This window comes from Sporosarcina obsidiansis, assembly GCF_009651005.1.
Taxonomy (GTDB): domain Bacteria; phylum Bacillota; class Bacilli; order Bacillales_A; family Planococcaceae; genus Sporosarcina; species Sporosarcina obsidiansis.
The window spans coordinates 115,343-173,013 of the sequence record NZ_WHVW01000006.1; the positions used below are offsets into that span (position 1 = coordinate 115,343).

At 40.4% G+C, this 57,671-nt stretch carries 51 protein-coding genes (2 of these 51 running past the window's edge); 28 read left to right on the top strand and 23 right to left on the bottom strand.

Translation table 11 applies throughout. The annotated features are described in order from the left end of the window. Together GD002_RS07290 and GD002_RS07295 are read left to right on the top strand one after the other, a co-directional pair. Window positions 1–3,519, top strand: partial view of an AAA domain-containing protein gene (locus GD002_RS07290; RefSeq protein ID WP_194841504.1) — the 3' portion only. Its footprint begins 318 nt before the window's first position; the window shows 3,519 of its 3,837 coding nt (coding positions 319–3,837); the start codon falls outside the window, past its left edge; the stop codon is at window positions 3,517–3,519. An 18-nt stretch (window positions 3,520–3,537) separates the two neighbouring features. Then, complete coding sequence (locus tag GD002_RS07295; RefSeq protein ID WP_153731688.1) at window positions 3,538–4,278, top strand: hypothetical protein; 741 nt, start codon at window positions 3,538–3,540, stop codon at window positions 4,276–4,278. An 86-nt stretch (window positions 4,279–4,364) separates the two neighbouring features. Here the strand turns inward: GD002_RS07295 and GD002_RS07300 are convergent, their stop codons facing one another. After that, window positions 4,365–4,544: a hypothetical protein gene (locus tag GD002_RS07300; protein ID WP_153731689.1), complete on the bottom strand. Its 180-nt coding sequence runs from the start codon at window positions 4,542–4,544 to the stop codon at window positions 4,365–4,367. A gap of 415 nt (window positions 4,545–4,959) precedes the next feature. On the opposite strand from GD002_RS07300, the gene GD002_RS07305 reads away from it, so the two are divergent. After that, the gene (locus GD002_RS07305; protein WP_153731690.1) at window positions 4,960–5,247 is read left to right on the top strand and encodes a KGG domain-containing protein; all 288 of its coding nucleotides are present in this window, start codon (window positions 4,960–4,962) and stop codon (window positions 5,245–5,247) included. A 257-nt stretch (window positions 5,248–5,504) separates the two neighbouring features. Further along, window positions 5,505–6,062, top strand: coding sequence for an integrase (locus tag GD002_RS07310; RefSeq protein WP_153731691.1), 558 nt, complete (start codon window positions 5,505–5,507; stop codon window positions 6,060–6,062). A 33-nt stretch (window positions 6,063–6,095) separates the two neighbouring features. On the opposite strand, the gene GD002_RS07315 is transcribed toward GD002_RS07310, so the two are convergent. Together GD002_RS07315 and GD002_RS07320 are read right to left on the bottom strand one after the other, a co-directional pair. After that, complete coding sequence (locus GD002_RS07315) at window positions 6,096–6,827, bottom strand: HAD-IIB family hydrolase (protein WP_153731692.1); 732 nt, start codon at window positions 6,825–6,827, stop codon at window positions 6,096–6,098. After that, the gene (locus GD002_RS07320) at window positions 6,796–8,013 is read right to left on the bottom strand and encodes a glycosyltransferase (protein ID WP_153731693.1); all 1,218 of its coding nucleotides are present in this window, start codon (window positions 8,011–8,013) and stop codon (window positions 6,796–6,798) included. The genes GD002_RS07315 and GD002_RS07320 overlap by 32 nt, the downstream gene beginning before the upstream one ends. Before the next feature lie 128 nt (window positions 8,014–8,141). Here GD002_RS07320 and GD002_RS07325 point away from each other — a divergent pair, with 128 nt between their 5' ends. The 13 genes from GD002_RS07325 to cax all read left to right on the top strand — a co-directional run bounded on the left by GD002_RS07325 (window position 8,142) and on the right by cax (window position 24,439). Further along, window positions 8,142–9,422, top strand: a complete 1,281-nt coding sequence (locus tag GD002_RS07325) for a CDP-glycerol glycerophosphotransferase family protein (protein ID WP_153731694.1) — start codon at window positions 8,142–8,144, stop codon at window positions 9,420–9,422. A 24-nt stretch (window positions 9,423–9,446) separates the two neighbouring features. Then, entirely contained in the window at window positions 9,447–10,793 is a 1,347-nt protein-coding gene (locus tag GD002_RS07330; RefSeq protein WP_153731695.1) for a sodium-dependent transporter, read from the top strand. A gap of 136 nt (window positions 10,794–10,929) precedes the next feature. After that, entirely contained in the window at window positions 10,930–11,733 is an 804-nt protein-coding gene (locus tag GD002_RS07335) for an alpha/beta hydrolase (protein WP_153731696.1), read from the top strand. Window positions 11,734–11,846: 113 nt separating this feature from the next. Next, complete coding sequence (locus GD002_RS07340) at window positions 11,847–12,488, top strand: 3D domain-containing protein (protein WP_228548323.1); 642 nt, start codon at window positions 11,847–11,849, stop codon at window positions 12,486–12,488. 244 nt (window positions 12,489–12,732) lie between these two features. Then, complete coding sequence (locus GD002_RS07345; protein WP_153731697.1) at window positions 12,733–14,655, top strand: alkaline phosphatase family protein; 1,923 nt, start codon at window positions 12,733–12,735, stop codon at window positions 14,653–14,655. Between the two features lie 218 nt (window positions 14,656–14,873). After that, the gene (locus GD002_RS07350; RefSeq protein ID WP_153731698.1) at window positions 14,874–15,899 is read left to right on the top strand and encodes an ABC transporter ATP-binding protein; all 1,026 of its coding nucleotides are present in this window, start codon (window positions 14,874–14,876) and stop codon (window positions 15,897–15,899) included. Continuing rightward, window positions 15,874–16,893 carry an ABC transporter ATP-binding protein gene (locus GD002_RS07355; RefSeq protein ID WP_153731699.1) on the top strand — a complete coding sequence of 340 codons (1,020 nt, stop codon included), beginning with the start codon at window positions 15,874–15,876 and terminating at the stop codon, window positions 16,891–16,893. The genes GD002_RS07350 and GD002_RS07355 overlap by 26 nt, the downstream gene beginning before the upstream one ends. Continuing rightward, entirely contained in the window at window positions 16,890–18,518 is a 1,629-nt protein-coding gene (locus GD002_RS07360) for an ABC transporter substrate-binding protein (RefSeq protein ID WP_153731700.1), read from the top strand. Before GD002_RS07355 ends, GD002_RS07360 begins: the two co-directional genes overlap by 4 nt. A 96-nt stretch (window positions 18,519–18,614) precedes the next feature. Next, on the top strand, window positions 18,615–19,619 hold the full coding sequence (locus tag GD002_RS07365; protein ID WP_153731701.1) for an ABC transporter permease: 1,005 nt from the start codon (window positions 18,615–18,617) through the stop codon (window positions 19,617–19,619). A 17-nt stretch (window positions 19,620–19,636) separates the two neighbouring features. Further along, window positions 19,637–20,533, top strand: a complete 897-nt coding sequence (nikC, locus tag GD002_RS07370) for a nickel transporter permease (RefSeq protein ID WP_153731702.1) — start codon at window positions 19,637–19,639, stop codon at window positions 20,531–20,533. A 272-nt stretch (window positions 20,534–20,805) separates the two neighbouring features. Next, complete coding sequence (locus GD002_RS07375) at window positions 20,806–21,198, top strand: nitronate monooxygenase family protein (protein WP_153731703.1); 393 nt, start codon at window positions 20,806–20,808, stop codon at window positions 21,196–21,198. Between the two features lie 299 nt (window positions 21,199–21,497). Further along, window positions 21,498–23,252 carry a protoglobin domain-containing protein gene (locus GD002_RS07380; RefSeq protein WP_153731704.1) on the top strand — a complete coding sequence of 585 codons (1,755 nt, stop codon included), beginning with the start codon at window positions 21,498–21,500 and terminating at the stop codon, window positions 23,250–23,252. Between the two features lie 140 nt (window positions 23,253–23,392). Next, the gene (gene cax / locus GD002_RS07385) at window positions 23,393–24,439 is read left to right on the top strand and encodes a calcium/proton exchanger (RefSeq protein WP_153731705.1); all 1,047 of its coding nucleotides are present in this window, start codon (window positions 23,393–23,395) and stop codon (window positions 24,437–24,439) included. 47 nt (window positions 24,440–24,486) lie between these two features. Here the strand turns inward: cax and nspC are convergent, their stop codons facing one another. From nspC to speD, 6 genes are read right to left on the bottom strand one after another with little or no spacing between them, the layout of a single operon-like run. Further along, a complete protein-coding gene (gene nspC / locus GD002_RS07390) occupies window positions 24,487–25,623 on the bottom strand; it encodes a carboxynorspermidine decarboxylase (protein WP_153731706.1) in 1,137 nt (378 codons plus the stop codon). A 10-nt stretch (window positions 25,624–25,633) separates the two neighbouring features. Then, window positions 25,634–26,833, bottom strand: coding sequence for a saccharopine dehydrogenase family protein (locus GD002_RS07395; protein WP_153731707.1), 1,200 nt, complete (start codon window positions 26,831–26,833; stop codon window positions 25,634–25,636). A gap of 16 nt (window positions 26,834–26,849) precedes the next feature. Beyond that, window positions 26,850–27,710, bottom strand: a complete 861-nt coding sequence (speB, locus tag GD002_RS07400; protein WP_153731708.1) for an agmatinase — start codon at window positions 27,708–27,710, stop codon at window positions 26,850–26,852. Continuing rightward, window positions 27,700–28,551: a polyamine aminopropyltransferase gene (gene speE, locus GD002_RS07405; RefSeq protein ID WP_153731709.1), complete on the bottom strand. Its 852-nt coding sequence runs from the start codon at window positions 28,549–28,551 to the stop codon at window positions 27,700–27,702. The genes speB and speE overlap by 11 nt, the downstream gene beginning before the upstream one ends. Next, entirely contained in the window at window positions 28,551–30,023 is a 1,473-nt protein-coding gene (locus tag GD002_RS07410; protein ID WP_408020083.1) for an aminotransferase class I/II-fold pyridoxal phosphate-dependent enzyme, read from the bottom strand. Before GD002_RS07410 ends, speE begins: the two co-directional genes overlap by 1 nt. Then, complete coding sequence (gene speD / locus GD002_RS07415; RefSeq protein ID WP_153731711.1) at window positions 30,016–30,840, bottom strand: adenosylmethionine decarboxylase; 825 nt, start codon at window positions 30,838–30,840, stop codon at window positions 30,016–30,018. The genes GD002_RS07410 and speD overlap by 8 nt, the downstream gene beginning before the upstream one ends. Window positions 30,841–31,224: 384 nt before the next feature. On the opposite strand from speD, the gene GD002_RS07420 reads away from it, so the two are divergent. Beyond that, the gene (locus GD002_RS07420) at window positions 31,225–31,632 is read left to right on the top strand and encodes a PaaI family thioesterase (protein WP_153731712.1); all 408 of its coding nucleotides are present in this window, start codon (window positions 31,225–31,227) and stop codon (window positions 31,630–31,632) included. Window positions 31,633–31,693: 61 nt separating this feature from the next. Further along, window positions 31,694–32,584 carry a DMT family transporter gene (locus GD002_RS07425; RefSeq protein ID WP_153731713.1) on the top strand — a complete coding sequence of 297 codons (891 nt, stop codon included), beginning with the start codon at window positions 31,694–31,696 and terminating at the stop codon, window positions 32,582–32,584. 39 nt (window positions 32,585–32,623) lie between these two features. Here GD002_RS07425 and GD002_RS07430 read toward each other — a convergent pair whose 3' ends face one another. Then, a complete protein-coding gene (locus GD002_RS07430; protein WP_408020082.1) occupies window positions 32,624–32,788 on the bottom strand; it encodes a DUF1540 domain-containing protein in 165 nt (54 codons plus the stop codon). 417 nt (window positions 32,789–33,205) lie between these two features. Between GD002_RS07430 and solA the strand changes: the two genes are divergently transcribed. Then, complete coding sequence (solA, locus tag GD002_RS07435) at window positions 33,206–34,195, top strand: N-methyl-L-tryptophan oxidase (RefSeq protein WP_153731715.1); 990 nt, start codon at window positions 33,206–33,208, stop codon at window positions 34,193–34,195. An 814-nt stretch (window positions 34,196–35,009) separates the two neighbouring features. Here the strand turns inward: solA and GD002_RS07440 are convergent. The 3 genes from GD002_RS07440 to GD002_RS07450 form a co-directional block, all read right to left on the bottom strand. Continuing rightward, the gene (locus GD002_RS07440; protein ID WP_153731716.1) at window positions 35,010–36,743 is read right to left on the bottom strand and encodes an AAA family ATPase; all 1,734 of its coding nucleotides are present in this window, start codon (window positions 36,741–36,743) and stop codon (window positions 35,010–35,012) included. Between the two features lie 185 nt (window positions 36,744–36,928). Beyond that, the gene (locus GD002_RS07445) at window positions 36,929–37,468 is read right to left on the bottom strand and encodes a GDYXXLXY domain-containing protein (RefSeq protein WP_153731717.1); all 540 of its coding nucleotides are present in this window, start codon (window positions 37,466–37,468) and stop codon (window positions 36,929–36,931) included. Continuing rightward, window positions 37,458–38,531: a DUF2157 domain-containing protein gene (locus tag GD002_RS07450; RefSeq protein ID WP_194841505.1), complete on the bottom strand. Its 1,074-nt coding sequence runs from the start codon at window positions 38,529–38,531 to the stop codon at window positions 37,458–37,460. The genes GD002_RS07445 and GD002_RS07450 overlap by 11 nt, the downstream gene beginning before the upstream one ends. Before the next feature lie 407 nt (window positions 38,532–38,938). Here GD002_RS07450 and GD002_RS07455 point away from each other — a divergent pair, with 407 nt between their 5' ends. Together GD002_RS07455 and cysI are read left to right on the top strand one after the other, a co-directional pair. Beyond that, on the top strand, window positions 38,939–40,759 hold the full coding sequence (locus GD002_RS07455) for an assimilatory sulfite reductase (NADPH) flavoprotein subunit (protein WP_194841506.1): 1,821 nt from the start codon (window positions 38,939–38,941) through the stop codon (window positions 40,757–40,759). Window positions 40,760–40,790: 31 nt separating this feature from the next. After that, window positions 40,791–42,518, top strand: a complete 1,728-nt coding sequence (gene cysI, locus GD002_RS07460) for an assimilatory sulfite reductase (NADPH) hemoprotein subunit (protein ID WP_153731720.1) — start codon at window positions 40,791–40,793, stop codon at window positions 42,516–42,518. 305 nt (window positions 42,519–42,823) lie between these two features. Here the strand turns inward: cysI and GD002_RS07465 are convergent, their stop codons facing one another. The 6 genes from GD002_RS07465 to GD002_RS07490 all read right to left on the bottom strand — a co-directional run bounded on the left by GD002_RS07465 (window position 42,824) and on the right by GD002_RS07490 (window position 47,531). Further along, window positions 42,824–43,477, bottom strand: a complete 654-nt coding sequence (locus tag GD002_RS07465) for a precorrin-2 dehydrogenase/sirohydrochlorin ferrochelatase family protein (protein WP_153731721.1) — start codon at window positions 43,475–43,477, stop codon at window positions 42,824–42,826. Further along, entirely contained in the window at window positions 43,458–44,219 is a 762-nt protein-coding gene (locus GD002_RS07470; protein WP_153731722.1) for a sirohydrochlorin chelatase, read from the bottom strand. Before GD002_RS07470 ends, GD002_RS07465 begins: the two co-directional genes overlap by 20 nt. Beyond that, window positions 44,216–44,992 (bottom strand): uroporphyrinogen-III C-methyltransferase, encoded by a 777-nt coding sequence (gene cobA, locus GD002_RS07475; protein WP_153731723.1) that lies wholly within the window; start codon window positions 44,990–44,992, stop codon window positions 44,216–44,218. Before cobA ends, GD002_RS07470 begins: the two co-directional genes overlap by 4 nt. Window positions 44,993–45,004: 12 nt before the next feature. Beyond that, window positions 45,005–45,601, bottom strand: a complete 597-nt coding sequence (gene cysC, locus GD002_RS07480) for an adenylyl-sulfate kinase (RefSeq protein ID WP_153731724.1) — start codon at window positions 45,599–45,601, stop codon at window positions 45,005–45,007. Between the two features lie 12 nt (window positions 45,602–45,613). Next, window positions 45,614–46,756, bottom strand: a complete 1,143-nt coding sequence (gene sat / locus GD002_RS07485) for a sulfate adenylyltransferase (protein WP_153731725.1) — start codon at window positions 46,754–46,756, stop codon at window positions 45,614–45,616. Window positions 46,757–46,820: 64 nt separating this feature from the next. Beyond that, the gene (locus GD002_RS07490; protein ID WP_153731726.1) at window positions 46,821–47,531 is read right to left on the bottom strand and encodes a phosphoadenylyl-sulfate reductase; all 711 of its coding nucleotides are present in this window, start codon (window positions 47,529–47,531) and stop codon (window positions 46,821–46,823) included. A 626-nt stretch (window positions 47,532–48,157) separates the two neighbouring features. On the opposite strand from GD002_RS07490, the gene GD002_RS07495 reads away from it, so the two are divergent. Beyond that, window positions 48,158–48,874, top strand: coding sequence for a YebC/PmpR family DNA-binding transcriptional regulator (locus GD002_RS07495; protein WP_153731727.1), 717 nt, complete (start codon window positions 48,158–48,160; stop codon window positions 48,872–48,874). A 55-nt stretch (window positions 48,875–48,929) separates the two neighbouring features. On the opposite strand, the gene GD002_RS07500 is transcribed toward GD002_RS07495, so the two are convergent. Further along, window positions 48,930–49,304, bottom strand: coding sequence for an SLAP domain-containing protein (locus GD002_RS07500; protein WP_153731728.1), 375 nt, complete (start codon window positions 49,302–49,304; stop codon window positions 48,930–48,932). A 250-nt stretch (window positions 49,305–49,554) separates the two neighbouring features. On the opposite strand from GD002_RS07500, the gene GD002_RS07505 reads away from it, so the two are divergent. The 3 genes from GD002_RS07505 to GD002_RS07515 all read left to right on the top strand — a co-directional run bounded on the left by GD002_RS07505 (window position 49,555) and on the right by GD002_RS07515 (window position 52,011). Further along, on the top strand, window positions 49,555–50,022 hold the full coding sequence (locus GD002_RS07505; protein ID WP_153731729.1) for a low molecular weight protein-tyrosine-phosphatase: 468 nt from the start codon (window positions 49,555–49,557) through the stop codon (window positions 50,020–50,022). After that, window positions 50,019–50,720 carry an RluA family pseudouridine synthase gene (locus GD002_RS07510; RefSeq protein WP_153731730.1) on the top strand — a complete coding sequence of 234 codons (702 nt, stop codon included), beginning with the start codon at window positions 50,019–50,021 and terminating at the stop codon, window positions 50,718–50,720. The genes GD002_RS07505 and GD002_RS07510 overlap by 4 nt, the downstream gene beginning before the upstream one ends. Before the next feature lie 76 nt (window positions 50,721–50,796). Continuing rightward, entirely contained in the window at window positions 50,797–52,011 is a 1,215-nt protein-coding gene (locus GD002_RS07515; RefSeq protein ID WP_153731731.1) for a carboxylate--amine ligase, read from the top strand. 140 nt (window positions 52,012–52,151) lie between these two features. Here the strand turns inward: GD002_RS07515 and GD002_RS07520 are convergent, their stop codons facing one another. After that, the gene (locus tag GD002_RS07520; protein ID WP_228548324.1) at window positions 52,152–53,888 is read right to left on the bottom strand and encodes a methyl-accepting chemotaxis protein; all 1,737 of its coding nucleotides are present in this window, start codon (window positions 53,886–53,888) and stop codon (window positions 52,152–52,154) included. A gap of 298 nt (window positions 53,889–54,186) precedes the next feature. Between GD002_RS07520 and GD002_RS07525 the strand changes: the two genes are divergently transcribed. Continuing rightward, window positions 54,187–55,230 (top strand): lipid II:glycine glycyltransferase FemX, encoded by a 1,044-nt coding sequence (locus GD002_RS07525; RefSeq protein ID WP_153731733.1) that lies wholly within the window; start codon window positions 54,187–54,189, stop codon window positions 55,228–55,230. Between the two features lie 40 nt (window positions 55,231–55,270). After that, window positions 55,271–56,449, top strand: coding sequence for a DEAD/DEAH box helicase (locus tag GD002_RS07530; RefSeq protein WP_153731734.1), 1,179 nt, complete (start codon window positions 55,271–55,273; stop codon window positions 56,447–56,449). An 82-nt stretch (window positions 56,450–56,531) separates the two neighbouring features. On the opposite strand, the gene map is transcribed toward GD002_RS07530, so the two are convergent. Together map and GD002_RS07540 are read right to left on the bottom strand one after the other, a co-directional pair. Beyond that, window positions 56,532–57,281 carry a type I methionyl aminopeptidase gene (gene map, locus GD002_RS07535; RefSeq protein WP_153731735.1) on the bottom strand — a complete coding sequence of 250 codons (750 nt, stop codon included), beginning with the start codon at window positions 57,279–57,281 and terminating at the stop codon, window positions 56,532–56,534. A 95-nt stretch (window positions 57,282–57,376) separates the two neighbouring features. Further along, window positions 57,377–57,671, bottom strand: partial view of a DUF4870 domain-containing protein gene (locus tag GD002_RS07540; protein ID WP_153731736.1) — the 3' portion only. The gene runs 47 nt beyond the window's last position; the window shows 295 of its 342 coding nt (coding positions 48–342); the start codon falls outside the window, past its right edge; its stop codon occupies window positions 57,377–57,379.

Sequence of the window (57,671 nt, forward strand, 5' to 3'; positions counted from 1 at the left end):
AATCGTCGGCTTCATATAGCAGTAAAGTTCCGATTGAATCGAGCAGGAGTAGCTTTACCTATTCAATTTTACACAAGAATGCGTGAACTGCCTATAGCAGAAGAGCGTTCAGAATACGTGAAAAAACGAATTGAGAGTTGGGAAGGCTATCTGCAAATTGCCGAGAAGAATGCAGATGTAGAAGATATTTCATGTACCTTCACTCAATCCAGCTTTACTAGTGATTTTACAAAGCTTCGTCTTCATTGCAAAGACTTGCAAACTAAAAACTGGAAGCAGTTGAAAGGCTTCAGCGTAAAGGTCATGGAGCTATCTACAGAAATAGGACAAATCGTCGACGTGCAAAAATCTCAAAACCTTATTGTAGTAGAACTGAATCAACGCTTTAAGATGAGATCACGTCAGGAACAATGGCTACCTAAAAGGAATAAAAAATTAGTCCTCACAAATTTTGCTGAATTAAGCCAGATCAGAAGGCTACGCAAAGGTTTCAAAGATTTGCAAGACGGACTTGCAGCAAATGCTAATTTAGAGAAAATTTTATTTGAAGAACGTCCTGTAGTACAGATTAACAATAAAAACCCTGAATTAGAATTTCATAATAATTTAAATGAATATCAGAGGGAAGCTGTTACAGGAGCGATGAAATCACATGATCTCTATGTTATTCAAGGCCCACCAGGTACAGGGAAAACGACAGTAATTTCTGAGATTTGTTACCAGAATGTTAAGGCGGGCTTACGGACATTGGTTGCATCTCAATCGAATCTCGCTGTAGATAATGCACTGGGGCGTTTATTAATGGACCCAGCGACGCGAATTTTACGATATGGTCGATCCGAGAGCATCGAAGAGGAAGGTAAGCGATTTATTGAAGAAAATGTAGCGTTGAATTGGCGAAATGAAACGCTAGAAACAGTACGAGCTACACGGGCTGTATATAAAGCGAAGGATCTAGAAATGCAGGAACGCATAGAGCAGCTTGAACAAATGATTAAGCAGCATAAAATCACTAAATGCGAGCTAATAGAACAGATAGATGAGCAAAACCTTCTGCAAGAACAACTACTCGAGTTAAAAGGTCAGTTTTCAGCGAAACAATCAACTATAGAACAAGCTACCATGCAACTTTCAGAAAAACGCCAGATGATCCAACAAACAGAACAAGAAATGCAGCAACTTACGCTGGAAATTAACGAGTTGCATTCGATGCTAAGCCAACTGCCAAGTGAAGAAAAAGTAACAGAGCAATTGACAGTCTTGCAAAGCGAGTTGAAGACGTTAAAAGAATTTCGGATTTACATCGAATGGCAAGAGAACTTGCAAAAAGTAGCACGCACACGTCAAAACCTCATAACGGAACGTAATGAATTACCAATGCAAGAAAATGTATTACATGTAGCTTACGAAAAAATAATAACAATTAATAAAATGGAAGCTTTGCAAAAAGTACTTGCTGAACACCGTGTAGAACTGCCAATCCATATCATCTTACAGTCGAATGAATTACAGCGCCTTATAAAAGCAATCGAAACAGGTGAATTTTCATACGAATTTCAAGAATGGAAAGAACTTTATGAACGATTCCAAACAGCTATTGGAAAAACTGAACGGCTTTTGTTGATCCATCGTTATCCCATCACAACTATTGAAAAACGCTCTACCGACAACTTTACAACGGTACAAGAAATGCATGATATGATCGATCGACTCGGCAGATTCTTAGTCGATCCAGCGACCAAAACCGCATTGCAACACTCGGGCACCTCATCAGTGAAAACAGCCGTCTTACAAAAGATTGCGCAAGGGATATCTTTGTTTTATGGAAAAGAAGAAGAGGTGCGCACAAAAGGATTAGTGATTCAGCAACAACAAATACAAACTGTGAAGAAGCTATTTACTGAAGTCAAACAGAATGTTCTTCAAAACTTGAAAACTCAACAACGTGAAATGCAACATAAAATTCAACAGTTTCAGCGACAGGAAGCGGAACTGCAAAAGCAACAAGAAGAGATACAGCAGCAACTGGATAGTTGGCTAAAAATTAATGATCCGCCCGATGAGAAGTGGAATTCGGAGGGAGTAACTCGTGAAATACACACAATCGAGACGTCTATTTTCGAATGCCAGCAACAGATGCAAAAAATTACCCAAGCTACTAAAACATTAGCAAATAAAAAGCAACAGTTACTTCTGATGAAACTGCAACAAGAAGAGCAACTACAAAAAAGCGAGACACTAGAACAGCAGAGAAAGCAACTACAACAAGAGAATAGTCAGTTACAAGAGCGAATGGATGAAATAGTCAAATTAATAATACCTGACTTAGAGCGGCAGTTGTCACAAATAGTAGATGCACTTCGCGAAACGGAAAAGGAATTCCAAGAATTGATCAAGGAACGAGAGCAGTTGCCTGTTTTGCAGGAATTACAAGCGCAATGGGAGCTTCTTTTGCAAGAGGCAAATGATTATGATCTGGATGAAATTAGAAAGCTATATGTAGAACATGCGAATGTCATCGGCACCACTTGTGTCGCTTCCGCTTCCAAAAAGTTTATGGAAGAATATCCAGTATTCGACGTAGTGATTATTGATGAAGTATCAAAAGCTACACCGCCTGAATTGCTATTGCCCATGCTAAAAGGAAAAAAAGTCATTCTTGTTGGCGATCATCATCAACTGCCACCGTTAGTCGGGCAAGAAACGATGGATGAACTAGTAGACCAACAGAAAGATCCCGAAGTTCAGCGGGAGATGAAAAAGCTATTGAATGAATCGTTATTCGAAAGGCTATTTCGAACACTTCCGAAGCAAAATAAAACCATGCTCAGTATACAATATCGTATGCATGAGAGAATTATGGATACGATCGCCCCTTTTTATAAGGAAGGGAATTATGAATTGCAATGTGGACTATCTGATTCCGATAAGATGCGAGACCATTTATTGGAGAGCCCCATAATTTCAAGGAATGATCATTTACTTTGGTTAGATACACCGAATCAATCTCCATTTTTCGAAGACAAAGTCAAAGGGGGAACCAGTCGATTTAATGAATCTGAACTCACAGTTATTCGAGATACCTTGGTGGAAATTGAACAGGCGACTGAACTGGCAAAAGCAGAAGGTCGTATGAAAGCGGAGGATAAGAAAAGCGTGGGAGTTATTAGCTTTTATGGCGAGCAAGTGAAGCGGATTGATCGTTTGATCCAGCAGGAACTTCAGCCTAAGCAGTTACATTGTCGAACGGGTTCAGTTGATAAGTTTCAAGGAATGGAAATGGATATCATCATTTTAAGTTTTGTTAGAAATCATGATCATTCAAACGGTGATATTGGTTTTGCTAAAGACTATCGACGATTGAATGTGGCATTATCCCGTGCTAGGGAATTATTAATTATTGTAGGAAGTTCAGAAATGTTTACCGTTAGAACAAAGAGCGCATCGACACGGGACATGTACCGTCAGCTTCAAAACGTTGTTGAGCAGTGTGGCGGTATGAAGAAAATGGAATGCTAATGAGAGAAAGGTGAGCGCGTGGAATCTCTACGGAAAAAATTGCAGCAAGAGATACACCAACAGCCTGACCAACAAATTCAACAGTCTGTAATTTGGGGATTACCTGTTCAGCTTGTAAAAGTTCGGTATACAACGATCAAAAGAACGACTATGGACATTCTAATGAAAATGATATTGCTGACCATACAAAAATTAGAGGTGTCAGACCCAAAGGTAGTAGCTGATTTTCTTGCTGTAGAACCATTATTTATAGAGGATTTAGTCAATAGAATGCAACTAACGAACATGATTCGACAGAGAAAAGAAGTCTTTGAACTTACCCAAGTTGGAGTGGAGCAACTACAAGCTGGGATTTATGAACATCCAGCTGAGAAAAAAGAGAAGAATTTTTATTATAGTGCATGTCATCATGCTATCTTGTGTGAAGAGCAAGAGAAACCTATTTCTGCAAATATTACCCCCTTTCGTTTAGCCAAGAAGCAAATAAATGAAATAGAGGATGTAGATCAGGAGCAATGGCGTGATGCTCTTCTTTCAGCGGGAGCCGAAACGACGGAAGGGTCTTTACAAATGGTGTTAGACAACATTGAAACGCCTACTAGCATAGATAACTTGCTCATACCATGTGTTGAATTTTCAGTATACAATCGGGTAGAAAAACTTTACGTTACAAGAGTATGGAATACATTACTTCAACAGTGGGATGAACGTTTGGAAAAATTGATTGATGAAGTAGACCCACTGAAAAAGAAACGATAGAAATAAAAGCAGAGAAGGAACGCATCGTCCTTCTCTGCTTTTGTGTTTAGTCATCCCAAAATAAGAAAGTATAGCTCCATGATGGATTAGGGCCAGCGGGTTCCGTTGGTTGGACCACCCTTGTCGCGTTTCGGGTTTTTACGCAATTCGGCCAATTCTCGTGCGATTTCTTCTTTCATATCACCTGGAGCAATCTTTTGTTTCTTAGGTGTCTGCGGTAAAGAACTTGAATTATTGCTGCCTGTCTTATGTTCATCACGTCCCATACATATCTCTCCTTTCTAAATTGGTTTCTATGTAAGTTGGCTAATCCTTAAAAAGTTATGCGATTCGTTCAGAAAATCGTTACGCAAAAGAAATATTAAGAACCAACTAAGTAAGTTATGTAATTTGTTTGCATGAACAGCTGAAACTTTATAACCTAACCGATATAATAAGTTCTATTGTGAATGGTCCAAAACTGAAGTGTTTTTCATCAGAAAGAATATAGAGACTATTCAAAAGAAAATATGGTGTTTTAGGATTATACAAAATAGGATATAGATGGCATTCCATAATTCTTTCTATCGATAAATAGTAGAAAATGATTTTATTTGTTTAGCTCATGGTGAACTGGGAATATAACTACTAAGCTAGTCGACGAGCTGAAAAATAGTAGAAAATGCTAGGAGGAAGTAATACATGGCTAACCGAAACAATCGCGACAACGACAATAAAAAAATGAGTTTGAAAGAAGCGGGACGTAAAGGCGGAGAAGCTACCTCTAAAAATCATGACCGTGAATTCTATGAAGAAATCGGACGTAAAGGCGGAGAAGCCACTGCCAAGAAACATGATAGCAAATTCTATCAAGAGATTGGGCGCAAAGGCGGAGAAGCTACTTCTGAAAATCACGATAAAGATTTTTATGAGGAAATCGGACGTAAAGGTGGAGAAGCGCGTTCGAAACAGCGTAATAATAAAAACTAAGTGGCTTTCAAAGTTGTATGGAGACACTGCTATAGACATGATCATTAGTTAAAAAGATGTTCTTGAATCAAGGATTGAGATTCGAGAACATCTTTTTTGTATGCAGTTTATTTTTATTGTAAATATAACAAATTATGTACGATTTCCTCTAACGTATTGATGTATATTCTTAAAAGTTATATACTACTATTAATAGATAGAATATTATAGTAGAAAAGTAAAAGATATAGAAATTAGAAAAATAGGGATGAATGAGAATGAAAGAACAATTGCAGACTAAAGATTTTTCACAACTTATTGCGGATGTCATGGAGTCTGTGGAGATGAATGTTCCCCTTCGCGAAGTGTTTGATGGGATTAATATGAGTTATAACTTTATTGGTAAGTATATTGGTTTTGATGCACAGAGACTTCAAGTATCACATATGGAAATGGCTCCTTTCTGTTCATTCGAAACATATGTACAGACGATTACTATGCATGAACTTGGACATGTATTGGACCACGAAGCTTTGGATGCGTCATTGGCAAAGACGGTTGATATTTTCACAATGAAAAAAAGCCATACGATGAAAGAGATTTTTTCATCGGTCGAACTAATGAATTTGCTTATTGAAGAAGATGAAATGAATATAGCATTCGAAATCACAGCATGGGAAAATGCTTCGCAACTGAATGATCGCTATCAACTAATTGATAAAGAATGCTTTGAATTAATTCGTAAAAACAGCTTAGCAACATATGAAAAAGTCTACGAAGAAGATTTAAAATATTATCGTATGTTATTGCAAAAATCTATTACTTCTGTAGCGTAAAAAACCAATTGGCTTAATCAGTCCAATTGGTTTTTATTGCGTTTTAGGATAGTAGTAATCCCAAGCCTCCTGTATACCAGCCGCATAATGTTCGGTAGCGCGATATAAAAGAGGATGAAATGGTAATTCATCTAGTTCGATTTGAGCATTTCCTACGATGACAGCCGGATAATCTAAAGACAACATTTCTGCATCATTCCCCGAGTCGCCAGCAAGCAATACATGTACTTCAGGCTTTGCATACTTACGAAGTACATAGTCTACCGCCTTGCCTTTTCCGCTTCGTTCAGGAAGTATATCAAGATCGCGGCCAGAGCTGAAAACAATATGATGTAAAATTTCGTGTTGTTTTAGATTTTGTTTAACGGCCTGAACCAGTTCGGCTTGATCAGGATCAAGCGTAAACGAGATACGTCTTTGATGGGGAAGATCTTGTTTAATTAGTGAAGGGAAGTTTTGCGAAAGCCGAAGAATCTCATCAGGAGTCCATGTTTCGTTAATCCAAGCAGACCATACCTCGTCTTCTTTCCAATCAGGGGCAAGATAAACCGCTGCACCAACATCTGTGATAAGAATATTGGGTATCGGTAAATTTTCCTTCTCAATTAAATTTAAAGCGGAATCCAAGTGTCTGCCAGTAACATAAACGAGGGCGACGTCAAATTGCTGTTTTTGATAATGTGTAAATAAATTAGAGAGCGACGATGGATCACCAACTAATGTATGATCAAGATCAGTCGCGAGCAAGTATGATTTGTCTTTCATTGGCAACTCCTTTATATAAACGAGCCATTTTATAAGCAAGTACACTCCAGTTAAATTCTTGCTGTGCATAGACCACTGCGCGTTGTCCAAGCGCTTTGGCTAGTTTTGGTTTATTCAATAAAGTGGACATGGCATGCGCCAAGACAATAGGATTTTTATGTTCTACGTGTAAACCGGTTACACCATGTTTCACAACGTCTTGAAGACCTCCTACTTTTGAGGCGATAACCGGACTCCCACAAGCTTGTGCTTCTGCGGCAACCATTCCAAAGGATTCATAGTAAGACGGTACAATTGTAGCTACTGCATTACTAAATAAACGAGCTAATTTTTGTTGACTTTGCGGTCCGATAAATTTCACTCGATGCTCCATTCCTTCGACAGCTAGACGTAACTTTTTATTTTTAGGCAAGTTAGTTTCAGGTGAGATGCAAGAATCGCTGCCGCCAGCAATGATTAATTTGGATTGAGAGGCTAAACGTTCTTCTTTAATCAGTGATTTGAATGCTTGAAGCAAAGTATAAATTCCTTTAGAGGTGTGTAATCTCCCAGCAAATGCAAAGTAAGGAGATGCAGAAGACTTGTTTTTTACTGGTTGGAATGCTTGATCAACCCCAATGGAAATGACGTGCACCGGAGAGGGGTTGTCTATAAAGTTCTCAATTAACTTCTTTTCAGTCTGTGAGGTCGCGACTATACAATCAGCCGAGCGTAATATCATTCTTTCAGTTGAAAGCCGATGAGGCTCCGTGTTGCCGGTAGCTCTTTGCTTCGCGATACCGAGAGAATGGTTTGTATGAATCCAAGGGGTGTTCCAATTTTTTTGAATCAATGAACCAATTAAGCCAGAAAGCCAGTAATGAGTATGGATGACATCATATTGTTCTATGTGTAATGTATCTATCAGCTCTTGATAAAAACTTGGTATCAAATGAAAAAGCTCACTTTTGGGGATATATTTCTGCTCTCCTGCAGCAAGTCGGATGACCCGAGAGGCAGTTCCAAAATGTTCTATTTGTGGAGTGTAAAGACTGTTCCAGTGTGTCACGACATCTACCGCGTACCCTTCTTTTTCAAGCGAAAGGGCAAGTTGTCTAACATAATTATTTTGTCCGCCAGCTTGTTCGCTTCCAAGAGATTCTAGGGGATCCCCATGATCAGAGATAAATAGTATTTTTCTTTTCAAGTCTTTTTTCTCCTTTCGTTAAGCTTAAACAGCTCTAAAACTAGTACCCTTAATTTGCCTAATGGAAACATTTCATAGTTTATTTTGTAGAAAAAAGGGGGATAGAAACGAAACCTGGAGGTGATGAAATGCATTTAAAGAAAAATAGTTTCTTGTTGAAAATTTATTATTCCACCAAAATATTACTTGCCTATATTGTCGTAAAATTGTTTTATAGATATGATTCGCAACCCATCATGTTAATTGGCGGTAATCTTGGAGAAAAATATGAAGATAATGCAGCGGTATTTCACCAATATGTACTATCGAATTTTTCTGATCAGATGAAGATCTATTGGATGTATGATCCGCAATTTACTTACATAGAGAATCATCTTATTCCAAATGCAATTCCTCTTGGCAGCTTCCAGAATTATGTATTGTTTTTCAGAGCTAGCTATTCTGTACATGGACATTCCATCATTTATGATCTCGCCCCGTTCATAGATAAGTTCATCTTTCTTAATAAAAAAACAAAAATGCTTCATATTAGTCATGGGATTGAATGCTTCAAGAAAATTTTAATTCAGGAAGAGGATGTTCCCCTTCTAGAAAGATGCGACTATTTCAACTGCGCGTCTAGGTATGAGTATGAAATAAAATATAATGAATGGGAGATACCAGATGAGAAGTTGGTTATTACGGGGATGGCAAGATTTGATCGCTTACCACCTAATCAGCCTCCTAAACAAATAAAGCGTGTGTTGCTGATGTTCACTTGGAGAGAATGGTTATTTGATTTATCTGAGGAGGAATTTCAAGAGAGTGCTTACTTTCAGGCGACTATGGGACTTTTACAAAGTAAAACTCTTCAGTCTATCATGATCGATCATCAAATCGAATTGCGCGTAATCTTGCATCCGTTTATGAAAAAATATGAGAACTATTTCCGGAGGGATGGCTATTTAAAAGAGCAGATGTCTTTTTTTAGTTTTGATGAGATTTTAATTATGGATGAGCTGAACGAAGCAGATATGCTCATAACGGATTATTCAAGTATTTCATGGGATTTTCTCTATATGAACAAGTCGATTATTTTTTATACATTCGATCAGTCAGAATTTCTGGCTAACCGTGGTTCATATTTAGACTTGGATAAAGATCTATTTGGATATAAAGGGAATACAGAGGAAGAAGTGTTAGCTTATTTGTCGGAAGTAGTAAATGAAAAACGCTATGAAAATCCATACTTCGACAAAGCACCCACATATATCGACTTTTTCGATCAACTAAATTGTGAGCGTCTTGCGAATGAGCTTTTCAGTGAAGAACATTTGTTGAAAAAGAAAAAAATGAGAGACAAGCATGTTCAGTTAAACGATTTTCCCCTTGTTTCTGATGAAGTAGTACAGTATAACTGTAATAAGTAGAAATAAAGGGAAGTGGGTAAGGCTATGAATCAACAGAAAGAGCAATGGTCATCAAAACTTGGTTTTATTATGTCATCAGCAGGTGCTGCTATCGGCCTGGGAGCTATTTGGAAGTTCCCGTATGTAACTGGAATGAGCGGTGGAGGGGCATTTTTCTTATTGTTTGTAGTGTTTACCGTTTTAATCGGATTGCCGATGCTCATTTCAGAATTCATTATTGGACGAGGCTCGGGCAGGGAGGCTGTCAGTGCCTACAAAAAGTTAGCTCCTGCGAGTGCTTGGCCTTGGATTGGTCGATTAGGGGTTGTTGGTTGTTTTCTCTTGCTATCTTTTTATAGTGTGGTAGGCGGCTGGGTATTTGTGTATAGCGGTTTGTCTGTTACAGGGAAAATTATTAGCGAGGGTGCATCCTATTCAGAACAATTCGGTTCGATAGTTGGATCGCCTACTACTACCTTGCTAGGTTTGCTTCTTTTTACAGTAGTGAATATACTCGTTGTTTCTTCCGGAGTACAGAATGGTATTGAAAAGGCGAATAAATATATGATGCCGCTATTATTCTTCTTCTTTATTATTTTAGTCGTTCGTTCGCTAACATTGGAAGGAGCGATGGAGGGTGTGTCATTCTTCCTGAAACCTGACTTTTCAAGCATCACAAGAGAGTCTGTGTTATATGCGCTTGGTCAATCGTTCTTTTCGCTAGCTGTTGGATTTTCCTGTATGGTCACGTACAGCTCGTACTTGAAAAAGGATGTCAGCTTGACGTCTTCGGCTACTTCTGTTGTCGGGATGAATCTGTTTGTCTCCCTATTGGCGGGATTAGCTATTTTCCCAGCAGTCTTTGCATTTGGACAAGAACCAGCAGCAGGACCTGAATTGTTATTTATGGTATTACCATCTGTCTTTTCCCAACTGCCGTTAGGACAAGTGTTTTTAGCATTATTTTTAATTTTATTCTTATTTGCGACATTGACTTCATCTTTCAGTTTGTATGAAATCATTGTGGCGGCTCTGACAGCGAATGGCAAACGTTCTCGTAAAGCGATGACATGGCTAATAGGTATTGTAGTGTTTGTAGCTGCAATTCCATCTGCGCTCTCATCGAGTACGCTGTCTGGTGTTCTGCTTTTTGATAAAAGTATATTCGACGCAACGGATTTTTTAGTTAGTAATATATTACTTCCATCTGGGTGCTTGCTGATTGCCATATTTATCATGCATCGAATGGATCAAGTGTTGGTGCGCGAAGAATTTAACCTAAGCAGTACACAATTCAATTCATTTTATCCACTATGGCATTTTTTAATGAAATGGATCGTTCCACTAACCATTATCGTTGTATTCTTGAATACGTTAGGAATAGTGAAATAGCTGTAAGGCTCCTTTTTAGGAGTCTTTTTTTATTGAAAAAGCACTAGTTTAAAAGAAGAATTTGACTTCATTTTATTCTAAATGTATAATACCTATTAAACATGTTGGAATAATATAATATGAAGGATGGATTGAGATGCATAAAATGATAACGATTCGTTCCGGAGAACATAACTTATCTGGGGTTCTTCATCTTCCGGAGTATAAGAAGAACAAAATCCCATTAGTCATATTGTTACATGGATTTGTCGGTAGTAAGGTAGGAGAGCATCGTCTATTTGTTAAAGCATCTCGTTATTTCACGGAACGTGGCTTTGCCGTCTTTCGTTTTGATTTTAGTGGATGCGGAGAAAGTGATGGCGACTATGGAGATGTAACTCTGACCAATCAATTGAGTGAGGTTCAGGATGTAATTGATTATCTAAGTACGATTTGTGGAATTGACAAAGATCGTATTACATTAATCGGACATAGTCTGGGAGGTGCTGTGGCGGCATTAACAGCAGGAGCTGATTCTCGGATAAAGCAACTCATCCTTTGGTCTCCTGTTGGCACGCCATATGAAGATATTACGGGTATTCTTGGACCGAAAGCAGTCCGTGAGATTACTAAAGAAGGTCACTTTGATTATCATGGATTTACTATTAGTCAAAAGTTTCTAAAAGACTTACAAGAACATCAACCTTTCAAAGCCTTGCGTTCATTTACTGGGGATGCTCATGTTATTCATGCAAAAGCAGATGAGCAAATACCGAAAGAACATGCGGCTCGATATTCGAAGGTGCTCAATAAAAGATTGCTAACTAGAGAAGTGTATGAACAATATGTAGAAAATGCAGATCATACATTCTCAAATGGTATTTTTGAAGAGGAACTCTTTCGAAAAAGTATTTCATGGCTAGAAGGAAATGAAACTGAACTAATTGCACTCCGATCCTAAATGATTTGAGTTATTAGACTTTAACAAGTGGAATATTTCCCCTATTTCTGTATGAGATTCAAGCAGTTAGTCAAGACTGTGGAAAATCTTAAAAGGAAAGAAGGAGAAGTTTGTTGAAAATATCTTTAAGTTTACTAGCAGTTCTACTTTTCATTTTGGCCCCATTACAAGTGAAGGCTGGGGAGTTAGGGAAAGTGCGGGATGGAGACAACTTGTTTGTTGATTTAGTAGATAAGCAAGTGGAAGCTGAAAACTATACAGTGAAAGACGGAGATACGCTATACCGAATCGCTTATAACCATGGACTTTCTGTAGAAACGTTAATGAACTTGAATAGATTGACGTCAAACACTATTTATCCAGGGGATGAATTAATTGTCGTTCAAGAATCTACTAATTTAAAACAAGGTAAAAAAACTAAGCGAACTACTCCTGTTGTTGCGGTAGTCGATGAAAAAGCGGCGACCAAAGAAATGACCATGACAGCTACAGCTTATACTGCATATTGTGAAGGTTGTTCGGGTACTACCTTTACGGGGCAGGATTTACGAACCGACCCTAGCCAAAAAGTTATAGCTGTTGATCCGAAAGTGATCCCGATTGGTTCAAGAGTATGGGTAGAGAATTATGGAGAAGCAATTGCAGGCGATATAGGTGGGGCGATTAAAGGAAATAAAATTGACGTGTTTATCCCTTCACATAAGCGTGCGATGGAGTGGGGAGTAAGAGAAGTTAAAATTCGTATTCTCAATTAAACGAGAAAGACGGGCTGCTAGATCTGGTTTGTATAGATCTAGCAGCCTTAAATTGGATGGAGGTAAAATTGGGGGTTAAAAGTGGGAGACCAAAAAGTAAAGACTGAAAAATAGCGAAACATTCTATATGCATCATATATATACGAGTTAAAGGGATCATCTTGTAAGTTACTTATATATTTTAGTTAGCAAGTTTACCTTTTTTTCTTGCGGGGAATAGTGCAACAAAGAGAGGGATATCGGTATGAAGAAACGAATGATGGTCTTTATGGTAATAATTTTAATTAGTTTACTTGCTGATGGTATGAATCGTTCTGCGTCCGCTATGGAAACAGAAGGTACGATCAGTGTAGTTTCATTCGATGGGCTAGGTTATATGGATGCACAGCGTTATATAGAAAAAGGAATCATGCCAAATCTTAAAGCGTACGAGAAAAAGGCAGCCTATGCGACAGATTTCGTCACGGTCATGCCTTCTTTGACTGCTCCTTCTCATGCAGCGATGGCTACAGGTGCAAACCCGGCGGAAACGGGCATCGTTAGTAATGAGTTTCATTCTGCAGGCGAAAAAGTGAAAGAAGGACAAAGTGGATTTTCCCAGACGTTAGGTGTCACACCTATTTGGAAAGAAGCTGAAAATCAGGGGAAGGTGACAGCCACTGTGGCTTTCCCGGAATCGAATCCAGATAACGCTTCGGCTGCTACATATGCGGTGTATTCTGGCGGAACACTAGCGGAATCAAAATTGCATGACTTGGAATTTTCCCCAATTGATGATGAGCGTGTGGATGAACTATCATCTGGTCATCTTGCTGTCCAGGAGGCTGTCGTTTCATTACATATTAAGAATGCGCCATCTCAAGAGTTATATGTCCTGGTGACTGATGAGAACGAACCAGCGATATATTTGTCGACTGATCAGAAGAAAGTGGGACAGCAAGTAGAATGGAAAGATTGGCAAGCTGTTTCACTGGATGTTCCTTCGATGGATAGCACGGGGTTTTACGTGAAATTCAAAGGTAATCCGCAAAATTTGGATGAACTTCAGTTATTTCAAGGCACTGTAATGGGCGGAATTTATAGAGGTCCTGAAAATTTTACAGATGAAATCTATTCAGAATTCGGTTTTTATCCAGCACCTGATGAGACAGCAGCATTCAAGAAAGGTGAGATTACAAGGGAAGAATATGAACAAGCAGGTGAACGATTTATAGACTGGGTGACGAACGTCAGTTTATATATTAAAGAACGGTATACTCCTGATTTATTGATTTACTATTACCCACATATCGACAATGAATTACATGAATTTATGTTGAGAGATCCAGCACAACCCGGCTACACTGTAGGAAATGTACTAGAAAAAGAAACGTATGTCAGTTGGGCTTTTAAACAGGCGGATCGCACCATCGGAAGAATCACGAGTGATCTCAACAGAAATGACCATTTACTGTTGGTCTCCGATCATGGGATGGATCCGATACATACACGAATTTCGCCAAATAAAGAGCTAGAGAAAGCAGGGCTGTTAACGACAGACAATGAGGGAAAGATTATTGTTTCCAAGACGAAAGCATATGCGGAAGCGAGCGGTACGATTGCCCACGTGTATGTGAATTTGAAAGGTCGAGAGAAAAAAGGAATCGTAGAGCCTGAAGAATTTGAAAATGTGAAACAACAGGTAATGAAAGTCTTTACTAATAGTAAAATTTTTTCAAATCTATCGAAAAAACCTTCCCGTGGTGGTGAACCTATCCTTCAATGGTTAACTGGGAGAAATACATTTGCTTACTCCTACCCAAGTGCAAAATTTTTACTCGAAAATAAAAAAGTTATCTTACAGCCATATGAGCAAGTACTAACACCCGAAATGTTAGCTTATGCTGACATGAGCAATGAAAATAGCGGAGATGTCTTTTTGATGGCTGCTCCTGGTTATTTAATGGGGAAAGATGCAGAAATAGCAATTGAGCCGACAGAGGAACTAGGAAGTCACGGCGGAGATCCAGAGCGACAAACATTACGACCGATTTTTTATGCATCAGGTCCTATGATAAAATCTGGTGAATTGAGGGATAGAATTTCTATGATAGATATAGCGCCAAGCATTTACAAATTATTGGGCTTACAAGCACCTCATTTTGTACAAGGTAGATCTGTTTGGTAGTCATAATAATTATGCGTTGTATAGAGTAAATATAATATACAAACTAGTCATTATCTTGGGAAAACACACAGTTGCAACATTCTTCTGTGTGTTTTCTTTTGTTTTTATAGATTTTTTTCAATAAAACATTTTATTAAAAAAGCATCTTGCGTTTAGAAAGAAAAAAAGTATAATAGTGATTAATGAGTTATTTCAGAAAAAAAGAAAAAGGTGAGCAAATGAACGAAAGAAAGAATGTACTTCAAGTAAAGGATTTGCAGACGACCTTTTTCACAGATTCCGGAGAAATTCCAGCTGTAGATCATGTAGACTTTTATGTAAGAGAAGGAGAAATCTTAGGGATCGTTGGAGAGTCAGGTTGTGGGAAAAGTGTAACCTCGCTATCTATCATGCAGTTAGTACCTAATCCACCAGGAAAGATCACAGGGGGAGAAATACTGTTTGAGAATCAAGACCTCTTAAAAAAGACGGAGAAGGAAATGAGAGAAATTCGCGGCAAAGATGTCGCAATGATTTTCCAGGAACCAATGACTTCGTTAAATCCTCTCTTTACCATTGGAAACCAAATGACAGAGGCGATTTCTCTTCACGAGAAAAAATGGTCAAAAAAGCAAATTAAAGACCGTGCGATCGAAATGCTAAAGTTAGTTGGATTACCGCGAGCAGAAGAAATCATGAAAGAGTATCCACACCAGCTTTCAGGCGGAATGAGACAGCGAGTAATGATTGCGATGGCTCTTGTTTGTGATCCGAAAGTGCTCATTGCAGATGAGCCAACAACTGCGTTGGATGTGACGATTCAAGCGCAAATCTTGAAATTAATGCGTGAATTGAATGATCGTATGAATACGGCTATTCTATTAATCACTCATGATTTGGGAGTAGTGGCGGAAACCTGTGAACGAGTGGTTGTTATGTATGCGGGACAAGTCATTGAGGAAGCACCTACCCGAGTGATTTTTGAAAATCCTTGCCATCCCTATACGCGTGGTTTAATTCAGTCGGTGCCGGATATGCGTGATAAAAAGGAACGTTTATACTCAATTCCGGGTAATGTACCAAAACCAGGTTCTATTAAAAAAGGATGCAGATTCGCAGCTAGATGTGAAAGCGCTTTCGATAGGTGTTGGGAAGAAACACCGGAATTATATAAAAACTCCGATGTTCACCAGACAAGATGCTTTTTATACGATGAACAAGAAGGAGTGACAAAATCAAATGACCAAGCCACTGCTAAAAGTTGAAGGGTTAAAAAAATACTTTCCGATCCGTAAGGGACTTCTAGGCAAGACAGTTGGTTACGTCAAAGCGATCGATGATGTTTCATTTTTTGTCAATGAAGGGGAAACACTTGGAATTGTGGGAGAGAGCGGTTGTGGCAAATCGACAACTGGCCGAACAATAATGCGTTTACTAGAGCCGACAGAGGGCGTTGTGGAATTTGAAGGGAGAGACTTAAACTCTCTATCAACAAATGAAATTAGGAAGGTACGTCGTGATATTCAAATGGTCTTCCAAGATCCTTATGCTTCCTTAAATCCGCGGCATACGATTGGTAAAATCCTTGAGGAACCACTCATTGTTCATGGAGTCAGCAATGCAAAAGAACGTCGTGAAAAAGTAATTGAGTTTTTGAAGATCGTTGGGCTCAGTGAGTATCATGCAAAGCGTTACCCCCATCAGTTCAGTGGTGGACAGCGTCAGCGAATTGGGATCGCCAGAGCGCTAATGACCAATCCGAAATTGATTATTGCAGACGAACCGGTTTCTGCATTAGATGTTTCGATTCAAGCGCAGGTTCTAAACTTAATGCAAGATTTACAGAAGGAATTTAATTTGACATATATTTTTATTGCACATGACCTCGGGGTTGTACGTCATATTAGCAGTCGAGTAGCTGTCATGTATTTAGGAAAGATTGTGGAAATCACGGAAAGTGAAGAGTTGTATGCCAAGCCTCTTCATCCATATACACAAGCGTTATTATCAGCTGTGCCCGTTCCAGATCCTAATCATCAAAAAGAACAAATTATTATCGAGGGGGACATGCCGAGCCCAGCGAATCCGCCAAGTGGTTGTTCTTTCCATACACGCTGTCCATTTAAAATGGACGTATGCACGAAAGTAACCCCTGTGTTAACAGAGGAAAACACCGGTCATTCTGTTGCCTGCCATCTGTATACGAAGGAAGGCAACGATGATATAGATAAGAAAAAACAATTGGAGGGATTGGTATGAGGAAAGGGAAATTGTGGTCGCTCGCTTTGATCATGCTTCTCGTCTTATCAACTGCACTAGCAGCTTGTTCAGGCGGCGATGACAAAGAGGGGAGCAGCGATAAAGGTAAAGACGCTGCAGATAAAGGTGGAAGTGAGAAAAAGACATTAGTATTTGGACGGGGCGGAGATTCTACATCACTTGATCCATCTCGTGTAACAGAAGGGGAAACATTTAAAGTTACTATAAATCTATTTGAAACGTTATTAAACTTTGGGGAAGAGGATACAACCGTACAACCAGGTCTTGCGAAAGAGTGGGAACCAAGTGAGGATGGTTTGACGTATACATTCCAATTGGAAGAAGGAGTTAAGTTCCACGATGGTACAGATTTTAACGCAGAAGCAGTCGTTAAAAACTTTGAACGTTGGGCTAATGGGGATGCGGATACATTCCCTTACTACAACTCTATGTTCGGTGGATTTAAAGACGACGAGAGCCATGTCATTGAATCTGTAACAGCGGATGGAGATCATACGGTCGTTATCAAGTTAAAACGTCCACAAGCACCGTTCTTGAAAAATCTTGCGATGAGCATGTTTGCAATTTCAAGCCCGACTGCATTTGAAAAAGGTGACGATGCGTATGAGCGTGACCCGGTCGGTACAGGTCCATTCAAGTTTGTAGAGTGGAAGCCAAATGAAACAATTACGATTGAAAAGAACGAAGAGTATTGGCAAGATGGTCTTCCGAAATTGGATAAAGTAATTTTCACAGTTATTCCGGATAACTCTACTCGTTTGAATTCACTTCTTTCTGGTGAAATTGACTTGGCAGACGGCATTAACCCAGCAGATGGCGTGAAAATTGAAGGCGATGACAAGTTACAGTTATTTGAGCGTCCTTCTATGAACGTTGGATACTTAGGATTAACAGTAACTCGTGAGCCGTTTGACAAAAAAGAAGTTCGTCAAGCATTGAACTATGCAATTGATAAACAAACGATTATTGATTCATTCTTCGAAGGACGTGCTGAAATTGCCAATAATCCTATGCCACCATCGATTTCAGGTTATAATGAAGCGATCGAAGCATATCCTTACGATCCAGAAAAGGCAAAAGAATTATTGAAACAAGCAGGACTTGAAAATGGATTTGAGATGGAACTATGGGCGATGCCTGTTCCGCGTCCATATATGCCAGACGGCACGAAAGTTGCGGAAGTCATTCAAAGTAACTTGGCTGACGTCGGTATCAAAGCGAAGATTGTTTCATATGAGTGGGCAACCTACCTTGATAAGGCAAGCAAAGGAGAAGCCGATGCATTCATGCTTGGCTGGACAGGGGATAATGGAGACGCAGACAACTTCTTATATGTTCTTCTAGATGAAGATAATATCGGAAGCAATAACTATACGTATTTCAAGAACGAAGAAACACATAAATTATTCCTAGAAGCACAAACAGAAATTGATGAGGACAAGCGAAACGAACTTTATAAGCAAGCACAGGAAATTCTTCATGAAGAGGCTCCTTGGGTACCGATTGCTCACTCTATCCCGTTATTGGGGGGTGTGAAAGAGTTAACAGGATTTAAACCGCATCCTACTGGTTCTGATTTGTTGTCAAACGTTGAATTTAAATAAGAATTAGCTAGATTGCATGAATAAAGAAGAGGGAGAAGCTTGCATTCTCCCTTTCTTTGATTCATGTATATGATATGAGCCGGAGGGGTGAAAGAGTTGTTCAACTATACAGTAAAAAGACTTCTACAGCTAATTCCTGTCCTGCTTGGTATGACATTTATAGTTTTTATGTTGATTCGCGCAATTCCTGGTAATCCAGCACAAGTTATTTTGGGGCAACAAGCGACCAAAGAAGCGGTTGAAGCGTTAACTATTAAATTAGGACTTGACCAGCCATGGTATACACAATACTTTAGTTATCTTGGAGGCATTTTAAAAGGTGACTTAGGTGAATCAATGCGGACACGCCTACCAGTGGCGGATGAAATTTGGCCTTACTTGGCAGCTACTTTAGAATTAGCTTTATTTGCTATTATTATTGCAGTCATTGTAGGTGTTAATGCAGGAATCATTTCCGCGTGGTTTCAGAATTCATGGTTTGACTACACCGCAATGGTATTGGCATTAGTGGGAGTATCTATGCCTATCTTTTGGTTAGGTCTTATGGGACAGTGGGCATTTGCTTTAGAATTTCAATGGCTTCCGACTACAGGTCGTGAAAATGTCAGAGACCCAGTTACAGCGATTACGCATTTATACATAATTGATACGATTATCCAGGGTAGGTTTGATCAATTATGGGAAGTACTTCGACATTTGATCTTACCTGGACTAGCGCTGGCTACGATTCCGATGGCTATCATTGCTAGAATGACTCGTTCTAGTATGTTGGAAGTAATGCGTTCTGATTATATACGTACCGCACGAGCGAAAGGGCAGAAAATGTTCTGGGTAGTCTATAAGCATGCATTGAAAAATGCCATCATACCAGTTTTGACAGTTGTCGGCTTGCAAATGGGACTACTTCTAGGTGGTGCCATCTTAACAGAAACTATCTTTGCATGGCCAGGCATTGGTCGTTATATTTACGATGCAATTAACTTTAGAGATTATCCAGTGATTCAGTCTGGAATTTTAGTCGTTGCATTTATCTTTGTCATGATTAATCTAATCGTCGACTTGCTATATGGACTGATCGATCCAAGGATTAAGTATGATTGAGGAAGGAGGAACAGTTCATGTCAGAATTAACGCCTAAGGTAGATGGAGTTGCAGAAGTACAAATAGAAAAGACAACAGGCCCTTGGCGCGAAGCTTGGGTCGGTTTTCGCAAGAGCAAGGTGGCAGTCGTTGGCGCTGTTATTGTTCTATTTTTTATCTTACTCGCTTTATTTGGTCCACTGATTGCAAAAGAAGGAATAAATGAACAGATGATGGCGGATCGGCTACAACCTCCTTCTTCAGAGTATTGGTTCGGTACAGATGACTTTGGTCGTGATATTTTTTCCCGGATTATTCACGGGGCACGGATCTCATTATCTGTTGGATTTTTCTCAGTAGTAGGTTCGATTGTGGTTGGTAGTTTTCTTGGCATCATAGCAGGCTATTATGGACGCTGGGTGGATACGATTATCTCTAGGATATTCGATATTATGCTCGCATTCCCCTCTATTCTCTTGGCAATTGCAATTGTATCCGTATTAGGACCTAGTTTGCGTAACGCGTTGATTGCAATTGCAATTATCAACGTGCCGAACTTCGGGAGATTAATCCGATCTAAGGTGCTTAGTATTAAGGAAGATGAATATATCACCGCAGCCAAGGCAATTGGTATGAAAGATTTCCGAATTCTGTTTTCGCATATTCTTCCTAACTCGATGGCACCTGTCATTGTACAAGGGACATTAGCCATTGCAACTGCAATTTTAGAAGCGGCTGCTTTAGGATTCCTTGGACTCGGGGCAGAAGCTCCACAGCCTGAATGGGGGAAAATGTTGGCAGATTCCAAGGATTATTTGCAAAATGCTCCTTGGACGATGATTTTTCCAGGTCTCGCGATCATGTTGACTGTACTAGGCTTTAACTTAATGGGCGATGGATTACGTGATGCATTGGATCCGAAAATGAAAAGTTAACGAATAAAAAATCTTTTCAAGTAGCAAACTTGAAAAGATTTTTTATATTCAGAATTCATTTGAAAATTTAACGGTATATTGATATATTCATAGAAATTGAAAAGAGGGGAAGTTGAATGATGAGCAATTTACCTATCATTGTAGCACCCATGTTTTTAGTTTCGACTCCGCGTATGGTCATTGAATCTGGAAAAGCCGGAGTGGTTGGATCATTTCCGTTATATATGCGAGACCTATAGAAGCATGTGCAGGTTGGCTACAGGAAGTGAAGGATGGAATTAGAGACGCTTCATGAGCTTGTAAACTTTATTTGCCATATGACTCAAACTACGAGGTACGCAGATGAGCTAGAATTGATACGTAAATATGAACCACCGATTGTCATTACTTCGCATGGGCATCCAGGAGAAGTGGTGGAAATTGTGCATCAATATGGAGGTCTTGTCTATACAGATGTTGCAGCAACACAGTTAATGGGCGCACTATGCTTATCTTTGCACACGATTCTTAGCATGATCAATCAAGGGATTGCCCCAAGTAAATTAAAATCAAAAGACGAGTGGATCTCTCCGAAATGGTGGACGCAAAAGCATGGCGTGATATTTGGTCTGCAGGTCAGGAAGTTACAACACTTAAGAAGCGGGAAACGACAAAGTAGATCGTAGAGACGTTACGAGAAGAATATAATACTGCGATTAAGGCAATTAACGTAAAGTAAACCGGAAAAATAAATGGCAAATCATTCATCACCAAGACTGTACCTTTCATGGTTCAGTCTTTTTACTAACTTAAAAGAAAAGTGAGATATTTCATGAAAAGTCTATTGACAATTTAGTAAAAAAGAACTTATAGTAGGTGTAAATATATGTTTATTATAAGTTTTATTTACTATTACAGATTAGAGTTAGATGTTTTTTTGAAATGTCGATAAGACTAATGAACTGAGAAGGATGGGAGCGCTTATATGTTTACTAAACGACCGAAAAAACAATTTGATTACTTTTCTTCTGCAAATCATTCAGACATTCTTGCCAATGCTAGATTTCAAGAGAAATTGAATTTTTTGGCGCTGACCAATGTGCGAAGAGAATCGGTTGCTCATTTGAAAAAGATTTATCAACAAAACCATCATGAAATTTTGGAGAAATTCTATGAACGTCTTCTATCAATTCCCGCCTTCAATGAAATCATTATGAATCACTCATCAGTTGAACGATTGAAAAAGCTATTTGACGCCCATTTCCTTAGCTTGTTTGAAGATGAGCTGAATATTGAATATGTCTTTAAAAGACGGAAAATAGCGTATACTCACGCTCGGATTGGTGTGCTACCTAACTGGATGATTTCCGCTTATACGTTAATTAATCAGCTCATTATCCCGTTGATTGTTAAAGAGTTTTCACGTGATCCATCCAAACTGTCGGAAGTTTTATTAGCCTATGAAAGTCTTGTAACAATTGATCAGCAGATTGTAGTAGAAACGTATATTGAGATTCAGGCGGGTTCAGTTGTCAATGGGTTAGGAGATATTATTACCTATAACACGGAATTGGAATCGATAAAGGAATTGATACAGTTCCAAAATATGCAACAACAGGAAATTATCGCAGCGAATGACTCTATGCATGACCTGGATGCTAGTATAGAAGAAATAGCTACTTCCGTAGAAGATATTTCAATTGATACAAAACAATCTTTATTGGAATTGAATAGCGATTTAGAGTCTCTTCACCAGGTGTCTAAGATTTTGCAGACTACAGATACGGGTCAAAAGAAAATGCAAGAGGACATACAAAAGTTAGTGCAGCATGTGAATAGTGTGGCGCAACTAATGACATTCATTAAAGGAATTGCAGATCAGACGAATTTGCTAGCATTAAATGCATCTATTGAGGCGGCACGAGCTGGAGAAGCTGGAAAAGGCTTTGCGGTAGTGGCGGAAGAAGTTAGGAAACTGGCGGATGATACCAAAGTGTCTGTGCAGTCCATTCATACTGATATCGAAGAACTTTTGCACATCACGCACGGCATCAGTGAATTAACAGATCAATTTTCAGAGGATCTTCATCAAGGGGTGAATGACACGTTACAGATTACGGAGGCGCTGTCTGAACTTAATGAAAAGCTCCAGCAACAAGGTTCTCGATTTGAAGAAATTTCCTCAACATCGAAGAATCAAGTTTTATCTGCCACCGATGTGTCTGCTCGTAATCAAACGATCCTAGAAACAATGAAACATAGTAAAGATATTGTATTTAACACAGGTTCTGCAATCTATCAACTGAGCAAAATGATTGATCAATATCGTGCGGACACCATTTCAAAAAATATGATTATTAGTCAAGAAGACATCATTGAGTTAGCTATCACAGATCATTTATTGTGGCGCTGGAAAATTTTTAATATGCTTCTCGGATTTGAAAGTATGACTGAACAAGATGTAGGATCGGCACGTACTTCCCGACTAGGCGAGTGGTATTACGGTATAGGAAAAGAACTGCTAGGTACTGAAAAAGCATATAAGGAATTGGAACGACCGTTTGTCCATATCCACGAATTGGCCACGAAAGCGGTACAGCAACATCATCGTGGCAATAAAGAAGCTGCAGAGAGTTATTTGACAAGGGTTACCGAAGAATCGCAAGTTGTGATTGAAAAACTGAAGGAGTTGAAATTGGTATTATCAAATGTGAAAAAACCTTATCTTCAACTTAACTAAAACGAAAGATAGTAAAGCGAAATGCCAGAGAGTTGGCATTTCGCTTTTTAAATTTGTGCACGAAATTTGTACCTATCTGTTTGCCTGCTTATACATTGGGGAAGGATAAAAGAAATTAGGTTGTAGATGAGGTGGAGGAATTGCAAAAAGTATTCACTATTTTGGTTTTTGTAGGTGTGCCACTTGTATTAATTGGCTCCTATTTACATTGGCCAGATTTATGGATGTTTGCCCTATGCTGTATCAGTATTGTTGCGCTCGCAGCTTTTATTGGACGAGCTACGGAAAGCTTAGCGATTGTGAGTGGTCCGCGAATTGGCGGTTTGTTGAATGCTACATTCGGTAATGCGGTAGAACTTATTATATCTATATTTACATTGAAAGCGGGCTTGGTTGGCATTGTATTGGCCTCTTTGACTGGTTCTGTTTTAGGAAACTTGTTGCTCGTATTGGGACTTTCATTTTTCGCAGGTGGTCTGAAGCATAAGCGTCAAAATTTCAGTATTTATGATGCTCGTTACAATTCAGCTATGCTTATCTTCGCAGTTGTTGTTGCGTTTGTGATACCGGAAGTATTTACGATGACGATGAATGAGAAAACCACTTTGAATCTTAGTATTGGTATTTCTGTGATTCTGATAGCTTTGTATTTGGCTGGATTAGTTTTTAAATTATTTACTCACCGAGGAGTATACGGTTCAGAGACGCATGAGACAGAAGAAGTTCCCGAATGGACGAAAAAGAAATCCATTCTTATTTTATTGCTATCAACAGTTGCCGTGGCGTTTGTTTCCGAAAAGTTGGTACACACATTTGGTACGCTGGGCGAAAAGTTTGGGTGGACAGAACTATTTATCGGGGTCATTATTGTAGCAATCGTAGGGAATGCAGCAGAACATTCTTCTGCCATCACGATGGCGATGAAAAATAAAATGGACATTTCTGTTGAAATCGCAATTGGTTCAACTTTACAGATCGCCATGTTCGTTGCCCCAGTTTTGGTGTTGATATCCCTGATGATGCCGCAAGCGATGCCACTTGTATTTACTTGGCCGGAACTGACGGCGATGATTACGGCGACATTTTTAGTCGTTAATATTTGTCACGATGGAGAATCTAACTGGTTTGAAGGTCTGACGTTATTTGCTGCATATGTAATTATGGGAATTGGATTCTTTTTATTATAAGTCCTATAGAAAATCCCGATTCGCCAACATGCGAATCGGGATTTCTTTCAAGATAAACGACCTTTGAAGTCTTCATATCCAAATTGTTTAACAACCTTTATTTCATTATTGGCTGTATGAAGTACAATGGAAGGCAAGTTGACACCGTTAAATGTGTTGTTTTTCACCATTGAATAGTGAGCCATATCACAAAATACGAGACGATCACCTGGCTGCAGAGGTGCGTCAAATGAATAGTCTCCAATCACATCTCCCGCCAGGCAAGTAGGACCACCTAACCGATACGTATGGGCTTTTTCATTGGGCATGCTAGCATCTATGATTTCTGGACGGTATGGCATCTCTAATACATCTGGCATATGGCAAGAAGCCGAAGCGTCAAGGATAGCAATGGGCATGCCATTGTGCAATGTATCGAGCACTGTGGCGACTAGGAAGCCTGTGTTGAGTGCGACAGCTTCGCCCGGCTCCAAATAGACGTCTAGTCCGTATTTATCCTTCATGAAGTTGATGGAACGAATCAATGTCTCGATATCATAATCAGGACGTGTAATATGGTGACCGCCACCAAAATTGATCCATTTCATTTTTTCTAAATATGGACCAAACTTCTCATCAACGACTTGAATTGTACGCCATAATGTATCGGAGTTTTGTTCGCACATGGTATGGAAGTGTAGACCACTAATACCATCGAGCTGATCAGGTTCGAAATCATCCAGTGTTACACCGAATCTTGAATGTGCAAAACAAGGGTTGTACATATCGACTTCGATTTCTGAGTACTCTGGATTGATTCGGATTCCACATTCGATATGTTTTTCATTGGTCTGTACTTGATTTTTGAACTTATTCCACTGAGCGAATGAATTAAATACCAAATGATCGGAATACGAGAGAATCTCTTCAAATTCATCTTCATGAAATGCTGGAGCGTACGTATGCACTTCCTTGCCCATTTCTTCATAACCGAGCCGCGCTTCCAGTAATCCACTAGAAGTTACTCCGTTCAAATACTGACCAATTAGTGGATATACTTCAAACATAGAGAATCCTTTTTGAGCTAGTAAAATTTTGCAGCCAGTTTGATCTATGACATATTTCATTTTTTCTAAGTTACGGATGAGTAGCTGCTCCTCTACTACATAGCTAGGGGAGGGCACTGCTTGTACATCAAAGTTCATGTCATTCTCCTCAGTCAATCAATGTTGGATTGAAGTCTTCATGCCAAGGCAAACCGTATTCGTTTAGTGCTGCCATAAATGGATCTGGATCGAATTCTTCAATGTTAAAGACTCCAGGTTTTTTCCACTTTCCAGTTAGCATCATCATCGCGCCGATCATCGCAGGGACACCTGTTGTATATGAAATCGCTTGGGAACCAACTTCACGATAACATTCTTGGTGGTCACAAATATTATAGACATAATATGTTTTAGGCTCGCCATCTTTTGTACCTTGGAAAATACAACCGATGTTTGTTTTCCCTTTTGTACGAGGTCCAAGAGAAGCTGGATCTGGCAGTACCGCTTTCAGGAATTGCAACGGAACGATTTGCTGTCCTTCAAATTCAATTGGTTCAATAGACGTCATCCCAACATTCTCAAGTACACGTAAATGCGTTAGATATTTTTCAGAGAATGTCATCCAGAAACGGATTTTCTGAATACCTGTAATGTTTTTAGCCAATGATTCTAGTTCTTCATGATATAGCAAGTACACATCTTTTGGTCCGATTTCAGGTAAATCATAGACACGTTTCACTTCAAGAGGCTCTGTTTCTATGAACTCGCCATTTTCCCAATAACGTCCGTTTGCAGTGATTTCACGAATATTGATTTCTGGATTGAAGTTCGTTGCGAACGGATAGCCGTGATCACCTGCATTCGCGTCTACAATATCAATTGTGTGGATTTCATCAAAGTAATGTTTGAGGGCATAAGCAGAAAATACACCGGTTACGCCAGGGTCGAAGCCGCTTCCAAGCAATGCCGTAATACCAGCCTTTTCAAATTTTTCTTTGTAAGCCCACTGCCATTTGTATTCGAATTTTGCTGTATCTAGTGGCTCATAGTTCGCTGTGTCTAAATAGTCCACTTTCGTTTCAAGACAAGCATCCATAATCGTTAAATCTTGATAAGGTAGAGCAACGTTAATCACGATATCTGGTTTAAATTCATTGATTAATTCTACTAATTCTGCGACGTTATCTGCATCTACTTGTGCCGTTTGAATTTTTGTTCGGCCGCCATCAAGTTTTTCTTTTAGTGCATCACATTTTGATTTCGTACGGCTTGCGATACAAATTTCCTCGAATACATCAGGTACTTGACAACATTTGTGAACCACTACACTGGCTACGCCGCCAGCTCCGATAATTAATGCTTTTCCCATTAAAAACACCACCAATTTATGAATTTTTGTTAATTGCGATTGCTAATTCCCGTAATACTTTACATGCAACAGCAGTCGAAACACCGCTTTGATCGTAAACAGGAGATAGTTCATTGACATCACAAGCTACGATATTCAAACCACTGACAGTCAAAATAGCTTGCAGAAGGTCTAGGAAACTGACGCCTCCCGCTTCCGGTGTGCCTGTTCCGGGGAAGACGGAAGGATCAAGCACGTCCAAGTCGATTGTCAAATAGACAGGCTTTCCTTGTAACTTATCTACCGTATCTTCGAGTCCGTCAAAATTGAATTTATTCATGAAGACATGTTGTTTATTAGCCCATTCAAATTCGGGACGATCACCAGAACGAATTCCATACTGATAAATTTTGCCGTCTCCTAGTAGATCCCAAATTCTTCGGATTACAGTTGCGTGAGATAAACGCTGATCCAAATAATCTTCACGCAAATCTGTATGCGCATCAAACTGGATGACATGCAAATCAGGATATTTTTTGGCTACAGCACGGACAGCGCCCAATGTAACGAGATGCTCTCCACCGATCATACAAGGGATTTTGTTATCGGTTAAAATTTGCGCAGTGAACTGCTCGATTTGTTCTAATGCTCGTTCTGTATTGCCGAAGCTAAGTTCCAAGTCACCACCGTCGAATAGAGAATAATCTGTGAGATCAGCATCTTGATAGGGGCTATATGTTTCAAGTCCAAATGATTCGCTACGCATTACTTTACTAGCAAAACGTGTGCCAGGTCTAAATGACGTGGTGGAATCGAACGGTGCACCGAAGATGACTAAGGAAGATTCTTCATAGTCAGCTTCAAAGCCTAGAAACGTTTCAATATTTTTATTTAGCATGGATCAGTAGCTCCTTTACATAGTTCGGCAACGCAAACGAGCCGACATGCAATTTGGTATTATAATATTTCGTTTTCAGATCAAGTGCATTCCAAGTGTCTGCATGCAAATCCTCAATTGGGTCGTACTTCTTGGAAGCAAAACCAAATAACCAGTGACCTGATGGATAAGTTGGAATATGAGCTTGATAGACTTTAGAGATAGGGAAGAATCCCATAATACTTTTGTGTGCTCGTTGCATTCCACGTGCATCTTCTGCATAGAAAGGACTTTCGTGTTGATTCACTAATATCCCTTTTTCATTTAGCGCCTTGTAGCAATTGCCGTAAAACTCTTTTGTGAAGAGACCTTCGCCGGGGCCGAATGGATCCGTTGAATCAACTATGATCAAATCATATGCATTTTCTTGTTGACGGACGAACTTTAATCCATCTTCAAAAAATAAGTTCACCCGAGGATCGGTAAGCTGGGAGGCAGTCTGTGGTAAATATTTTTGACACACTTCCACTACTTGCTGATCGATTTCTACCATATCTATTTGTTTAATCGTTGAGTATCTAGTAAGCTCACGTACAGTTCCACCGTCACCGGCGCCAATTACTAGCACTTTTTCAATAGCAGGGTGGGTAGCCATCGGAACATGAACAATCATATCGTGGTAAATGAATTCGTCTTTTTCCGTTACCATAATATAACCATCTAGTGTTAAGATTTTCCCGAATTCAGTTGTTTGAAACACATCGATTTTTTGAAATTCGCTCGTTGCTGTATATAAATGTTCTTCCACGCGAATAGAAAAGCGAGCATGTGGTGAATGATCTTCGGTATACCATAGATTCATCAGTCCGCCTCCTTCACTACATTAAGATTCTCCACTTGTTGATCTTCTGTGCCAGTTAAGAAACAACCCTTGTCCTTACAATACTCGATATAGTCAATGATCTCTTGTGTCACACGCTCACCTGGAGCCACGATCGGTATGCCAGGAGGGTAACACATGACAAACTCACTGGCAATGCGATTGATAGAGTTTCCTAATGGCATCGTTTCTTTTGGAGCATAAAACGCTTGTTGGGGTGTCTGAACGATTTCGGGATTGATATATTCGTGATCAAATAGTGAACTTGGATCTTTTTTATAGCGACGCTTGATTTCAGCTAATGCAGCCACCAGACGTTCTAAATCGAGTGTTCGATCACCAACCGAAATATAAGCTAAAATGTTCGCTAAATCCCCGAATTCAATTTGGATATCATATTCATCACGTAGAATATCGTAGACCTCAATACCAGCGAGCCCTGTTTGTCTCGTATGGATTGAAAGCTTAGATACATCAAAATCATAGATGGTATCACCGTTAATCAATTCTTTTGAATACGCATAATAGCCATCAATTTTATTGATTTCTTCGCGCGTATACTGTGCCATCTTGATCACTTTATTGAAGATATCCTGCCCGTGTAATGCTAGGTTTTTACGTGAAATATCAAGTGATGACATAAGCAAATAAGAGCCACTTGTTGTTTGCGTTAAATTAATAATTTGGCGTGTGTACCCTTCACTTACTTCATTATTTATTAATAAAAATGAGCTTTGCGTCAGTGACCCACCAGATTTATGCATACTGACAGAGGCCATGTCGGCACCGACAGACATAGCAGAAGCAGGCAATTGGTCATTGAAATAAAAGTGAGTGCCGTGTGCTTCGTCTACTAAAACGAGCATGTCATGAGCATGGGCAAGTTCTGTAATTGCCTGTAGATTAGAACAGATACCATAATATGTCGGATTGTTGATGAGAATCGCTTTAGCATCTGGATGATCTAAAATCGCCTGCTTCACATCCTCCACTGCCATACCAAGTGGAATACCTAGTTCCTGCTGTACACCTGGATTGACGTAAACCGGAACAGCACCGCTTAAAATTAATGCATTGATCGCACTGCGATGCACATTGCGCGGCATGATGATTTTCTCACCTGCTTTACAGGCCGTCATGACCATCGCTTGAACTGCGGACGTTGTACCATTGACCAATAAAAAGGCGTGCTTGGCACCGAATGCTTCGGCAGCCAGCTCTTCTGCTTCACGTATGACGGATACTGGATGGCATAAGTTGTCTAGTGGCTTCATGGAGTTCACATCATTGCCAAGACATGCTTCACCAAGAAACGCGGCAAGTTCCGGATTACCTCGTCCGCGTTTATGTCCTGGGACGTCAAAAGGAACGACACGAGCTGCTTGATACTGTTGCAATGCTTCCATAATGGGAACGCGATGTTGTGATAGTGTCAATGTTCTCTCCTCATTCATTGTCATATACGTTGGAACCGCTGAAAATTTCAATCATCTCTTTACGTAAATTATGAGAGATTTGAAGCCGTTCTTTCGGTGGAAGTTCAGAAACATCCTTATTAAATAGGTAATCTTGCAAATCGATTTCCTTGATGAGCATCTTCGTATGAAAAATATTCGCTTGATACACATTGACGTCAATGGCATCATATTTTTCCAATGTTTTTTGATCAATGAAATCTTGAATGGATCTCATGTAATGATCCATAAATAGTTTCTTGCCGTCCACGGAACGTGTAAAACCACGTACTCTGTAATCGGCTGTGATAATATCCGAATCAAAACTTCCAATTAAATAGTCCAATGCCTTCAACGGAGATATTTCTCCGCAGGTGGAAACGTCAATATCTACCCGGAAAGTCGCAATCGAGTTGTCTGGGTGATACTCAGGATAAGTGTGGACAGTCACATGGCTCTTATCTAAGTGGCTAACGACTGAATCTTTATCAGGAGGGAAAGGAATCGCTCCTTGATTACAAGAAGGGTCAATCTGAGAGGCGGGGAATTTCTCCTCCGAAATCATCAACGTGACACTCGCTCCTTGTGGGTCGTAGTCTTGCTTGCTGACATTCAGTACATGGGCTCCGATCATCTCGGTAACGTCGTACAAAATCTTGGTCAATCGATCCGAATTATATTGCTCATCAATATAGGCGATATACTCACTTTGCTCCCGTCTACTTTTCGCATAGCTCACATCATAGATGTTAAAGCTAAGAGTTTTGGTGAGGTTGTTAAAGCCGTAGAGCTTCAGCTTATTTTCCAACCCTAACATCAGTCCTTCCTATTCTTTTTGGATATCTATGACCGCATAAAAAAATCCCTCCCCAATCTACATGCAACTCACAAACATGACAGATTGGAGAGAGACCTTTACTCTGTTCGCTTGTATATAAAAGACGATGTACGTATAGAGGATGATCTCTAGTCTATTACATAGCAGGTGATGGGATTTGTGAATTGATCACAGGGCTACTCTTCCTAAATTAAAAAAACTTATGAAATTGGTTTCATTATAAAGGAAATCAACAGAAAATCAAACCTTTTTTCATGAAAAAAATATGTCGAAATTTTGCGTGTCTGGAAAACTAAAAATTGTGGTAATAACATCATTACGATATGGTATAAGTATACATCTAATTCACATGGAGGGAATCGAATGAACGACACAACAATTGAGTATTTAGAAAAAGTACGACAGGATTTTGAGACAAGTCCGTTTTGGAAATTTGCTGGTTTACAAACGAGAAAGTTGCAAGAAGGCGATGTGGAATTATATTTGCCGTATCGTCCAGAGTATGATAATGTGCGCGGTACTATTCATGGTGGGATGTACATGTCTATTTTAGATACCACGATGGGAATGTTATGCCGCTCCATCGGTTCAGACGATGTGATGACGATTCAAATGGCAACACAATTTTTGAAACCGGTAGTGCAGGAAGCCGTCTATTCTAAAGCTGCCGTGATCAATCGTAGCCGTAGCACAGCATTAGTTGAAGGGAAATTGTTTAATGAAAACGATGAATTAGTCGCACATTGTACAGCTACTTTCAAGTTGAAATGATTTCTTTTGAGTAATTACGTTCTATTTGCGCAAAATAGTAAGTAGTAAGGTAGGTTCATTTATGAATAAAAAAGCATTGTATTTAGGATTATTTACAGTTGTCGCGTGGGGATCGAGTTTCGCGGCGATACGGGTCAGCTTGTTGGGAGGCTATTCTCCAGGACATCTAGTGTTAACACGCTTTATGGTTGCTTCGCTAGTCTTTATCCTTTATGCACTTTGGCCTGGAACGAAAATCCGTCTTCCAGCGCGGCAAGATGTATGGAAAATTTTACTGTTAGGCTGGACAGGTATTAGTATTTATCATTTCGGTTTGACGTATGGGGAACAAACAGTTTCAGCCGGTACTGCAGGACTCTTCATTGCCACCGTCCCAATTTTCACATCGATTATTGCGGTTATCTTTTTAAGTGAAAAAATCAGTCCGCTTGGCTGGATCGGCATGGCGATTGGTTTGGCAGGTGTTGCTTTGATCACAATTGGAAGTGCAGAAGGTACAGTGGAAGTTTCTGTAGGCGCTTGGTTCATTTTAGCTGCAGTCATTGCGACATCTATTTTCTTTGTATTCCAAAAGCCATTATTTAAACGCTATACACCAATTGAATTGACAGCATACTTTACATGGGCTGGTACATTGCCATTTCTATATTTCACCCCAGGCTTGCTGAATGAAATCCAAGGCGCCACAATGGAAGCGACATTATCGACAGTTTATATGGGGGTAATTCCTGCAACGATAGCGTATGTGACGTGGTCGACAGCATTATCGATAGCAGACGCAGGAGCGGTTTCCAGTCTTCTTTATATAGAACCCGTCGTAGCAATTCTCATTGCTTGGGTGTGGCTACAAGAGTTACCGAGTGGCTTATCTACAATTGGCGGGCTCATTGCGATCCTCAGTGTCATTGCCGTTAATTGGCAATCGATGCGCAAACGTCCTGCATTGCAATAAAAACAGCCAAGCAAGGAGGCTTGGCTGCTACTCATTGGATCATCCTTTTGGTTGGAACGTTTCACAATCTGTTTCGGCTGAGTCTTTTGCCTTCTTACCTTTTCTTGTGACTACTTTTATTGCTTCTGCACCACACTGATTGCCTGCTTCCCAAAAGTGACAGTTTGTAACTTCACATAATACGTCTTTTGCCAATTGACCCACCTCCTTTTCTATACGATGCTCAGAAATATTAAATTCATACCGGAGACAAAAGAGGAATTTTACATTATAAGTTTGGAGGAGAGTATATGGTTACTGTACAAGATATCGCGACACCGCGAATACAAAATTATCTTGAGTTTGAGCGTGATCCCATTGCTTTTTTTTAGACGAGTTTAGCCTCGGAAGTCTTTCGAAACATACGCTTTATAAAAGATAAACAAAATGGGATGCCTCATAAAGGTGTTTTTTTCTGAAGGGAAGAGGGATTTATCATTGAGATGGTAAAGTATTTAACTTATGCTAAACTAAATCAAGTTAGTATAATTGTCAATTTTTAGAATGTTAGGAGAAAGAGGATTTGAACCGATACAAAGTACTTTAATTTTAGAGAGATTTATTTACGAGGAGGAACGTATTATGCATTATGATGTAATTGTAATCGGAGCAGGTTCGATGGGGATGGCAGCAGGTTATTTTCTATCAAAGAGTGGGAAAAAAACTTTATTAATAGATTCTTTTAACCCGCCTCACAACCAAGGAAGTCATCACGGTGACACGAGAATCATTCGACATGCGTATGGCGAAGGTGAAAAATACGTTCCTTTGGCACTTAAGGCTCAAGAATTATGGAACGACTTAGAGAAAATATCAGGAAGACAATTATTTTCCCCCACAGGGGTTCTAAACGTGGGGAGTGAAGAAGCGGATTTTATCAAGAATATCATTTCAAGTTCAAAAACCTATTCATTGCCACTTGAGATTTTAGATTCAATTGAAGTGAATAAGCGTTGGCCAGGCATCACTTTACCTGAAAAGTACATTGGTTGTTTTGAACCAGCATCGGGAGTGTTGAAATGTGAGGAATGCATAGAAGCCTATCGAGAACTTGCAGAGCAACATGGTGCTACCATTTTAACCAATAGTAAAGTGGAAGAATTATCGGTTTATGATAAAAGAGTGACCGTTAAAACTACTGATCAAACATTTTATTCTGATGCTTTAGTGGTTTCAGCAGGCGCATGGTCAGGGAGTCTCCTTTCCATGTTAGGTTTAAATCTTCCTTTAAATCCAGTAAGAAAAACATTTGCTTGGTTTGATGTCAATGAAGATTTGTATAATCATAAGGATTTTCCAGCCTTTTCGTTTGAGACATCCCAAGGACAATATTATGGTTTTCCAAGCATCGATAGTTCCGGATTAAAGGTAGGGCGACATGATGGAGGAGAAACAATCAATCTAAATGACTCTCTCCTGAAATTTGGTGAATTAGATAAGGACGAGACGGATTTAAGAAACTTTTTACAACACTACATGCCTTCAACAAAACAATTTAAGTATGGAAAAACTTGTATGTATACGATGACCCCTGATGAAGATTTCATTATCGATTTGCAAAAACCTCTTTAACGAAACCGGAATAAAGTTTGGAGTCTTCAGACATGTAGGTAATGGACTGGGAAACTAACTAGACTATTATAATAACAAATGAGTCTGACTCACTTTGCCTGTACTTTATACAAAGATTCAAGGATTTGAGTACGATTGCGCTGATTAGTTTTGGTGAAACTGCATTCATCAAATGGGGGCATAATGAAAAGTACTGCTGGAAAATGATCATACTTTAATATAATGGATAGGTTCAGAACACTGACAAAAGAATAAAGACTGCTATAAACATACATAATATACTTAAGCTTAAAATCCATTCTAAAAAATTAACTAAACTGAAAAAATAAATGTCACTGTATAAATGAATATTCGCTTATTCTTAAATTCCTCTTCTTCCTTTTTCAATACTTTCTTACACACAGAGTATCCTATTGGGATCAAAAGAATTCCAATTTACATTTCTATTATGCCAATATTTATCGGATTCATTAATTAGTTCTCCCTAACAAGATAAAACAGCGATCATCTATATGATGATCGCTGCAGACTGTAGACAAAAGAAAAGTAAGTGGGAAGAATACCGTTGATCTACATTCCAGGCGGACGCGTTCCGCGGGCATGGCTTCAGCCTCCTCGTCGCTACGCTCCTGCGGGGTCTTCAGCTCATGCTATTCCCGCAGGAGTCGCCGCCTTCCACTACGATCAACTAGCGCATTTCCTTGATTTTAGTAAGTTGGTCATCTATCTAGAAAAAAATAACAGACAGCCTACAGATTAGTTTGTCTACAAGCGGCAGCGATCATCTATACGATGATCGCTGTTTTAATTGATTTCAGATAAACACCACTGCTTCTTTAGGCGTCGGCAAATCGACAATTCGCTGTACCTCTTCGCCTTCAAGTGTTTCTTCTTTATATAGCGCATTGACTAGCTCTTCAAATTGATAGGCATGGTCTTTGATCAACGTTTCGGTCTTCTCTGCAGCTTGATTAAATAGCATCTGCATTTTTTCTTCTTTTTCGGCTTTATTGAAGATCAATGAAAACCCTTCTTGGAATAAACCGGTGTTCACCATACGTTCGAGAATATCTTTTGCTTGTTCAACGTCGCCACCTACACCGATACTGTGCTCACCTAAATATAATCGTTCTGCAATACCGCCTGCTAAGATCATGCTCACTTGATCGAGCAATTCACTGGCTGTTGATAAATGCAACTCTTTTTGAATAGGGGCCACATAACCAAGTGCCTGACCCCTTGGAATAATTGTCGCTTTCCTAACAGAACCAGGCTTCGTCAATGCAGCGATGATCGCGTGACCCGACTCGTGAATGGCCACTCGACGTTTAGTTTCTTGATCATTTAATGTACGTGCAGTATTTCCAAGAATTGTTCGATCAATCGCAAAATCTAGATCATGTTTTTCAATCAATTTACGACCTTCCCGAATTGCACGACGACTTGCTGTTTCGAATAACCCACTAATTTCGGCACCTGAAAAACCGGATGTGCTGTCAGCAAGCGAATCCAATGAAGCAGCCACATTGGGTGCCAATGTTTTCCCGTTAGTATGGATATCGATGATTTCTCGACGACCTTTCGTATCAGGTAATTGCACATTAAATGTGAAATCAATACGTCCTGGACGTAAGAACGCATCATCTAGCATATCTTTTCGGTTAGTTGCTGCGATGAATAATACACCATCATTGTCAGTGCCGCCATCTAATTGAACGAGCAGTTCGGTTAACGTTTTTTCCGATTCCTCTCCACCATGCTCTTTGCGTTTTCCTGCTAATGCATCCACTTCATCAATAAAGATGACAGCAGGACTCTGCTTTCGGGCATTCTGGAACAATGTGCGTACACGCGAAGCGCCAACTCCGACAAATAATTCAGTGAAAGCCGCACCGCTCGATGAATAGAAAGTAGCGCCTATTTCTTTCGCCATTGCTTGTGCCAGAAGCGTTTTACCTGTTCCAGGAGGTCCATATAGCAAAATGCCCTTAGGTAATTCAATCCCCATCTCTTTCGCGGCGTCCGGATTTTTGAAGATCTCTAACGTTTGCAAGATTTCATCTTTCATTTCCTGTGGAAGTCCACCGATATTGTCAAGGGTAATATCAGGAAGGGGTGTCGCCTTGGATGCCTGGTGTTTCATCCCAGAAGGTCCGATATTTAACTTTCCTTTTTTATGAAGAATGAACAACGTGATGAGTGCAGCTAGCACAAGCCCGCCGATCATCCATCCTCCAGCTGAATTGGATGTTTGATATTGATACGATATATTGTATTTTTGAACGAGGTCATCAACCAATGTACTTTGTGGACGGACCATCGTGACGTATGTTTGATTATCTATTGTAACGGATAATTTACCGTCAGCTGATTCATTGAGCAACAATGCGGTGCCTGATTGTTCAGCAATCAGTTTTTCCATCTCAGCAAAAGAGATTTCTTGCCCACCTGCTCCCTGTAAATAATTCCACGTGACTCCTGCAGCGATCGCCATGACAAAGAGGACTACGATTAGAATCTTAGATGCTAATTTGGATATAGGCTTCAAGGTCAGCTACAGCTCCTTTTCTAAGTTAGTAAAAGTATAATAAAAAATAGTAGTTTTGAACAGTATATTAGGCATAAAATTAGTTACAAATTAATTACAATATGAAAAAATACCTAGCAAGCTAGCATTTTTGACACTGGAATATAGTCGCAGCAAAAAAACAGCTACCAAAATTGGCAGCTGTTTTATTTCGGCATGATATCTTGTAAAATGGCATATCCATCATGGATCATCAGTTTAGCGACGAGTTGCCCTTCTCGTGACAGCTCCTCCAGCCGTTTACCTGTATTTTCAGGAACGTAAAAGCGGTCAGGAAGAAAATCGGCATAGTAAATGGTTTCTTGTCCAGGTAGGGTTTCAGCATAGCGATTCATTTGTCCTGTTAAAAATACCTCATCTTCAGGTTTATTCGCGGTGACCGTTTTGAGTCCGTATTTGCCCCCGTCTTCTTGTTGGAGCACTGCATAAACAGCTAATTCTCCATAGGTGTCATCTGAAAGTTCATGTAAAAGGTCCGGGTCAATATTCTGCTCCTTCACTTCTTCCACAGCAAATCGCAGACTGACGTAATCACCGTACAATAGATCGCGGGGATCGACAGGAATGGTTTCCAATAAAATCGGAGTCCCAACGTTTAGCGTCCACAACGGTTTCCATAACATCGATAATAGAAGGAGCATTGGAATAATGATCGCAATAAAAAACAGATTACGTTTATTCTTCATGACGATTCACCGTCTCCCGTCTCGACTTTTCAAACCAAAATCCAAACGCAATCAATAGTACTCCTCCGATGACGAAAAACAATGACTTAGGCATGAAATCGTAGGTAATATCTGTGTAGTAACGGTAGATCAATCCACAAGTAATCAAAATTGCAGGCAAGCTGTCTTGCTTCAATAGATAAATCAATAAAATAATCATTAGAGCCGTAAAAATATAAGGAGCGATTGCTTCTACTTGTAATTCTCTCCACATAAAAGGAAATGTTAGCATGATGCCCGTGATGCCGAATAGGATGGAACCAACCCACGAAGATTCCGTGCGGTAGTGCTTGATAGGAAATAATGCAAGGATCAGCCCAGCAACGAATACCAGAAGAATAGATAGCCATTCGTCAATGTGTAGTAATTCCAACGTATTGACGATAAACGCTACTGACAGCAAGATGGTCATGACAAAAAGTGAACTTTTCTTTCCTATTCTTTTTTCATTCATCCAAAACAAAATCGGAATGAAGAGAAGTAGCCAATACGGGCCAACACTTCCAAACTCGAAAGCTGTAAAACTATAAATGATTAAAAAAGCAGAAGCGAATATGGCAAGAAGTTGATCTTTTAAGTAATAGGCAAGAGGAAGAATCCCGATAGCCCATAATAGGAAATCTGTATAGACGGTGTGTTGCAAATGAAAACTTTGACCAATCAGAAAAATTCCAGCTCCATAGATGGCGGCACCGATATAATACATACTGCGAGAAGTTTTTTCATATGATGGTTCCAATTTGTATCCCGCACTATACGATAAGATAAATGCGATGATAATGAGACCGAATTTAGAAAATGGAGACAATCCATTCCAGTTACCCGCAATAAAACTTAAAATACCAATTCCCACTAAAATAGCTCCGAATACAAGCAAGATACGCACAAAATTTGTCGCACCTTTTGGCTCATAGAGTGCCAGTAAATCACTAGCTTCCTCTGAATCTAATTTTCCATTTTGTTGAAGAAAATCAAATTCCCTTTGTAAGAAGGCGTACTCTGTCTTGCTAATTTTTCTTTTCACCTTAACTCCTCCTTTCGGGTCTTTGTGTAGTAGACGCAATATATCGCGTGAAGTTACGTTTATAGTATCACTTATAGTTTTGAAGATCATAACAAATATTAGAAAATACATATATATCCTTAAAACGGGTGGCTTATTATTAAGTAAGGGATGTTTAACCGTAAGTAAAAATATTGCTTTCCAAGTGCTGAATAGTCGTTATTACATTAGTCGGCATATTCTATCCGCTTATAAAATCAAAAAGTCTGAATTCAACTTCATTATACTAAAAACCTACTTGACTAATAGGAATAATAATAATACAATGGAATCATCTTTTAGGATAGTTGTCATCATAGCCAGTCGGGGTGCTGTCGATGAAACGATGACAAAAGAGAATACTATGATAGTTTGCGAGGGTGATGAATGTGACATTACAAGTAACGAACAGTCCTTTTAGTGAAGAACAAGTGGAATTGCTGAATCGTTTGCTGCCTAATATTACGGAAGCGCAGCAAAATTGGCTGAGCGGGTATTTAACTGCGGTCAGTACAGCAACCTCGCCACTGATTGCGGCCGACGTAGCGGTATTGGATCGTCCTGCAGTGGAAGCACCGACTGTGGTGAAGGAAGTAACTATTCTTTATGGTTCTCAAACAGGCAATGGGCAAGGAATTGCGGAACAAGTGGCTGCGAAGTTGAAAGAACAATCGTTTGATGTGACGATCCAGTCAATGAGTGATTTCAAACCGAATACATTGAAAAAGCTTGAGCATTTGTTATTGGTTGTCAGCACACATGGAGAAGGTGATCCACCTGATACTGCGTTGCCGTTTTATGAATTTTTGCATGGGCGTCGTGCGCCAAAGTTGGATCATCTTCATTATTCCGTATTGGCACTTGGAGATAGCTCCTATGAATTTTTCTGTAAGACAGGAGCGGATTTTGATCAGAGATTAACAGAACTAGGTGCGACTCCATTGGCTCCGCGTGTAGATTGTGATTTAGATTATGACGAACCGGCCGCACAATGGTTAGCTGCAGTTGAAGTAGCATTGCAAATTCATACAGGGGGGCAGACTGCCACTAGTAGCGTAGCAGTTGAAAGTACTTCGTCCACTCCATATTCTCGAACTAATCCATTTCAGGCAGAAGTGTTAGAAAACATTAATTTGAATGGCCGTGGTTCCAATAAAGAGACTCGTCATTTGGAACTTTCATTGGAAGGTTCAGGTTTGCACTATGAGCCAGGGGATAGTTTGGGGATTTTTCCTGAAAATAATTCCGAGTTAGTCGATAAGATTATTAGTAGTGGTAGTTGGAATGCGGAAGAGACAGTGGAAATTAATTCGAAAGGCGAACGGCGGGCGCTGCGTGTAGCATTGTTGAATCATTTTGAGATCACTGTCCTCACGAAGCCATTGTTAGAGAAATTGTCGAATTACTCTGAATCGGAAAGCTTGAAACAACTTCTAACTTCAGACCGGGCTGATGAATTACGAACCTATATTGAAGGCCGTGACTTGTTTGACGCCTTAACTGATTTCGGACCTGTTTCAGCATCAGAGCAGCAACTAGTCAGCATCCTGCGTAAACTACCGGCTAGACTTTATTCCATTGCTAGCAGCTTGCAGGCCAATCCGGATGAAGTCCATTTGACTATCGGTGTGGTGCGCTATGAGACACACGGACGTACTAGACAAGGCGTATGTTCCGTCCAGTGTGCAGAACATCTACAGCCTGGTGATACACTGCCTGTCTATGTGCACAAGAATGAAAACTTCCGTCTTCCATCGAATTCTGAGACACCGATCATTATGATTGGACCAGGAACAGGAATCGCACCTTTCCGTTCATTCATTGAAGAACGAAGCGAGACAGGCGCAGAAGGAAAGTCTTGGCTGTTTTTTGGAGATCAGCATTATGTGACGGATTTTTATTATCAAACAGAATGGCAAAACTACGTGAAAGACGGCGTATTGACTCGCCTAGACGTGGCGTTTTCTAGAGATACCGAAGAAAAAGTGTATGTCCAACATCGCATGAAGGAATCAAGTCAAGAGCTTTATCAATGGATTGAAGATGGAGCGGTGATTTATGTCTGTGGAGATGAGCAAAATATGGCGAAGGATGTACATGCGACGTTGTTGGAAATACTTCAGCAAGAAGGCGGCAAGTCATTGGAAGAAGCCGAGCAATTCATGACGCAATTAATTCAGGAAAAGCGTTACCAGCGGGATGTGTATTAACGGAATTCAGTTCTGAAAGGAGAATGATGAAATGACTTCAACAACAAGACCTGTCCATATACAAGACGGACCACCGAGTGATGTAGAAGAAATTAAAATTGAAAGTGATTATTTACGAGGAAATCTAATTCAAACGATGAAGGATTCCATCAGTGCGGGGATTCCAGAAGACGATAACCGCCTAATGAAATTTCACGGTAGCTATTTGCAGGATGATCGAGATTTACGGACGGAGAGACAGCGACAAAAGCTTGAACCTGCCTATCAATTTATGATTCGGGTCCGGACACCGGGTGGTTTTGCGACACCGAAACAATGGTTGGTGATGGACGAACTGGCACATAAATATGGGAATGGTACATTGAAACTAACTACACGCCAAGCGTTTCAAATGCATGGGATTTTAAAGTGGAATATGAAGAAGAATATCCAAGAGATGAACGACGCGTTATTAGATTCGATTGCAGCTTGTGGAGATGTAAACCGTAATGTAATGTGTAGTCCAAATCCGAATGAATCCCCAGTCCATGAGGAAGTCTACGAATGGTCGAAGCGATTGAGTGAAGATTTACTGCCTCGGACGAACGCTTATCATGAGATCTGGCTAGATGGAGAAAAAGTGGTAGATAGCACAGAAGCTACAGAAGTAGAGCCAATCTACGGAGCCACCTATTTGCCAAGGAAATTCAAGATCGGGATTGCGGTTCCGCCAATGAATGACGTGGATGTATTCTCGCAGGATATCGGGTTGATTGCGATCGTAGAAAACGGTAAGCTGACTGGATTTAATGTGGCGGTAGGCGGTGGAATGGGAATGGCACATGGAGATGAGCAGACGTATCCGCAGCTTGCTCGCCTCATTGGCTATACACCAGCAGATCAAGTCGTTGAAGTAGCGAAGCAGTTGATGATGATTCAACGTGATCATGGAAATCGCTCTGTACGAAAATATGCACGATTTAAATATACGATTGATGCGCGTGGACTAGATTGGCTGATCACAGAGCTTCATCAGCGATTAGGATGGGAACTGGATGAAGTTCGTCCCTATCATTTTGATCATACTGGGGATCGTTACGGTTGGGTGGAAGCGTCAAACGGACATTGGAATTACACGTTTTTTGTGGAGAATGGCCGGATTCGGGATACAGAAGGCTATCAATTAATGACCGCATTGCGTGAAATTGCAGAAATCCATACAGGCGATTTCCGACTCAGTCCAAACCAAAACTTAGTACTTGGCGATGTGACGACTCCGAAGAAAAAGGAAATAGAGGAGATCATTGCTCGCTATGAATTGGAATCTGCTACTTCCCAGTCCGCATTGCGTCGCAATTCTATGGCTTGTGTAGCTTTGCCTACATGCGGCTTGGCCATGGCGGAAGCGGAACGTTACTTGCCTTCATTGATTACGAAGATTGAAGGTTTACTAGATGAAGCAGGGCTTGGAGATGAAGAAATCGTGACACGTATGACGGGGTGCCCGAATGGCTGTGCTCGCTCAGCGTTAGCAGAGATTGGCTTCATTGGAAAAGGACCAGGTAAGTATAATATGTACTTGGGTGGTGGCTTTGCTGGAGAACGACTGAGCAAAATCTATCGAGAAAATATTGGTGAGAAGGAAATTTTGGATGAGTTGCAGCCGATCCTGAATCGCTATGCAAAAGAACGGGAAACAGGTGAGCACTTCGGTGACTTTGTTATCCGTGCCGGGATTGTAGCAGCGACAACGGATGGTACGAACTTCCACACAGTGTAAGAGGGTAGATCCTGGGATAGAAGGTGCTATTTGAGAAGTCATTTGTAACTGACTTCTTAGATAGCCCTTTTTGTGTAGGATGAGCTATTTATTCATTTTAGGCTGTTTCTTCTAGATAGGAGAATGGCTCGGTGGGTGGCTAGTTTGGTTCGTTCCGTGCGATGTTTGGATCGGTGCGGCTAGGCTAATGCGCGGTCCAGAGAATTTTGGATCGGTTAGGAGGCACTTTAGCGCGGTGCAACTTTACTTTGGCTCGTTCCTCTTTTTATAATAGAAATAAAAAAGCAAGTAAGAGCAAATTTCTCTTACTTGCTTTTCAACGTCTCTATGTTTTCATGTTCGCTAGGAAAGGCATGCTGCAATTCATTCATAAACGTTTGACGTTCTTCATTATCATGTAAGTAGATTGGTTCAATGGCTTCTTTTAGCCATTTTCTACGCTCTGCACGATCTGTAATTTGTTGTTTTACGTAGTGACGGACGTCAGCCAGGAAATCTAAGTAGTCCTCATATCGTTCGTCATACTGCTCGGCAATATCGGTGCGTATTTTCTTTGCTAGCGAAGGGCTAGCCCCACTAGTGGATACACTAATGACTAATTTACCGCGTGACATGACAGCGGGAATCTGGGCGGTTCCTAGAGACGGATTGGAGGCATGGACGACTAGTTTGCCAGCTTCTTTTAATTGGCGGGCCAGTTCGTCGTTTACCTTTTCATTATCAGTTACTAACAAGGTTAAAAACGCGTCTGCTACATCTTCCCACTCCGCTTCTTTAGAGACGAGTCTGACTGCACCTTTTCGCGCTAGTGTAAGGAGGGACGGATGAAATGCAGGGCTGACTACAGTCGGACGGATACCGAATCTGTGCAAATTAAGTACTTTATGATAGGCGACAGATCCTCCACCAATCAATGTCACTTTAGAATCTCTCAAGTTCTCAAGCATGATGGGAAACATGGAGTTCGCACTTCCTTTCTGCGGCTTCATTTGCCCGTTCAATCAATATCGTATGAATCGCAGGATCATAACCCAGTGCTGGGCAAAGATGAATAGTAGTAGATGTGTTCAATTTCTTTAGACTGCGCTCAATTGTTTTCATTAAAATACCTGTAAACAAGAGATACGGCAAGATATAGAGGTTGGATGGCTGTTCGTCCAACAATCTTTCCAGTTCCTCTTCATAGGATGGTTCACAGGCTGCCAAAAAGCCGATACTCACATGACTCAAACCTGTTTTCTCTTGAAATAATTTTTTGATTTCTGCGAAGTCTTCTTTTGTTGTTGGATCGCTGCTTCCGCGTCCAATTAGCAAAATAGTAGCATCTTCAGCGATCTCTTTTGACGTTTCATGAAGTCGCTGGATCAATACATCGCTCATTCGCTCATCGACGCCAATTGGATCTCCATAATAAAGGGGGACATCTGGATAATGCATCATGATTTCCCGTAATTCTTGTGGAATGTCTACATTGGCGTGACCTGCTCGCAGTAACAAGAATGGTATCGCGACAATCTCCGTCGCTCCACGTTCAATACAGCGAGCAATCCCTTGTGCAATTGATGGCTCAGCTAATTCCAAGAAACAAGCCTCCTGGATAGGTGCCGCATTCGTTTTTATTGTTTTCTCAATGAACGCCAAAGCAGCCTGCTGTCCTGACTTTACGCGGCTGCCGTGGCAAATATATAGGATCGCCCTCATACCATCGCCTCGTGTAGACGACGTCCTTCATGTGACTCTTCAAACCATTGCAATTCATCGCGTAAGCGGACTACTTCACCGATAACAATCATGCTAGGATTTATTACATTTTCCTTCTTTGCGATTTCAGTCATTGTACTGAGCGTAGCTGTAACCGTGCGTTGAGTGTCTGTCGTTCCCCAATGTATGAATGCAACAGGGGTATTCGGGTCTTTCCCGTGGTTGATCAATTGTTTTTGGATATAAGGAAGGTTGCTGACTCCCATGTAAATAGCAAGTGTATCGATCCCTTTTGCCAGGGCTCGCCATTTTTCCTCTTCTTCAACACCTTCTTTTCGGTGGCCAGTCACAATCGCAAATGAAGCGCTGTAATCCCTATGTGTTACAGGAATACCTGCATAAGCAGGAGCTGCGATTCCGGATGTAATACCCGGAATCACTTCGAATGGGATGTGGTGCTCTACCGCAAACTTTGCTTCTTCACCGCCGCGACCAAAGATAAATGGATCGCCGCCCTTAAGACGTACGACTTGCTTACCAAGCTTTGCATGTTTGACCAATAAGTAATTGATCATGTCTTGTTGAACAAAATGATGCTTCGGTAGCTTACCAACAAAAATTAACTCTGCATCTGGTTTTGCATAGTGCAGGATTTCTTGGTTGATCAGTCTGTCATAAAGAATCACATCTGCTTGCTGTATCGCTTTTACTGCTTTGACGGTCAATAAATCAGGATCACCTGGACCTGCACCGACTAACCACACTTTTCCCATTCCAATCACTCCTTAATTAATCCATTTTTTGTCACGTAAATAGCCGATTAATTGCTCGACACATTCTTCTACTGTAAATTTGTCAGTTTCCAATGTTAGTTCTGGTTTTATAGGTGCTTCATAAGGAGACGAAATTCCAGTAAACTCCGGAATTACGCCAGCGCGTGCTTTCTCATACAAACCTTTAGGATCACGTTGCTCACATGCATCCAATGGACAGCTAATATAGACTTCTACAAATTCATCTTCTTCCACTAAACGTCTTACACTGTCTCGATCTTCTTGAAAAGGGGAGATGAATGCAGTGAAAACGAGTTGACCGCTATCAATAAATAATTTGGCGACTTCTCCGATTCTACGGATATTTTCTTTTCGGGCTTCATCTGAAAATCCAAGATCGCTGTTCAATCCATGACGCACATTGTCACCATCCAACACATACGTATTCGCACCAAGATCATGTAACCGACGAGCAGCTGCATTGGCGATTGTGGACTTTCCTGACCCCGACAGACCGGTGAAATAAAGAACAGCGCTGTGGTGACGATTTTTTGCCCGTTGTTCTTTCTTTGTTACCAATTGTTCATGCCATACAATATTCTTTGACATACCGCTCTCTCCTCACTTCACCAATTCTGTTTGCTGTAAGCCTTTAATCAGAACATCAACTACTTCTTTGCGACTGAATTCTGCTGGAGGAAGAACACCATTTTTCAGCATTTCACGTACTTTCGTTCCGGACAGAATCACATGATGTTCGTTGGAATGCGGGCAAGTTTTCGGTGTCGCCATATTGCCGCAAGCAGTACAATAAAAGCTGTGTTCAAAGAACAGAAGCGTAATGCCAATTTCTTCTGCAGTGAAATTCGAGAAAATTTCCTGAGCTTCATACGTGCCATAGTAGTCGCCGACACCGGCATGATCGCGACCGACAATGAAGTGTGTGCAGCCATAATTTTTTCTCACGAGTGCATGGAAAATGGCTTCACGAGGACCGGCGTAACGCATTGCAGCAGGGAAGACAGCTAACTTCACACGATCTTCCGGATAATAATCTCGCAATAATACTTGATAGCTTTCCATGCGGACGTCAGCCGGAATGTCATCGGATTTCGTTTCCCCTACGAGCGGATTTAATAAGAGAGCATCGACAATTTCAAGCGCGGTCTTCTGAATATACTCATGCGCGCGGTGAACAGGATTACGTGTCTGAAAGCCAACAATACGCTTCCACCCATTCGCAGCAAAGGCCTGACGAGTTTCTGCTGGATCAAAATAAAATTCAGCAAATGCTTTTCGTTCAATCCGTTTGATCAGTTTAATGGGGCCTCCCAGGTACACATGCCCTCGTTCCAATAGTTTGGCAACACCTGGATGTTCACGTTCCACTGTTTTGTAAACTTTCTCTGCTTCCAGTTGCTGATCGGGTTCAAAAATATCAGTAATCGTGAGCGTCCCATAAATATCACCTTCATACTCCAATAACACGGTTTCACCCAGTGAATACAGAGAACCATCCTTAACAGGTAATGTGATCGGTAAGCTCCAGACGGTACCATTTGCTAATCTCATATCGTTGACAACTGATTGATAATCAGCAGATGATAGAAATCCTGTTAACGGACTGTATGCACCTGTAGCGATTAATTCTAAATCGCTAACTGCTGTTGCATCGATAGAAATGGTTTTCTTAAGTCCATCAATTGAAAGAGAAGGGTCGAATAAGTTTACTAAACTGCCGCCGTGTGGTTGTATCGTTGTCATTTTTAACACCTATCCTTTTATTTAATTAGTCATATAGAAATACTAGGTTTTATATCGAAATTTTTTACGGAGTATGCAGACCACATTCCGTCTTGCCGCTTCCTGTCCAGCGACCTGAACGTAAGTCTTCTTCGCTGTATGCAGGTTTTGTGCAATTGGCACAGCCAATGCTTGGATACCCTTGATCATGGAGTACGTTGTAATCGAGTTGGTGTTTATGGGCAAATCTCCACACATCTTTCCACGTCCAATGAATGAGCGGGCATACTTTAATCTTTTTGAAGCGCTGATCCAAATTTAAATATTCAGTAGCTTGCCGAGTTTCCGATTGCTCTCTGCGCAATCCCGAAATCCAAGCAGTCGAAGGGGCAATTGCTTGCTCTAAAGGTTTAATTTTTCGTAAGTCACAGCATTGATTTGGATTGGTTTTCCAAAGATCCACGCCATATTGGTCTGATTGTTCATCAATTGTTAATGCGGGTTGCTGCATATGAATCTGGAGCTGTGGATAACGTTTCTTCACTTTTTCGATTGTTTCATATGTTTCTTTGAAATGATAGTTGGTGTCTAGGAAGATTATTTTGGCATCTGCCTTCACGCGGGAAATTAATTCAAGCAATACGATTCCTTCAATACCGAAACTACAAGCGTACACTAGCTTTTCTCCATAATGATCGTACGCCCATTGCAATACCTCTGATGCCCCCTTTGTTTCAGAATCAGTTGGAAACTCCGGTAATGTGGGAGTGTCTTTCCATGATTCAAATGTGATCATTCCATCCCCTCGCTCACTTTTTATATTTCCTTTAGTTTACCAGAGAATTAAAAATAGTCAATACAAATTAGAATAGTAGGGTTTGAAAATTAGATTTTTCTATTAATGGAAGTGTGAGATGAGTGTTGCTGTTATCGCTGACCTCGCAGTTGTGCCTTCGTTGGTGTTTAGTATCTTTATGTAAAACCATTTCATTCTGTTACTGGTTTAGTTGGAGGTATCATCTTGTTGTGTAGAGTGAGTGGTCCTAGTACCGCTACGGCGCTTTCGGGATTGCCTTACGCCTGGAGCCAACAAGCAAAGGGTGCTAGTTGTCTCCTAGCTTCGGCTGACCCCGCAGTTGCGCCTTCGCTAGTGAGTGGTATCTGTATGTAAAGCCAATTCAATCTGAGACATTTTCAGTTGAAGCTATCTTTACCTGATCTTGTAAGGTGAGTGGTTCTTGTATCGGTGCGAGATTGCATTTGCTAGAGAGTGTGAGTGTTAGGTAAGGTCTTTCTGTTTTTTTGCTTATCTCTAAAGTCAAAATTAACTTCCAACGTTTTTTACTTTTCATGTCAAATCTCTATTGGTATACTAAAAGATAGAAGTAAACCATTCTAACTAAAGGAAAGAGTGTGCACCGAATGGGCCGTAAATGGAATAATATTAAAGAGAAAAAAGCGTCTAAGGATGCGAATACTAGTAGGATCTATGCGAAGTTTGGACGGGAAATTTATGTAGCAGCCAAACAAGGTGATCCCAATCCTGAATCTAACCAAGCGCTGAAGTTCGTGCTGGAGCGCGCTAAAACATACAGTGTTCCGAAAGCGATTATCGACCGTGCGATAGAAAAGGCAAAAGGTGGCGGTGATGAAAACTTTGATGAGCTCCGCTATGAAGGCTTTGGAGTCAATGGCTCGATGGTCATCGTGGATGCGCTAACGAATAACGTCAATCGAACTGCCTCTGAAGTGCGGGCGGCTTTCGGGAAAAATGGTGGAAACATGGGGGTCAGCGGTTCTGTTGCCTATATGTTCGATCCCTCTGCAATTATCGGTCTTGAAGGAAAGACTGCTGACGAAGTATTGGATTTATTGCTCGAAGCAGATGTAGAAGTGCGCGATATTGAAGAGCAAGATGATCAGGTGCTTGTCTATGCAGAACCATCTCAGTTCCACGAAGTGCAAGAAGCGTTTCGTCAAGCAGGCGTGACCGAATTCACTGTTGCGGAACTTACTATGATCGCGCAAAATGAAATTTCGTTGGATGAAGAAGCGCAAGCGCAGTTTGAAAAAATGATCGATGCACTAGACGATTTGGAAGACGTTCAGCAAGTTCATCATAATGTAGACTTAGCGTAAAAAAAGCAGTTGCTTCTCACTCCGAGTAGCAACTGCTTTTTTTTGTGCGAATTGCTTATTCGACTGACACCTGCCAAGAAATGGTTGGTTCTTCTGTGCTCAGTATGTGTTCGGGTGAGAATACAAAAGACCAAGGAGTTGCAGTATAAGGATCAATGTCCAATGAGACGGAGAAGTTTGCTTTAGCCACTATATCCTGTTGGTCATTCAGCACGCATGGCGTTATTTCGCGAATAGATAATTTGGTAGAACTATTGTTTTGTAAAAACACTGTTGCCACCAATCCACCATTTCGCTTTCTTTTCAACAGTATTGGACTAGCAGCAAATACGTCGTTAATTGGTTCCTTTGTTTTAAACTGTTGGATAAATGCTTGTTTCTGTTGGTCTGACAACGTATCCTCCCAAGTTTTTTCAAATATAATCTGCATACGGCAGACCTCCTTTAGTTGATAATATTCTCCAATATTGAGTTTTTAGTCCTGTTTTTTTAATTCCCTCACCATAGTCTTTTTCAAAAGACGAAAATCATTAAGCCTAAGTTCCTTGATATAAAATGTTAAGTCGAATAACGATGTAATAGACTATGTTTCTACCTAGTAGTGCGCGCTGAATGGTCACTAGGAATGATGTATACTAGGATATGTAACGATCATCATAGTTAGAAAGGGAGAGTTTGTTATGATTCGAGTTTTATTTGTCTGTTTAGGGAATATTTGTCGTTCGCCTATGGCAGAAGGAGTTTTCCGGAAAATGGTGCACGATGAACGTTTGACCGATCGAATTGAAGTAGACTCCGCAGGCACGAGTGACTGGCATGTCGGAAAGCCACCGCATAAAGGCACGTTATCAAAGTTGGCTGAATATGACGTATCTGTGGATGGGATGGCAGGTCGTCAACTAACAGCTGCAGATGCAGATGATTTTGATTATATCATTGGTATGGATACAGAGAATATCACCAATATCCGAAATCGGTTTGGAGATACCCATCATCAGCGCATTATTCGGTTTTTGGACTTGACGAGTCACCAAAAAGACGTACCCGACCCATATTTCACTGGTGATTTTCAAGAAACCTACGATTTGGTGCTCGAAGGATGCCAGGCATTATTGGAACTCATTAAGAAAGAGGAATTTCCTAAATGAATATTCCCATCCTATATGAAGACAATCATTTGTTAGTTATTGAGAAGCCGATAAACGTTCCGGTGCAGGGAGACCGGAGCGGAGATATAGACATATTGTCTGCTCTAAAGAAAGACTTGAAAAGGCGCTACCAAAAGCCGGGGAATGTCTACTTAGGTCTTGTGCATCGACTAGATCGGCCTGTGGGTGGGGTGATGGTTTTTGCGAAAACGTCCAAGGCAGCATCACGGTTATCTGATCAATTACGCAAAGGGATGATTGAACGATACTACTTGGCGATTGTTCGCGGAGTGCCCAAAAAGAAGCAGGGAACCCTTCGACATTACCTCTATAAGAATCGAAAAAAGAATCAGGTATATAGTGTAGATCGGAAACATACTGAAGCAAAGGCAGCCAGTTTGGATTATCGGCTACTTGGAAAGATTTCAAAAAAGAGTTTATTGACTGTTCGTCTCCACACGGGGCGTTCTCATCAAATTCGAGTACAGATGGCAGCAGAAGGGTTTCCGCTGTATGGAGATCAGAAGTATGGTAGTCAGATTAATACACATGGAGAGCAAATTGCATTATGGGCGCATACCCTAGAACTTACACATCCAACGACGAAGGAAAAACTGTCGTTTGTATCAAAGCCTCCCCGTCTATACCCTTGGGAACTTTGGAACGACACCGATCAAGTTTATCAAACATATGGTTAGTGAGGAACTGCAGTTTCTTGACTTACGTATTTGAGACATCTACACTTAAATGGAAAAACGTATGCTGGAGGAATTTATGAGTAAGCATCCCTTTATACCGATTATCGTCGGAACCAATATTAATGCCTATAATATGGCAATTTCTTTTCACGAGGAATATCAAATAAAATCTGTCCTTGTTGGAAGAGAGCCATTGCCTTTTACAAGTTACAGTTCAATTACCGATATCCAAGAACTTCATCCAGGTTTGCATGATCCTAAAGTGTTTGTTCAATTTTTGCGTGAAGTGGCCAATAAATACCGTACAACTGACCAAAAGCTTGTGCTCGTCGGTACCGATGATTTGTATGTACGACTCATTATCGAACAGCGAGAAGCATTGCAAGATGATTTCTTGTTCAATTATATTGATGAAGAGATCATGAATGAAGTGTATATTAAAAAGAACTTTTATGAACTTTGTGCTGCACACGGTATCGATACACCTTCTACTTATTTTCATTCTTGTAAATCTGATGAACCGTTTACAGAAGAGGTAATGTTTCCAGTCATCATTAAGCCGAGTGATGGTGTACAGTATTATCGCCACCCGTTTGAGGGACTTCAAAAGATCTATAAAGTGGATACATATGAAGAAATCAATCGCATTATTCAAATGGTGAAAGCGAGTGGCTATACGGAAGATTTGATCATTCAGGATTTTATTCCGGGAGATGATACGTATATGTGGGATGCCGTTTATTATGCGGATCAGCATGGTAGACCACAGTTGATTACCTTTGCGCAAGTCGTATTGCAAGAGCGGGCGATGACAGCAATCGGGAACTATACGGCATTAATTACCCGTTATCACGAAGAGATGATGACGAAGTTGGCGAAATTCCTGGAAGCCATTGGTTATGTCGGCTATGGAAATTTCGATTTGAAATATGATGAGCGTGATGGTAAGTTTAAAGTGTTTGAAGTGAATATCCGTCAAGGCCGTTCTAGCTATTATATTACGCAATGCGGACAAAATATGGCAAAGTACTTGGTGGATGATTTAGTCTATGGCATTGAAAAGCCATTGACTTATTTGAATGAGCATTTCTTGTTTACGGTAGTGCCAAAAGCGGTGTTACATAAGTTTGTGGATAACCCTCCTATTGAAAAAGAAATCCGTTCCTTGATCAAAGCTGGTAAGTTCGGTAATCCATTGTTTTATCGTAAAGATCATCATTTGAAACGGAAGTTGTATTTACTGATGAGACAGATTAATTATTATAAGAAATATAAGAATGCAGTTGATTAAAAAAAGACATCCCGGCGTGTTTGCGTAGGGATGTCTTTTTTCAAGTAGAGAGGGCTAAGCTATATTAGCGTCGAGGCAAAATCATCTCTATGAAGAGCTGCCTTACGCCTCTCGCAGTTAACCGCCCCATTTGCTTTACATTAGTTAAACCTATCGACTAGATCATGCATTTTCTCCGCTTCAGTGTGTAAATCGAGTGAAGCGTGCATGATGGTGTTTATGGCTGCTTTCTGTTCGTCGATGGATGCGTTGACTTGTTCTGTCGCTGCAGCAGATTCAGCGGCGACGGATGCGATCTGATTAATGGCTTGTACGACAAATTGCCGATTTTGATCCATGCTGTTCATGTCGTTTTCCATTGACCGCAGCAGGCTTGTAATGTTTTCGATGGAGCCGGATAATTGTTCAAAAGCATCTTTGGTCTCTAAAATCGTACCTGCTTGATTACTCGACAGATCAAGCGTGTGCTTCATTTGGTTTTCAGCCGATGTAGTGTCTTTTCTGATATGGACTAGTAGGTCTCGAACTCTAGTAGTTGCTTCATTCGTGTCTTCTGATAATTGCCGAACTTCATTGGCGACAACAGCGAATCCTTTTCCGTGCTCGCCTGCGCGTGCGGCTTCTATACTAGCATTCAGTGCAAGCAAGTTTGTTTGTTCTGAGATGGATGAAATCGTTTGGACAATTGTTTGAATTTCGTTCATTCGCAATACTAGTTGCGAGAAGTTTCCTTGCAAATCATTAATCACTACACTGAAATCCTTGGAGTTTTCTTCTAAGTTCTCAGCTTTCTCCATACCGGAGCTTTGCAGATTGTTAATGCTATTCATCTCTGTGATGACATGTTCGTATTGTTTGGTTGCATTTGAAATAAGTGTGGATAATTGGTCTACTTTATTGATGGCGTTCTCCGCTTCTTCAGCTTGTGTCACGGCGCCAGATGATACTTCAGTAATTGCGCTGTGGATTTCATCTGCTGATGCCGTAGCTTCTTCGGTGATGGCGCTTAGTGTTTCGGAAGATGCTCTCATTCGATCAGATGATTGCCTTGTATGGCCTACCATTTCGTTTAAACTATTTTTCATTTCGTTTACATTTTCTGCTAAATGCCCCAATTCATCACGAGACCGGATAGGGATATCCTCACCTGTTAGCTTACCTTGCGCGATTTGTGCGGTAATTAACCGGATGTTTTTAATATATGACGTCAGTCGACCAGAAAATATGGAAAACAGAGCAACACCAGCAACGACAGCAATAACTACTGATATCAGTGTATACCAAAGGACGTTTTTAGCTCCCGCATTGAAATCCACCAAGTATGTACCAGCGGCAATGATCCAACCCCAATGTGGATCCTGAAGACTATAGGTGATTTTAGGTGCTTCGACATTTAAGTTTGTAGGTAGCGGCCAATCATATTGCACATATCCGCCTCCATTTTTCGCTTCAGAAATCACTTCGCGAATAAAGTACCTGCCGTCTTTGGTTTTCGTTTCATACAGACTTTCCCCTTCTTTTTGAGGATGGACAAGCAAGGTGCCTTTTTCATCTACAACATAGAAGTAGAAATTCTCACCGTATTTTGCAGGGTTGTCCAAGGAACGTGTTCCACCGTCGGTCAAAGGGGCTCCCATAATTTTTAATTTCGCGCGATCTTGTGCCTCTTGCAAAGAAAGTGTTCCATTTTCAACTTGTACATTTAATTCATCAATTAGATCCAATACCGCATAAGTTCCATTCTGCAGTCCCATTTCCCCAACAATTTCTAATTCTTGCTTTGCAACAAAGTAGTTGACGATTCCGACCACCAGTAATGGAATCAAAATAACTAAAGCTGCAAGCGCTATCAATTTATTACGTACTGAGCCTTTCACTATGTATATCCCCCTTTACGTTCTAACACACGTGAAACTTTTATCCCCTTGTTCTAGTATAGGCTATTCTGAGTAATAACGGAATAGTTTCTAGCATTTAACATGTAAATTTTAACTGCATCTAGTTGAGGCCTCGAAACAAGGTTCATTCATCTCTTCGTTTCTTGACTTGAAAAATGCAGTAGGCTACACTTAATAGAGCTGTGGCTGTACCATTCTTTCAAAAATCTACACTTTTTTGGAGCGGTTAGAAATATGGATTGTACGGAGCTATAGTAACGTAAGGAGTGTTCCAGCAGTGCCGATTTTAGATAAAAACATAGTAGATGATGTTAAAAGATATGAAACGTTTGTGAGAAATTCACCATTCAGATCGATCACCCAAGATCCTAATTGGGCGAATGTGAAAGATGATTGGGGAAATGAGCAAGTATATGTAGAGCGCGAAGGGGAAATAGTGGCAGCGATGTCCTTGCTGATCAAAAGAGTTCCAGGTGGATATTCATTATTATACGCTCCACGGGGCCCGATTTGTGATTTGCATGATCGAGAACTGGTGGAAGAATTGCTGAAAGAAGCTGAAGTGCTTGTTACGAAATATAAAGCATTCGCGTTGAAGATGGATCCTGAACAACTCTTTACAGAAGAATTGGATAAGATATATCGCAATGCCGGTTACATAGTACGTAACGTGGGCGCTGGAAAAGAGGATTTGATCCAGCCTCGTTACAATATGATTGTGAAATTAACAGATGAAGATCCAGATTCCTTAATGCTCAAGTTCCGAGGTCGAACGAGAAGTAAAATTCGAAGTTCAGAGCGCAAAGGGGTTGAGGTTTCCTATGCTCGAAGTGACGAATATTTGAAAAAATTCTTCGAAATCTATGAAGAGATGTCTGTGCGAAATCAAATTTCTATTCGTTCGTATGATTACTTTTTGAAAATGCGTGATGCGTTCGATGACTTGCGTATTTATTTGGCTAAGCATGAAGAAGATTATTTGGCTGGTGCCGTGACCATTAATTACAATGGGAAATTATATTATCTTTATGCCGGCAGTTCCAATACAAAACGAAATTTGAATCCGAGTTATTTGATGAACTATGAAATGATGAAGTGGGGATTGGAAATCGGTGCTGAGCAGTATGATCTCGGTGGGGTATTTGTCCTTGATAGCGAACAAGACGGGTTATATAATTTCAAAAATAGTTTTTGTCAAAAAGATGGTGTAACCGAGTTTATTGGCGAAATAGATAAAGTATACAATCCATTAATATATAACATGTTTGTAAAAGTGGTGCCTAAAATTCAAAAGATGAAAAAGAAGCTTCAAAAAAAATAACCGGTTGAACATCCTCAACTATAAGAAAAGAGTGAACCGAATGACTTTTTTAGATGAGCTGAATGAATCTTTGCGCACAAAATGGAAATTTAAACAGCCCATGCCGATCCAGAAGCTAATGATTCCTGAAATGCTAGCTGGAAAAGATATTGTGGCGGAATCGCCGACAGGCACAGGTAAAACATTGGCATATGTCTTGCCGTTGATTCAAATGGTTAATGGAGATTTGCCGAAAACGCAGGCGTTGATTATTACACCATCTCAGGAGCTATCGATGCAAATTGTCAACGTAATTCGCGATTTGGTCGAGGGTACTTCTGTTACGGTTACCCAGCTGATCGGTGGCGCAAATATGCAGCGTCAAATAGAGAAGCTAAAGAAAAAGCCAACAATTGTTGTAGGTACGCCAGGCAGATTAAATGAGCTGGTGAAAGAGAAACGATTGAAGATGTATGATATACAATATGTGGTGGTCGATGAAGGGGATCAGTTGCTATCTCGTGAATATCGAGTAATGGTGAAAAATTTGATTGAATCAGCAAACCCAGAACATCAGTTGGCGGTCGTATCAGCGACGATTACAGAAGAAATTGAGCTCGTTGCAAAGCGAATGATGAAAAATCCAATTCGTCTACAAGTGAATGCAGATGAGATTCCAAATAGTGGACATGTCATTCATTCGTTTATAAAAGTGGATGATCGTAAGAAGACAGATGTGCTACGGGGGCTTTCTGCGTTATCGGGTGTGCGTGCGCTTACCTTTATGAATAATGTAGACCAATTGCGAATGAAAGAGCTAAAGTTATTGTATAATGATGCCCCGATTGCTGTTCTCTATTCCGACATGAAGAAGTTTGATCGTCAGAAGACACTTGAGGAATTTAGACAAGGTAATGTCCGAGTACTTATTGCTACTGACTTGGCAGCTCGTGGATTGGACATAGAAGGGCTGACGCATGTCATCCATGTAGATGTGCCACATACAGTAGAGCAATATTTACATCGTTCAGGACGTACAGGACGTGCCGGGGCGGATGGTGAGGTATTAACGTTATTGTCTTACGCTGAGGAGCGAGATTATCGAAAAGTCACGAAAGGCATCAAGACAGTGCAAAAAGTGTGGTACAGTGGACAATTGGTCGAAGGGAATGCAAAGACCCTTGAAGAAATGAAAAAAGCTGCACCGAAGAAATCAAAGCCAAAACAAAAAAAGAAATAAACAGAAAGAGCATCGCTGTGCTGGCGTTTGCTCTTTTCTTACGTAAAAAAGAGCATTTGCGTCTGGCAAATGCTCCGTAACTTCAATCAAGAGAAGTTAGAATAATTGGCTTATCTTTCGTAACAACGATCGTATGCTCAATTTGGGCGACTAACGATTTATCTGGAGTAGCAAACGTCCAGCCGTCATCTAGTTCCAGCACATGCTCGGCTTTCTGTGAAATAAATGGCTCTACTGCTAGCACCATACCTTCTTTTAAAAGCGCCTTATCCCAAGGATCAAAGTAGTTTAGGATATGTTGTGGTTCTTCATGAAGGGATGTTCCAATACCGTGTCCTGTCAAATTTTTAATGACATGCAGACCGTGATCTTTTGCTTCTCGTTCCACAGCTTTTCCGATCTGATTTAGACTAGCACCTGCTTTGACTTTCAATAAAGCGCGTTCTAGTGAAGACTTCGCCACATCACATAACTTTTGTTTGTTTTCATCGGGAGTACCCACTACAAATGAAATGCCTGTATCCGCAAAATAACCATCTCGCGAGCCGGAAACGTCGACATTTACAAGATCACCATCTTGAATGACATAACTACCTGGAATGCCATGAGCCACTTCGTGATTGACGCTAATACAAGTGTATCCAGGGAAATCATATTGGTCGATTGGCGCAGAAACCGCACCTTTTTCTGAAAACAACCGTCCTGCAAGCTCATCAAGCTCTTTTGTCGTGATGCCTGGCACTGCAGCTTTTTTCAACGCCTCCCGAATTTCCGCAACGATTCGTCCGATGTTACGCAAACCCGCTAATTGTTCTTCGTTTTTTACAATCATGTTCACAAGTCCTTTCTTCCGTACAAAATATTCATTTCATACTATATCATACTCTATCAATGAATTTTTAATGATTTGCCCGAAACTTTACTTGTCTATTTCAACACTTTAATTCCCTGATAGACGTTCCAAATTAGCACCACGAAAAAAAGTGCGCTGTATAAAGCAATAAAAAGGAAAGGGACAATGCCCCAAAACATGAAATTGCCATCTGAAGACATGACAGATTGTGTATTGAAGGAAAAGATAGAAAAGGACAGAATGATAAAACCAGCAATTAATAAAGCCATCGGAATGATGTGGGAGATTAATGACTTCTTCGCATGGCGTCGAACTTCAAATTCATCCGTCACAAAATATATGATGGCAGGTAGCAGAAGAGGTGCGAAA

Coding starts and splice junctions, on each gene's coding strand:
- GD002_RS07300 (WP_153731689.1), bottom strand. CDS start 4,544: ATGGGACGTGATGAACATAAGACAGGCAGCAATAATTCAAGTTCTTTA.
- GD002_RS07305 (WP_153731690.1), top strand. CDS start 4,960: ATGGCTAACCGAAACAATCGCGACAACGACAATAAAAAAATGAGTTTG.
- GD002_RS07310 (WP_153731691.1), top strand. CDS start 5,505: ATGAAAGAACAATTGCAGACTAAAGATTTTTCACAACTTATTGCGGAT.
- GD002_RS07315 (WP_153731692.1), bottom strand. CDS start 6,827: ATGAAAGACAAATCATACTTGCTCGCGACTGATCTTGATCATACATTA.
- GD002_RS07325 (WP_153731694.1), top strand. CDS start 8,142: ATGCATTTAAAGAAAAATAGTTTCTTGTTGAAAATTTATTATTCCACC.
- GD002_RS07330 (WP_153731695.1), top strand. CDS start 9,447: ATGAATCAACAGAAAGAGCAATGGTCATCAAAACTTGGTTTTATTATG.
- GD002_RS07335 (WP_153731696.1), top strand. CDS start 10,930: ATGCATAAAATGATAACGATTCGTTCCGGAGAACATAACTTATCTGGG.
- GD002_RS07345 (WP_153731697.1), top strand. CDS start 12,733: ATGAAGAAACGAATGATGGTCTTTATGGTAATAATTTTAATTAGTTTA.
- GD002_RS07350 (WP_153731698.1), top strand. CDS start 14,874: ATGAACGAAAGAAAGAATGTACTTCAAGTAAAGGATTTGCAGACGACC.
- GD002_RS07355 (WP_153731699.1), top strand. CDS start 15,874: ATGACCAAGCCACTGCTAAAAGTTGAAGGGTTAAAAAAATACTTTCCG.
- GD002_RS07360 (WP_153731700.1), top strand. CDS start 16,890: ATGAGGAAAGGGAAATTGTGGTCGCTCGCTTTGATCATGCTTCTCGTC.
- nikC (WP_153731702.1), top strand. CDS start 19,637: ATGTCAGAATTAACGCCTAAGGTAGATGGAGTTGCAGAAGTACAAATA.
- GD002_RS07375 (WP_153731703.1), top strand. CDS start 20,806: ATGGAATTAGAGACGCTTCATGAGCTTGTAAACTTTATTTGCCATATG.
- GD002_RS07380 (WP_153731704.1), top strand. CDS start 21,498: ATGTTTACTAAACGACCGAAAAAACAATTTGATTACTTTTCTTCTGCA.
- nspC (WP_153731706.1), bottom strand. CDS start 25,623: ATGAACTTTGATGTACAAGCAGTGCCCTCCCCTAGCTATGTAGTAGAG.
- GD002_RS07395 (WP_153731707.1), bottom strand. CDS start 26,833: ATGGGAAAAGCATTAATTATCGGAGCTGGCGGCGTAGCCAGTGTAGTG.
- speB (WP_153731708.1), bottom strand. CDS start 27,710: ATGCTAAATAAAAATATTGAAACGTTTCTAGGCTTTGAAGCTGACTAT.
- speE (WP_153731709.1), bottom strand. CDS start 28,551: ATGAATCTATGGTATACCGAAGATCATTCACCACATGCTCGCTTTTCT.
- GD002_RS07410 (WP_408020083.1), bottom strand. CDS start 30,023: ATGAATGAGGAGAGAACATTGACACTATCACAACATCGCGTTCCCATT.
- speD (WP_153731711.1), bottom strand. CDS start 30,840: ATGTTAGGGTTGGAAAATAAGCTGAAGCTCTACGGCTTTAACAACCTC.
- GD002_RS07420 (WP_153731712.1), top strand. CDS start 31,225: ATGAACGACACAACAATTGAGTATTTAGAAAAAGTACGACAGGATTTT.
- GD002_RS07425 (WP_153731713.1), top strand. CDS start 31,694: ATGAATAAAAAAGCATTGTATTTAGGATTATTTACAGTTGTCGCGTGG.
- solA (WP_153731715.1), top strand. CDS start 33,206: ATGCATTATGATGTAATTGTAATCGGAGCAGGTTCGATGGGGATGGCA.
- GD002_RS07445 (WP_153731717.1), bottom strand. CDS start 37,468: ATGAAGAATAAACGTAATCTGTTTTTTATTGCGATCATTATTCCAATG.
- cysI (WP_153731720.1), top strand. CDS start 40,791: ATGACTTCAACAACAAGACCTGTCCATATACAAGACGGACCACCGAGT.
- GD002_RS07465 (WP_153731721.1), bottom strand. CDS start 43,477: ATGTTTCCCATCATGCTTGAGAACTTGAGAGATTCTAAAGTGACATTG.
- GD002_RS07470 (WP_153731722.1), bottom strand. CDS start 44,219: ATGAGGGCGATCCTATATATTTGCCACGGCAGCCGCGTAAAGTCAGGA.
- cobA (WP_153731723.1), bottom strand. CDS start 44,992: ATGGGAAAAGTGTGGTTAGTCGGTGCAGGTCCAGGTGATCCTGATTTA.
- cysC (WP_153731724.1), bottom strand. CDS start 45,601: ATGTCAAAGAATATTGTATGGCATGAACAATTGGTAACAAAGAAAGAA.
- sat (WP_153731725.1), bottom strand. CDS start 46,756: ATGACAACGATACAACCACACGGCGGCAGTTTAGTAAACTTATTCGAC.
- GD002_RS07490 (WP_153731726.1), bottom strand. CDS start 47,531: ATGATCACATTTGAATCATGGAAAGACACTCCCACATTACCGGAGTTT.
- GD002_RS07495 (WP_153731727.1), top strand. CDS start 48,158: ATGGGCCGTAAATGGAATAATATTAAAGAGAAAAAAGCGTCTAAGGAT.
- GD002_RS07500 (WP_153731728.1), bottom strand. CDS start 49,304: ATGCAGATTATATTTGAAAAAACTTGGGAGGATACGTTGTCAGACCAA.
- GD002_RS07505 (WP_153731729.1), top strand. CDS start 49,555: ATGATTCGAGTTTTATTTGTCTGTTTAGGGAATATTTGTCGTTCGCCT.
- GD002_RS07510 (WP_153731730.1), top strand. CDS start 50,019: ATGAATATTCCCATCCTATATGAAGACAATCATTTGTTAGTTATTGAG.
- GD002_RS07515 (WP_153731731.1), top strand. CDS start 50,797: ATGAGTAAGCATCCCTTTATACCGATTATCGTCGGAACCAATATTAAT.
- GD002_RS07530 (WP_153731734.1), top strand. CDS start 55,271: ATGACTTTTTTAGATGAGCTGAATGAATCTTTGCGCACAAAATGGAAA.
- map (WP_153731735.1), bottom strand. CDS start 57,281: ATGATTGTAAAAAACGAAGAACAATTAGCGGGTTTGCGTAACATCGGA.